Origin of the sequence: Mesorhizobium sp. M0968 (genome assembly GCF_040319065.1) — a bacterium.
Lineage (GTDB): Bacteria > Pseudomonadota > Alphaproteobacteria > Rhizobiales > Rhizobiaceae > Mesorhizobium.
The window spans coordinates 445,416-502,023 of sequence record NZ_JAMYNL010000001.1 but is presented as its reverse complement, the minus strand read 5'-3'; the positions used below and the strand labels follow the sequence as shown (position 1 = coordinate 502,023).

The window sequence follows — 56,608 nt, the reverse complement described above, 5'->3', positions numbered from 1 at the left end:
TTCTGCCCTCGGCCTACGGGAGAACTTGGGCGAGATGGACAAGGTCGTCGGCCACAAAGTCCCAGCTCTCAAGAGGCGAGAGATCGGTCGTCTGCGCCGGGCCATGCTCTTTTGGCCGAGCAACAAAGGCGGTTCCGATACCGCATTTTCGTGCCGCGGCCAGGTCGTCATTGTGCGCGGCGATTAACACGGCCTCCGCAGGTCGCACCCCCAGGATCTCCACTGCGCGGAGATAAGCCTGCGGCGCAGGCTTGTAGGTGCCGAACACATCCGAGCCAAGGACGGTGTCCCAAGGCAGGCCGGCGCGCTTGGCCATATCCAGCAACAGCCGGGTATTGCCTCCCGACAAGGGCGCGATGATGAAGCGCTCCCTTAGCCTCGCAAGGCCTTTCAGCGAATCGGGCCACGGCTCCAGCCGGTGCCAGGCGAGGTTGAGTTCCTCAAGTTCGGCGGTCGGCAGCTCGGACGGGGCCAGCCCGAACTGGACGAGGGTGGCGTCCAGATTCTCCCTGTTGATCACGTCAAGTGACACGAAAGGCCGGTGCCCCGTCCGCACCGCCTCGGTCGAGGCGTCATAGCGCGACGCCCACGCATCGGCGAATTCACCGGGATCGACCTGCTCTGCACCAACTCGCGCGAGGAAGGCGCCGGCCTCTCTTGCGATACCGCTGCGCCAGTCAACGACGGTTCCCAGAACATCGAAGAATAGAACTCGAGTAGTGGTCATTGAGCTTTCCTCCGACCTCATTGAAACGTCGCCGACGCCAACCCATATGCAATGCGCGTCGGATGTTTCCTCCCATTCGTCCGGCGCGTTCCCCTCTGAAGGTTTTCGACCTTCACATCTGGCCGGGCTTTGCAGCCCGGCCTTTTTTTGCGGGTAAGTGAGCCAGCCGAGATCATGGCGCAGGTGTGCCCAGCGTATCGATGCGTTTCGCCAGCGCCGCGGGATCGCCAAGCACGCGCAGCGTCTTCAGCCGAGCTGTGCCGCCGGCAGCGATCGAGACGCCCGATGCCGGCACGCCAAGCGCCTTGGCTACCAGCCTTTCCAGCGCTCGATTGGCGGCTCCGTTTTCCGGCACGGCGCGGACGCGAGCCTTCAGATGGCTTCGTCCATCCGCCGATGTTTCGATGCCTTCCAGCCTGTCCATCGCTGATTTCGGCGTCAGCCGGACAAACAGGTCGATGCCGTCGGCGCGCGTGCGGAACGGCGCACTCATCGACGCCCTGGGCTCAGACGACCAGCGAAAGCACGGTGGTGAGCAGGAACTGCCGGATGAAGAACAGGATCAGCAGCAGGATGATCGGCGAGATGTCGATGCCGCCGAGGTCGGGCATGAAGCGGCGGATCGGCCGCAGCGCCGGCTCGGTCAGCCGATAGAGCATGTTGCTGATGGTGTCGACGAACTGGTTGCGGGAGTTGACGACGTTGAAGGCGTAGAGCCAGGAAAATATCGCCGAGGCGATGATGATCCACCAGTAAAGGTCAAGCGCCATGACAATGGTCTGAATGAGGGCGATCATGCCGGTCTCCGATTGTTGCCGACATGTAGCCACTGTAGCTGAAAGCGGCAAGAGCCGCCTTCTGCCGCATGGGCGAGGGCGCACGAACGGCCGAGCGGCATTTCGGCAGCAAGCGCAGCCTTGACAGGAAACCGCAGCGGCCGATAAAAGCCCCATCCGCTGGACGGGGCTGTAGCTCAGCTGGGAGAGCGCGTCGTTCGCAATGACGAGGTCAGGAGTTCGATCCTCCTCAGCTCCACCAGCGGATTTTTTCCGACCCTTTGCCTGGATGAATTCCAAGGAAGTCCTCCTTGGATTCGCGGCGTCTCTCAGACGAAGCTCGCGAACGCATTGCAGGCCTGCTGGCGGCTTGGCACTATCGTTGCCGGGTGGATTCACATCGGCGACGTAAAGACCCTCTACACCAGTAGCGTATGCGGCCTATTGCCACTGCGCCTCGTCCTTGCCAGACTTGGTCCGTCTTCAAAACCGAGGGGAATTCACCATGACCAGCACGACAAGGCGTGATTTTGTAGGTCTTACAGGAATGGCAGCGACTGCCCTGGCCGGTGCTGTTGCAACACGAGCTACCGCTGCGGAAAGCGACGTAGCGCCATCGTTCGATGAGGTTCTTCAAGAGTACAACCAAAACAACACAGAAAGGACTAGATCAAAGCTGGCGATCTATGTGGTCCTTTCTCATCTGCACGCCAGTCTCGAGGAGGAATTTAGCGACCTTGGGCTAGAGCTGCCTTTAGGGAAAAAGGTCTTGCCATCGAACCTGCCGGCCAATTTCGCCGACGCGCAGGTTGCACCCCTTCCTTGGCTCTTCAAGCCCTCGGAAGTTACCGACCACGAACGAAACGGCTATGCGGCGATTGCAATGCGAATGAACGCAGTGATGGCAAGACACACCGCCGACGTGAGTGTCGGGGTTTCGCATATCATGTCGCACAAGGGATAACCGCGACCTTGCCGGCGAGAACGGCACGTCAGGCGAGCACAACGCCGGCCGGCGATTTGTTGTTGCGGGCGAACCGATTACCTGTTTTGGCGAGGCGACTGCGCTGCGAGAGTCCTCACAATGGATAAATACTTCCGGGACGCGCCGCGCGAGATAGCAAAGCTCTCGGCACCCCGGCCAGTGGGAATTGTCAGCCGTCCGCGCGTAGTGGCGCTGCTTTCGCAGGCCCTCGACAGCGGTGCATGCTGGCTGGCGGCGCCTGGTGGATACGGCAAGACCACCGCGGTGATCGACTTTCTGGAACACGGCGGGCGGGAACAAGGCGGGCTGAAGCAAGGCGAGTCGGCGTACAACTGGTATCGGGTCGACACCGAGGACCAGGACGTTGCGCGCCTTTTCCACTATCTGACGCTGTCGCTCGACGGCAGGCATGCCGGCATGCCGGTCTTTGGTCCGGAATATGCCGACAATTCCGACGATTTCGCGCGGCTGTTCTTCCGCACCTATTTCTCGCGGCTTGATCCGGGCACGATCCTGGTCCTCGACGATCTGCATCGTGCCGATGCGCCAGGCTTTCGCCGGACGCTGGCGATCCTGTTGCGCGAACGCCCCAACACTGTCCGCTGCATCTGCACATCGCGGATGCTGCCTGAGGGCGACGTCGCCGACCTCGTGCTGTCGGGACAGTTGCCGGTGCTCAACCAAACGCTGCTGGAGTTTTCGCCTGGGGAGGCTCGCAACCTCGTCACCGCCCGCTCGCAATCGCCGTCCGAGGTCGGCGACATTTCGGAGGCGCGCGGCTGGGCGGTGGGCCTTCTCCTGCTGGCCAACGCCGGAATGTACTACCCGCTTTCGCAGACCGGCCTTGCCGGGGGCGCCGGCCTTCGGGAGATTGTCGGACGTTATTTCCTGCGCGACATCGCGCCGGAGGACCAGGATCTGCTTATCAGGCTCAACGTTCTGCCGGAGATCAGCACGGAGCTTGCCGATGCGTTCCTGGGCTCGCCGCAGGCTGCTCGCCTGCTGGTGCGGCTGCAGCATCGCCAGCTGCTGATCACGCGCGACGGTCCGGGCGGCGCCGCCTTCCAGCTGCATGACTTGTTGCGCGAATACCTTGCCGGCCTACTGGACCGGCGCGTGACGGAAGCGGACCGTTCCAGGCTGCGCGAGCAGGCAGCAAAGGTCCTGCACGAGGCAGACAAAACCGACGCGGCAATCGTGCTGGCGTTGCAGGCGGGCGCCTGGCCGCTGGCACGCCAGCTCATTCTGGAGTGCGCTAACGGCGTTCTCACGCAAGGGCGCAGGGCCAGCTTCGTCGAATGGTGCAACAGGCTGCCCCCCGACCAGATGGACGGGTGGGTCCATTATTGGCTGGGCGTCGCCTTCGCATCGGACGATGCGAAGGCCGAACCGCACTTCTCCAAGGCATGGCAAGCATTCGAGAACACCGACATGCGCGGCCAATGTCTGACGGTGGCGCGGGCGGTCGTAATCAAGACCGCCAGCTGGCGTACGCATGAGGGGCTGGCGGATTGGACGCGCCGAGCCTCACAGGTTCTTGCCAGGGGATTGCCGGAGTTGGATCCGGAGGAACTGATGATGGTCAGGCTCGGCATCCTGCGGGCCGTCGATTTCGCCGAACCTGGCGAATTCGACGCCCATGACGCGAAGCGCCTCGTGAATGATATCCAGCAGCGCCTGACACATCTGCCGATCGAGGATTCGGTCGAGTTGCGCCTGCTGGCAAGCGAAGCGCTCATCGACTACGCGACCTCGTCGGGGCAGCGCGACATTTTTGCCAATGCCGTGGACAGCGTTGCCGCCGATCTCGAACATCCGGATATCCCGCCGCTGGTGCTCGGCATGTGGCTGGTGTCCTTTGGCTCGGCCAGCGGCCGCTACTTCCCCTATTCGCGGCGCGGTTTTGTCTATACCTCGGCCGAGGATGCGTTGCGACGCGCAACGGCGATAGGCGAGCAGCACGCCTTACGGGGCGTCGAGTTCAGCGCCCTCTATCAGCTTCAATTGCTGATGAAGCTTCACAACAGGTTCTCGGAATTCAATGCGCTCGTCTCCCGGCTGGGCGAGATCGCGGACAGCAGGTTCACAACCCAGGTCGCTGTAGTCGCCGACTGCCACGCGGCGATGCACACGCGCAACGGCGACTTCGTCAAGGCTTATCTCGACTGCGATGCGTTCATGGATGCGATCGAGCGGGCGAATGAGCCGATGATCGAACGCTGGCCGCATTACGTCACCAAATACCAGGTCCTGCTGGCCGATCGGCGTCCAGCGGAGGCCATTGCGCTACTCCAGGAGATCGTCGAAAGGCTGAGCGGCGGCCCTCGCCAGCGCGTCGAACTCAACATTCTGGCCGCTCAGGCCCTGGAGCAGAAGTGGAACGGCGGCGCGTCCTATGGCAGTCGTCTGGCTGAGTTCATGGAGGCGTTGCGCCAGGTCAACCCCTCCGCAATCCTGCTCAACCTGCCGGACCTATTGGCCGATCTGGTCGCCGATGCGCTGGAGCGAAAGATCGACATCGATCTCTGCCGCCGCGTCGTTCGGGCGCGATATCTGGTCCCGCCCGCTGGCCGACCCGTCCAGTGGCCTTGGCCGCTCAGGATCCACTTGATGGGAGGCTTCCGCCTCGAGATCGATGGTGCCGAGGTCGCGCCCGGTGCCAAACCTACCCGCGCTCTCGACATATTGCGCATTATCTGCCTGTCGAGGGATCAGGTCTGTTCGGTGGAAACCCTGCAGGATTGGCTCTGGCCCGACCTCGACGGCGACCAGGCCAAAGCGGCCTTGGAGCAGGCGCTGCATCGTCTGCGCAAATTGCTCGGGCAAGGCGAGCTCGTAACGCTGAGAGAGGGCCGTTTGCGGCTCGCTGCCGACAAGGTCTGGATCGATCTGCAGGATTGGGAAGACCGGCTGAAACCCGTTCTGTCGGGCCAAAGAGACAGCGCAATCGAGGAGCAGGAGAAACTGCTGGAAGGCTTTGTCGGCCCGCTTTTCTCGAATGGCCCGACGCCCGCCTGGTCGAACGCCGCGGCCGACCGGGTGCGGGACGGGTTGGTCGAGCTTGCCGTGCGGGTCGCCAAACACTGGCAGAGCCAAGGCAACGCGGATCGGGCACGCCAAGCGTGCCGGCGTGCGCTCGATTTCTACCCGGAATCGGCCAAACTCCATGGCACGCTCATCCAGGAGAGCCTCTCCAGAAACGACCATGCCGGCGCCATCGAGGATTACCGGCGCTATGAACGCGCGCTCGCTTCGACCGGCGATGACGAGCCCTCGCCTTTGCTGCGTTCGCTCGTGCGCCCGCTTCTCTAGACCGGTCATCCTTTCACCGAAACGCCGAACCGCTCTATCTCTTTATTTTTGCGCAATTCCGGACGGAAAACCGTTCCACACTTTTCCTGGAATTGCTCTGGCGCAGCTCGGAACTCTGTAAGCCGTCCGTAAGTCGCGGTCTGGGAACCTCGGCTCGTCGATCAAAACCGATCGCCGGAGGCCTGAAGCCCCCGATACCAACACTCACAGGAAGGAAAAGGTCATGCCGTATACTGCCAGAGCAACTTCGAGAGTGCGTGCCGGCACCATCCGGGCTGGAGCCACAAGACTTTCCGACCAGCTCAGGATCGGGCCTTGGTCGCTCCTCTCGCCCGAAGCTGTCATACAGCAAAAGTACAACTCCCTTGGAGGCGCCGGCTTCGCCGAGATCGACAGGAAGGACACTGGAAAAGCCTGGTATCTCAAGAACGGCTCATGCATTTGTTACAACGATGCCATGCACGACGCCTTTGAGATCCATGGCGAAATCTACAGGAAGTGGATTGCGCTTGGCGGTCTCGCGTGGGGCATTCCCTGCACCGACGAAACCGGAACTCCCGACGGCGTCGGCCGATACAATCACTTCAACAACAATACCGCTTCGATCTACTGGACACCGAATACCGGTGCTCAAGCGATTTGGGGGGCAATTCGCGGCAAATGGGCAGCAATGGGCTGGGAGCGCTCGGTTCTCGGCTATCCGGTCACCGACGAAACCGGAACTCCCGACGGCGTCGGGCGCTACAACCATTTTGCCAATGCCGGCTCGATCTACTGGACACCGAACACAGGAGCCAACGTGGTGTACGGTGACATCCGCAAGAAGTGGGAGAGCCTGGGCTGGGAACAGTCATATCTGGGATATCCCACGACCGACGAGACCGAATTTGCCGATGGTGGCCGTGCCAATCTGTTTGAAAACGGCGGCATATACTGGTGGCCCGACACCGGCGCGATCGACCTTCGAGATGTCGTCGTCCACTATACCGGCCTCCATTGCTTCGGCGAGACCGACTGGGATCAGGGATCGAGTGCGGACGAACCCTATGCCATCGTCAGCGTGACAACGCCGCAGATCGCCGACACCAAGCGCAGCCAGGTCTATGCGACGTCGATGCCGGAGATACAAGACCCGACCTTATGGAAATCTATCGAGGCAAGCCTTACGGCATCAATATCGGCACGGTGCTGATGGAAAACGATTTTGGCGACCCCAACAAATACAAGGACGAGGTGCAGAAGATCGTCATGGGCGTCCATACGGCGGGCACGCTCGCTTTGGGCCTCATTCCGGTGGCAGGACCTATCATTGCCGCGATAGCCGGCCCGGCCCTGGGATCCTTGATGCCATCGATCGGCGGCGCCATCAGCGATCTCTTCGATTGGGGCGATGACAGGATCGGGAGCGCGACAGTAACCATCTCCGCAAAGCAGATGGTGTTGCTCGCTGCACGCACGAACAATACTACCTTCAGCGGGATTGGATTCAAGGTGGAAACGCCCCTGATTTCCGGCGATGGGGCTTCCTACAAAGCCTATTTTGGCTTTGTGCCTGCCTAGGCCAATCGCCCTGGCAAAAAAGCTTGCCGGGACAATCAACTTACCAGCCCCGCCTTCCGTTGGCGGGGCTGCCAGTTCGCGACAGAGAGTTTTATTGCCCTGGTACCTCTGCACAGAGGATTTGATGGGTTAGCTGGGCTCTGGGTAGGCTTTCGGGTTCGACGAGCAGTTCGATATTGCGCGCGAGGCCGGATTGCCTGCGGATCAATCCGCTGAGCGCCGCCTCCAGGCCTATCTCCACGAAGCGCTTGGTGCGGTAGACCGTGGAGCCGCCGACCACCACCGTGGCGGCGATGGCCTCGTCGCCCAGGCCGGCATTGGCAGCGAGCAGGATCCGGGCCCGCTTGGAGCTGACCGAGCACGAACAGATGTCGCGCGAGACTCGCGGTTGCCAAATGGCGGAAGCAATCTCCACGAGGCGCTGGCCACGAAGCGGAATCATGGAACTGTTTGCCCGTGCCGTCATGGCGAGAGTGTTAGCGCAATCGCTGTCACCGGAAGCGCGCGCTTATGTGCCGTGCTGGAATGTACATGAAGAATCCGCGTTCGCGCGGCCTCGTCGATTTCCTTGCCTTCGAGGAAATCGTCGATTTGTTCATAGGTGACGCCATATGCATCCTCGTCAGGACGAAGCGGGACAAGGTTCTCCAGGTCGGCGGTCGGGGTCTTGTCGACGAGTTCGGGCGGAGCGCCCAGATGCGCGGCCAAGGCTCGCACCCTGCGTTTGTTTAGCCCCGAAAGAGGAAGGATATCGGCGGCGCCGTCGCCGAACTTGGTGAAGAAGCCCATCAGTGCCTCGGCCGCATGGTCGGTGCCGATGACCAGTCCTCGGCTGGCACCGGCGAGCGCGAACTGGGCAATCATGCGCTGACGCGCCTTGATGTTGCCAAGCAAGAAATCCTCGCGGCCGGCGTCGCCGAACTCGACACCAGCCCGCTTGATCGAATCCAGCATTGCGTCGGCAGCCGGCTTGATGTCGACCCGGCACACTTCGTCCGCCCCTATGGTGTCCAAAGCCCGCTGGGCGTCGCTCTCGTCGGCCTGGTTGCCATACGGGAGCCGAACGGCCAGGAATTTGGCGTCATATCCAGCCGTTCGCAGTTCTTCGACGGCTCGTTGAGCCAGAAGGGCCGCGACGAGTGAATCCACCCCGCCGCTGATCCCCAGCACATAGGTGCTGAGGCCCGATGCACGCAGATACGTGCCGAGAAAGTCGATACGCCGGCGTGCTTCCAGCGCGACGTCAACACTGGGAGCGACGCCCAACGCGTTGATAATCATTTCCTGTTCGGTCATTGGCAGTGGGTGCTCCTGATATCACAGCATTCCGTCTAGTAGCTCTGCACAGAGGATTCGGCGGGTTCGATGGGTTGTAGCGTGGGTAGGATATTGGGTTCGACGAGCAGTTCAATGCTGCGCGCGAGGCCGGGTCGCCTGCGGATCAATCCGGCCCGCTCGAGGATGAGCACCATCTTATGGACAGAAGGCGCGGTGACACCGACCTTGCATAAGGTCAAGGTCACCGAGCGCGCAGCACAAGACTTTGCCACTGCATGCGCGACCTCCTCGATATTCATTACCCCCAGCCCGACCGCGTCAGGGTGGTGCTCGTTAGTCTGCCGACCCACACGCCGCGCTCTATCAGGCCCTGCCGGCGTCAGAGGCGCGACGCATCCTGCGACGGCTGGAGTTCCATGACACGTCCAAACACGTGAGCCGGCTCAACATGGTCGAGATCGAGATCGGCATCCTGCGCAGCCAGTGCCTCGACCGCCGCATCGAAAGTCGCGACAGCCTGTTTGCCGAGATCGCCGCTTGGGAAAACCAGCGAGGCGCCAGCGGCGCCCGCATCAACGGGATGTTCTCGACCGAACAGGCCCGCCTCAAATTGGCCAAAGCCTATCCTATCCAAAGCCCACCGCCAACGAGTCATAATCCCTGTGCAGAGCCACTAGTAGTCGTCGCAAGGCGCGGTCCGGATGCGGCAGCGGCCGATCAGCATAGCGGGCAAGCTGTCGTTGCCTACCCCCGCACAGCCCGTAGCGCCGCCATGAACGCGGCTCCTTCGGCCGGAACGATGGAGACCGCATTAAGTGCAGTCACCTTAACGACGCGAACGGCCAACGGGGCCGAGCGGGATCGGCGGAAACCGGATCAGGCGGTGCGCAACCCGACGCCATGACAGCCGACATCAATCAGGATGGAAAGAGAACGGTGACAAGAGCGGGCATGCATCACACCAGCCCGCGCTTGGCCATCATCGCTTCCGGGGAAGGCATCTTGCCGCGGAAGGCGGTGTAGAGTTCTTCGGGGTCCTTCGAGCCGCCGGCGGCGTAGATGTTCTTGCGCAGCCGCTCGGCCAGCGCCGGATTGAAGGGATCGCCTGTTTCCTCGAAGGCGGCGAACGCGTCGGCGTCAAGCACTTCCGACCACATATAGGAGTAATAGCCGGCAGAATAGCCATCGCCGGCGAAGATATGGCCGAAATGCGGGGTGCGGTGACGCATGGCGATAGTGTCAGGCATGTTGAGTTTTTCGAGCGTTTCGGCTTCGAAACGAAGCGGCTCCTGCGGCGCATCTGACCGCGCATGGTAGGCCATGTCGACCAAAGCCGAGGCGGTGAACTCGACGGTGGCGAAGCCGGCGCCGAAGGTGCGCGCCGCCAGCATCTTGTCGACCAGCGCCTTTGGCATCGGCTTGCCGGTCTTGACATGCAGCGCATGCTTTTCCAGCACCGCCGGCACCGTCAGCCAATGTTCGTAGAGCTGCGACGGCAGCTCGACGAAATCGCGGCTGACCGAGGTGCCCGCGACCGACGGCCAGGTGACGTCGGTCAGCATGCCGTGCAGCGCGTGACCGAATTCGTGGAACAGGGTCTTGGCCTCGTCGACCGACAGCAAGGCTGCCTCGCCGGCCGGCGGCTTGGCGAAATTCATGATGTTGTAGATGACCGGCTTGGAGCCATCGCCAAGCTTGTAGCCGGATTTCAGCGCGCTCATCCAGGCGCCGGAGCGCTTCGAAGGCCGCGCGAAATAGTCGGCGAGGAACAGGCCGCGCTCGCTGCCGTCGGCATTCTTCACGACGAAAACGCGAGCGTCCGGATGCCAGGTGGCAATGCCCTTCTTTTCTTCGAAAGAGATGCCGAACAATCGTGTTGCCACGTCGAAACAGGCGTCGATGATGCGGTCTAGCTGCAGATACGGCTTCAGCTCGGCCTCGTCGAAGGCGAATTTCTCTGCACGCAGCTTCTCCTGATAGAAGCGCCAGTCCCAGGCAGCGAATTTCTCGTTGCTGCCGGCCTCGACCGCCAGCCGCTGCAATTCGGCCTGGTCGCTTGCGGCCTTTTCCACCGCCTTTTCCCAGACCGGATCGAGCAGCGCGTGCACCGCCTCCGGCGTCTTGGCCATGGTGTCGTCGAGCTTCAATGCGGCGTAGGAAGCATAGCCGAGCAGCTTCGCCTTCTCGGCGCGCAGGCGCAGCATGTCGCGCACCACTTCCGTGTTGTCGGTAGCGCCGCCATTCTGACCACGCATGATGAAGGCGCGGAACGCCGTCTCGCGCAGGTCGCGGCGTTCTGAGAAGGTCGAGAACGGCTCGTAGATCGAACGCGACAAAGTGACGGCGTAGCGGCCCTTCTGGCCGCGCATCTCGGCGGCTTCCGCCATCGAGCTTTTCAGGAATTCCGGCAGGCCGGCCAGGTCGGCCTCGTCGAGGAACAACGCCCAGTCGCGCTCGTCGGCAAGCACGTTCTGGCCGAAATTGGTGCCGAGCGACGACAATTCCTCGTTGATCGAGGCCAGCCGCTTCTTGCCTTCGGCGTCGAGCCTGGCGCCGGAGCGGACGAAGTTTTTCCAGGTCTTTTCCAGCACCCGCAGCGTTTCGGCATCGAGCTTCAAAGCCTCGCGGCGCTGATAGAGATCGTCGATGCGGGCAAACAGTCGCTCGTTCATCGAAATCGCCGAGTAATGCCGCGACATCTTTGGCGAGATGTCGCGCTCCAGCGCCTGGATCGCCTCATTGGTGTGGGCGCCGGCGCGGCACCAGAAGATCGAGGAGACATGGTCGAGCGCCTCGCCGGCAAGCTCGAGCGAGGCAAGCGTGTTTTCGATCGTCGGCGTCCCGGTGTTGCCGGCAATCGCCTCGATCTCGGCCTCATGCGCCTTCAGGGCCGCGTCGAAGACCGGAGAAAAATCGCCGTCGCCGATGCGCGTGAAATCGGGCAGGCCGAACGGCCCTTGCCATGCGGTCAGCGGATGGGCGGCGAGGTCGACGGTTGACGGCATGGGCAAACTTTCGCTGGGTGGGCGGGAGAAGCGGATCGTCACCGATGTAAGGCGCCGGCCCGTTGCGCGCAACAGCACGCCTGGTTAACGCCGATGCGTGCCCACGACTCGTATGCGAACCAGGATGCCCACTCGCGCGCAGTGCAGCAAAAAGTGCACTGTAACGGTAATTCCCATCTATAATAATCTAAAATCCATGGTCTCGTTGTAAAATTCAGGCATCATTTCGTTTCCGAGATAGATGACGCTTCCGTGACTATTTCTAATTTTATTTAGGTTAGATTTAGACAACTTGAAAACACGACTAAAGTATGCGTCGTATGCTTTCCTCATATCGCCTTTCGCCCAGTCTAAACTATAGTACATTCTGCCAGGCAACATTACATCGCCGCGCCACAGATTTATATCATATTCAAGTACCGGAGATAATCTTGAACTAACTTGCAAACATCTATTTTCAGCGTCACGCTCAAGGACTATGTTGTTTAAAAAATCCTTTAAAGATATCAGAACTCTTCTGTTTTTAAAAGACCGTTCTTCTTCTCGGATGGGCTCCCAAAAAATGGGGGTATCGCCATCTTCGATGGACGGCTTGACGAATACTATATTCTCAACACCCTTGGACAAGGCATGGTTGAAAACGATTTCATCTCTGTGCGACAGGAAAAGATTGAATTGCTTGCCCATCATTGCCCTCCAACACATAAGATTTCGAATTCCGATAATAGTGCACTTTTGCAGGGCGCGACCGTCGTTGTGAGTGGATTGACCGCATGGCTTGTCGCATTGGCGTTCCCACCTGCGTAACCACGTGACGTGGACAGGTCCGAATTGACGCCGGCAATTCCAGCGCCTATCCCCCGAGAAGCTCAAGACCAAATTTCGTCAGTAGCCGTCGCAGTTTTCGGCGATCGCGGCTTGCGAACTGGCGGTGATCTGGTCGTTGGCGACTGCAAAGGTCTCCTGCATCAGCATGTCGTTGCTGGGAAAATCATAGCAGGCGATCACAGTGGTGACGCCGCCCTCCGTCTTCTCGATCCGGTGGCGGATTTCGGCCCCGGCGACGGCGCCCTGCCACTCGGCGATCGAGGCGATGAATTCCTGCTTGCTTTGCACGACGCCGAGGTCGTCGAGCTTGATGCGGACGTTGTCGGCGAGCAGGTCCGACAATTCGGTGCGGTCGGCGATCAGTAGTGCCGAATACCAGCGGTCGATGATCGCGCTATCATCGGCGCGGGCGACAGTTATCGGGCACAGCAGTGCCGCCGCCGCGAACGCGATCCGAGCTCGCACCATGCCTCGTCTCCTACTCCGTCTCCGGCCGCTCGAAATCGCCGGTTTCCTTGTTCATCACCCAAAGCTCGCCGGTCGAAATATCGAACCAGGCACCGTGCAGCGACAGTCGCCCCTTGCCTTCGAGGATCGAAACACAAGGGAAGGTACGCAGATTGGCGATGGAATAGCGGATCGAGATGCGCTCCAGCGCCGTCTGGCGCTCGGTCGCGGTCATGAAGGTGCTGGACGATACGGTCTCGGCCGCGGGCGCGATCAGGCTCATCCACCTGCCGATGAAATCGCCCGGCGACAAGGGTGCGGCCGTGGTGTCGAGTGCCGCGCGGATGCCGCCGCAGCGGCCGTGGCCCATCACCACGATGTTCTTGACCTTGAGGCTCTGCACGGCAAATTCGAGCGCCGCCGATGTCGAGTGGAACTGATCGTCTGGCGCATAGGGTGGCACCAGATTGCCGACATTGCGCAGCACGAACAGCTCGCCCGGCCCGGCATCGAAGATCGCTTCGGGCGCGGCCCGCGAATCGCAGCAGGCGACGATCATCGTTTCCGGTGCCTGGCCCTCTCGCGCCAGCGAGCGATAACGGCCGCTTTCGGTGAGATAGCGGCCGCTCATGAAACTGCGGTAGCCGGTGAGAAGATGCTCGGGAAGATGGGGCATGGGCAGCGGTGGGAGCCTTTCCGGGTTGAAGGCAGCTCGGTTCAATCCCGAAAGGCTCTAGCGCATCGGCCCGAAAATCGGAACCGATTTTCGGAAAGCGGAATGGCGTGGTTTCGACGTACCAGCCCGTGTTTTGACACGGGTGAACGAACGCCGCCATTAATCGGCCTCAGAACCGCAGATTGGCGGTTCGACTATTCCGCGATGTCCAGCAGGGTCGATATCAGCAGCCGGCGCTCTTCGGAGGAGAGAATGTCCGAATCGAACAGGTTCATGCTGCGCAGCCCTTCGATGGCGAGATAGCAGACCAGCAGCGCCTTGAGGTTCGGCGTCTCCTGCTTCAGCCGCTCGAATAGCTGCCGCCTGAACGATTTTATCGGCGTCAGGAAATCGGGATCCTCGGCAATCGCCGAAAATATCCAGGATGCCGACGGTTTCGATTCCTCGGCATGCTCGGCCGACAGCTTGATGTAAGTTGCAAGCGGGCTTTCGCCGTTGACGCCGGCCGTGCGGGCGGACTCCAGGGCCTGCTCGAAGGCGCGCAGGTAATCCTCCACCAGCGCCTGCATCAATTTCGCCTTGGTCGGGAAATTGTAGAGAAGACCGCCCTTCGACACGCCGGCACGGCTGGCGACCGCATCCAGCGACAGGCTGCCAGGACCCGTCTCGCGCGCCACGGCGGCGGCGGCGGCGAGGATCTTCTCGCGCGAATTTGCTCTGCGGGCCTTCATCAAGCGTTCCCCATTCATTAGCTTAGGCGGAATTGACAAGACCGTCCAGACGGTACAGTAAGATCGCCGTCATTTGAAATTGGGACCAGGCACAGGTATGTGTTCCGGTCATCCGACCGTTATGCTGGGCCGTGGCCGAGGGACTGTTCGTGATCAAGCGCTTCATCATCGCCTTCATTCTGCTCGTGCTGGTGTGCGGCGGCATCGTCGGCTTCAACCTGTTTCGCGACAATGCGATCAAACAGTTCTTCGCCACCATGAAGCCGCCGGCCGCGACGGTGTCGACGGTCATCGTCAAACCGATGTCCTGGACGCCCGGCATCGAGGCGATCGGCACTGTCAGTGCCGTACGCGGTGTCGACCTCACGGTCGAAACCGCGGGCATCGTCAAGGACATCCTGTTCCATGCCAATCAGAAGGTCGCCGCCAACGCCGTGCTGCTGCAACTCGACGATGAAGTCGAGCGAGCCGACCTCGTGGCATCGAAGGCGCAAGCCACATCCGACCAGACCACGCTGATGCGCGCTCTTGAGCTGCAGAAGCGCGGGGTGGGCACCGATGCTACGCTCGACACGGCGCAGGCAGCAGCATCGGTCTCCGCCGCGCAGGTAAACAAGCTGCAAGCGGTGCTCGACCAAAAGCAGTTGACGGCCCCTTTCAAGGGTACTGTCGGTATTCCGAAAATCGACCTTGGCCAGTATCTCACACCCGGCACCGCTGTGGTGACCTTGCAGGACATGGATACGATGCGTGTCGATTTCACCGTGCCGGAGCAGCAGCTTCCGCAGCTGAAGATCGGACAGACGGTGCGGTTGGGCGTCGGCGGCGGCGACATGCCGTTCACCGGCAGCATCCGCGGCATCGATCCGAAGATCGACCCGACCAGCCGGCTGGTGACGGTAAGGGCGGAGGTCGGCAATCCCGAAGGCAAGCTGACGCCCGGCCAGTTCGTCCAGGTGCGCGTCGAACTGCCCGAGGAGAACGACGTGCTGGCGCTGCCGCAGACGGCGCTGACTTCCAGCCTGTACGGCGACTTCGTCTTCGTGGTGCGCCCGGCCAAATCCGCCGAAGCCAACGGCGCGGCGCCCGAGGCAAAGCCGGAAGAAAAGCCGGCTGCAGATGGTGCCAAGCCCGCGGCCGAAGCACCCGCGGCAAAACCCGACGAAAAGCCGGCTGCTACCCCAGCCAAACCGGCAGAGGAAGCCAAGCCGGCAGCGGAAGGACAGAAGCCGCAGCTCGTGCTCGCCCAGGTGTTCGTCAAGCCAGGCCGCCGCAACGCCGGCCTGGTCGAGATCCTGGAGGGCATCGCGCCCGGCGACCAAGTCGTTACTGCCGGCCAGAACCGGCTCTCCAACGGCATGTCCGTTGCCGTCGACAACACGATCGATCCGAGCAAGCCGGGCAACCAGCAGGCAGCCCAGCAATGAGCTTTTCCGACCTCTTCATCCGCCGCCCGGTCCTTTCGACCGTGCTTGCCTGCATGATCCTGCTTCTGGGTTTTCAGGGCATCTTCAACCTTTCGATCCGGCAGTATCCAGAGGTTGAAGAAACGGCCATCACCATCACCACTGCCTATCCCGGCGCCAGCGCCGACCTGATCCAGGGGTTCATTTCCGCGCCGATCGCGCGTGCCGTCGCGTCGACCGAAAACATCGATTATGTCACGTCGGCGAGCCGGCCGTCATCCAGCACCGTGACAGTGCAGATGAAACTCGGCTCCGACCCCGACGTGGCGCTGAACGAAGTCTTGTCGAAGGTGCAGAGCGTGCGCGGCGATCTACCGGACGAAACCAAAGACCCGGTGATCGTCAAGGGCACCGGCCAGCAGTTCGCGATGATGTACATCTCGATGCAGAACCCGAACATGACGCCGGAACAGCTCACCGAATATATCGAGCGCGTCGTGCGGCCGCGTATCTCGACGGTCGAAGGCGTCGCCGACGTGCAGATCTTCGGCGCAGCCGAATATTCGATGCGGGTCTGGATCGACCCGATCAAACTGGCGGCGCGCGGCGTGACGGCGGCGGAAGTGCTGGCCGCCATCAACGAATCGAATTTCCTTTCCGCGCCCGGCGACACCGAAAACGAATATGTGGTTTCTTCGATCACGGTTCGCTCTACGCTGCAGACGCCGGAGGCTTTCGCCGCCCTTCCACTTCGGTCGAAGGACGGCAATGTGGTGAGATTGCGCGACGTGGCCCGCGTCGAACTCGCCGCGGCGAACACCGACACCAGGGTCAGCTTCAACGGCAAGCCCGGCATCTTTCTCGCTATCTTTCCGACGCCGGCCGCCAATCCGCTGACCACCGCGGCGGCAATCCACAAGATCGTGCCGACCATCCAGGAGACGCTGCCGCTCGGCATGACGATGGAGATCGTCTACGACTCAACCGAGCAGATCAGCGCGTCGATCGAGGAGGTATTCAAGACCATCGGCGAGGCGGTCGCCATCGTCATCGTCGTCATCCTGCTCTTCCTCGGCTCGTTCCGCTCGGTGCTGATGCCGATCGTGACCATTCCGCTGTCGCTGATCGGCGTCTGTTTCCTGCTGTTTTCAGTGGGTTATTCGATCAATCTTTTGTCGTTGCTGGCCATGGTGCTGGCGATCGGACTGGTTGTCGACGACGCCATTGTGGTGGTGGAAAACATCCACCGCCATATGGAGGAAGACGGCTTGTCGCCGATGCAGGCGGCCTTCAACGGCATGCGGGAGATCTCGTCCGCCGTCGTCGCCATGACGATAACGCTGGCGGCGGTGTTCGCGCCGCTGGCCTTCACCGGCGGCCTGACAGGCGCACTGTTTCGCGAATTCGCGGTGACGCTTGCTGGCTCGGTGGTGCTTTCGGGTGTCGTCGCCCTCACCATCACACCGATGATGTCGGCACGTATCCTGAGGTCCGGCTCGCACAGCCGCTTCCAGCGCATTGTCGACAATACGTTCGGGCGCGTCGAACACATCTATGAGCGGCTGGTCACCGGTTCGTTGAACTATCGCCCGGTGACGCTGATGATCGTCCTCGCGCTGGTCGCCACGACCGGTTTCATGTTCACCAAGACCGCGAGCGAACTGGCGCCGGAAGAGGACCAGGGTTTCCTGCTTTCGCTGGTGACCGCGCCGCGGTACGCGACGTCGGACTATACCGAAACCTACGTCAATCAGATACTCGGCCTGGTCAAGGATCTACCTGAGACGCGGGCACAGTTCTCGGCGGTCGCCTTCGGTGGTGGCCAGACGAACAGCGCTTTCGTCGGCTTTGCGTTCAAGGACTGGGCTGACCGCACGCGCAACTCGAAGGAAATCCAGCAAGACATTACGGGCCGCCTGAGCAAGGTGGCGGGCGTCGAAGCTTTCGTCTTCGCGCCGCCGACGCTGCCCGGCTCCGGCGGCGGCCTGCCGATAACGATGGTCGTGCGCTCGACCGGCGACGCCTCGCAGGTGTACGAGGCGGCCGAAGACATCAAGAACAAGGCGCAGGCCTCCGGCCGCTTCATCGTCGTGCAGAATTCGATGACCTTCGACGCGCCGCAAGTGACGGTGACGATCGACCGCGACCGCGCCGCCGCGCTCAACCTGCCGATAGCCGACATCGGCCGGACGCTGACGCTCCTGGTCGGTGGCGCCGAAGTGGCGCAATTCGACCGCGAATCCAACAGCTACGACATCATCCCGCAGGTGCCGCAGAGCTTTCGCGACAACCCTGAAAAACTGGGCGAGTATTTCGTGCGCAGCGTATCGGGCGAGATGGTGCCGCTCTCGGCGGTGGTGAAGATCTCGACCAACGCGTCGCCGGCCGCCATCGAGCAGTTCAACCAGCTCAACTCGGCGACGATCTCTGCCTTGCCGCGGCCCGGCATCACCACCGGGGATGGGCTACAGGCGATCGAGGACATTGCCAAGCAAAGCCTGCCCGACACCTTCTTCATCGACTATACCGGTCAATCGCGGCAGGAGAAGGAACAGGGCTACACGATCATCATCGCCTTCGCGGCGGCGGTGCTCGTCATCTATCTGGTGCTGGCGGCGCAATTCGAAAGTTTCCGCGATCCGCTGATCATCATGATGGCGGTGCCGCTGTCGATCTTCGGCGCGATCGTGCCGCTTAATGTCGGGCTTGGCACGCTCAACATCTACACCCAGGTCGGCTTGATCACGCTGATCGGCCTGATCACCAAGCACGGCATCCTTCTGGTCGAGTTCGCCAACCAGCAGCGTGAAATGCACGGCATGCGGCGGCGCGATGCGATCATCGCGTCGGCCAGGGTGCGGCTGCGGCCGATCCTGATGACGACGGCGGCGATGGCGCTCGGCGTGGTGCCGCTGATCATCTCCAGCGGCGCTGGTGCCGCGGCACGCTATTCGATGGGCCTGGTGATCTTCACCGGCATCCTGGTCGGAACCATGTTCACGCTGTTCGTGGTGCCGATGTTCTACACCTTTGTCGCCAGCAAGGACCTGCCGCATCACGCCGAAAAGCCGGATCCGAAGCTGATGCCGGTAATGCCGGATTAGGCTGCGCTAATTTCCGGCCTTTTTTGAGAGCGACGAGAGCAGCATCGCTCATTTAACGATGACGATGCTGGTGTTGGCTGGGCCGAAGACCTCGACGAGCTGGTAGAAATCGGCGGCGTTGTCCGGATGCAGACGCACGCAGCCATGCGAGGCTGGCTGGCCGAGGCGCTTGATGGCGCTTGTCGCATGTACGGCGTAGCCGCCGCTGAAGAACACCGAATGCGGCATCGGGGCGTTGTCGTATTTCTTCGAATACCAAATTTCATGCATGCGGGTCGGCTTGAACGAACCGGTCGGCGTGACGTGCGTCCTGTCGCCGGTCGAGACCTTCCAGGCGAATGTCGGCCGGCCGTCGACCAGGATTTCCATGGTCTGCTGTGACAGTGATACACGCGCGACGATCTTGTTGGCGGCGGCGTGGGCTGCGCCGTTGCCGGCACTGACAAGCAAGGCAGTACCGGTGATGACGGCGGCGGCAATGTTGATGAGCTTGGCGGAAATAGCAGTGTACATGATGTCTCCCCTATTCTGCCGGCCGGGGCCGGCTCAATTCGATGACCGGCTTATCGGAGCGTCATGTTTCAAGCCGATTTCGCTAGATGCTCGTTTGTGTTTCGATTCTGTTTCCCCTGGTTAACAGAAAAGGTCCGTGCAAAGCAGCTTGCAGTTGCACGACGTCGTCATGACGGTGGCGTGTTTGCCTAGGCGGATCGGCCAAACCGCGGCACGAATACGCGATTGCCTTTCGTTTGATAGGAATTCACCTGACTCCGAAACCGAGCTGCAACAAAGCGCAGCCTCGGCGGCATGATCCGGATACAGCGAACAGGCAAAGTTGACCTAACGAAAACAGCGGTCAACGAACGATCGGAAGCCAACACTGTTTTCGCTACGGTCTGGATTGGTCTGGACAGTTTCCAGCCTGCGCGTCGACCGGCTCAAGCCCCTCTGGCGGGGGCGGCTTAGGGCCGTTGAGGATGCGCGGCGCCTCCGGCAACTTGCAGCCGAGAGGACCGAAGGCCCGCGCCGCAACGGGGGGCTCCGCTGGCGGCGCGGGCGCTTCGGGGGTTCCCCTGAAGTGCCCGTAAATTCCAATTTTGAGGAACGAACAGGATGAAAACGAAATTCGCCGCTTCCGTGCTTTCCGCGCTGCTTTACGTCCAGGGGCTGCTCGGCATTGCCGGCCTCGCCACCGTGCTGCTGAAGGAACGTGCCCATGCCGGCGAGGTCAGCACGAACGGTGACATGCTGTCCGGCCCGTCGCTTCTCGTGGTGCGCTGAAGAGCATCGGACCCCAAGGTGGAAACCGGTTTTGGGAAAATCCGATGCTCAAGACAAGAGGGTGGCCGTCCTGCCTTCAATCGGCGAATTGCGTCGGCGGATCGAACCGGTAACCCGCACCCCGTATGGTGGTGATGGTTTCGGTATCGAGCTTGCGGCGCAGCCGCACGATGCGCGAATCGATCGACCGGTCGAAGGCTTCGGCATTTTCGGCGGGCGCGGCGGCGATGATGTCGTCCCGCGTCAGCACCTTGCGCGGGCTGGCCAGGAACAGCCTGAGCAGCGCCACCTGCCCGGGGGACAGCTGTTCTTCCGTGCCCGAGCGGTGCATGACGATGGCCGATCGGAGATCGACGGTCGCGTTCTCCAGCACGATCAGTTCCCCGGCGCTCCTGCCGCGCCGAGCCAGAAGGCCGCCGACGCGAGCAGCAAGCTCCCTGACATTGAGCGGGCTTTCGACGACGTCGGCGGCGCCGAGTTCGAGCGCCAGAACCTTGTCGACCAGATCGGCCGGGCGGCAGATCAGGATGAAATCCGGTCCACCTTCGCCGCCATGTCGCCTGAGCAGGTCGCGCCCCTCCGCCTGGCTGACGCTGTCGCCGACAACCACGACATCGATACCCTTTTCCGAAAGCAGCGATTCGGCCTCCCACGGCTGTCGCGCCGCGCGGACGTCATGACCGCGCCGCTCGAGATGATCGGCGAGATCGGTCGCAATTACTTCAGCGACGGAAACAAGCGCGATAACGGATCGTGCAGCCATGTTTTTCTACCCCGCATACGGCAACCCAAGAAGAGTGCTGGACATCATGTTTATACCCAATCTACTTTCCACTGAAAGCGGGAGCGAAAGCATCGTGCGGGCACGAATTGTCATCGTCGAGGACGAGCCCGATCTGAGGGATGCGGTCGCCGAGTATCTCGGCGCCAGCGGCTATGATGTGGCCACGGCCGAAAGTGCGGCGGCGGCGCGCGACCTTTTGGAAACCCAGTCCTTCCATCTGGCCATTCTCGACATCGCCATGCCGGGCGAGGACGGCCTGTCGCTCGGCCGCTGGATGCGGTCGAAAATGCCGATCGGCATCATCTATGCGACGGCCGCCGGTACCGCGCTCGACCGCATCGTCGGACTGGAGCTCGGCGCTGACGATTACATCGTCAAGCCTTACGAATTGCGCGAAGTGCTGGCCAGGGTGCGCAGCGTGCTGCGTCGCGTTCCTGAGCCGACCGAGCCACAAAAGGCCAAGGCTGAGACATCCGGCGGCCGCCGGTCCGTGAGCTTCGGACCCTTTCACGCCGATCTCGACGGCAGGCTCGTCACCGGCGCCAACGGCGCGGTCATCGACATGGCCAAGAGCGAGTTCGACGTGCTGGAGGTGTTCCTGACGCGCGCCAACCGGCTGTTGACGCGGGCGGCGATCTCCGAGGCGATCGGTTTCGTCGAGGACCCGGAATCGTCCCGCGCGGTCGACATCCGCATCATGCGGCTGAGAAAGAAGATCGAAGCGGACCCGGCCAACCCGAAATTCCTGCGCACGGTGCGCGGCGAAGGCTATATCTTCTCGCTGCCGGCCGGTGAAAATAACTGAGGCCTGGCGGCTTGAGCAAGCCAAGGCCAGGAAATGACCATGACGGCTGAAACAGCACGCGCGGACACGCAGGGCGCCAGGCAGGGCGCGGCGATGGTGGCCGTGCATGTGGTTCGCCGGCTGCGCGAAGCCGGCGATTGGCAGCGCGAGATGGAAGGTATCCTCCAGACGCTTTGCGAAGCCATGGATTGTCACCGCGGCATCCTGTTTCGCCTGCGCGAACTGCCCGGCCAGGGTTTCGCCCAGTCGGTCGCCGCTTATTGGATCGCCCCCCGGTTTGGCGGCGAACTGGCATCGCCTACCGTCATCGTGCAGTCGGTCGTCGATTCGGACCCATTGCTGGAACGGCTGGCGGAGGACGAGCGCCAAGGCAAGATATTCGCCGGGCACACACGCGATCTCGAAGGCTTTCTGCGGACCGATTTCGAAAAGCAGAACATCAAGTCGTTCCTGTCGGTGTCGGTCTTTTCGCACGGCAATTTGTGGGGCACGCTGGCGGTCAACGACTGCGTCAACGAACGCGAATGGACCGACCAGGAAGAGGCGGCGCTGCACATGGTGGCACTCGCCATCGGCGATGCCATCGAACGATCGCCCTCCGACGCGCATGCCAGCGACGTCATTCGCCGCACCATGCTGCAGGCCTCGCTCGACGCCATCATCGTCATCGACGAGACCGGCTCGATCATCGAATTCAATCCGGCCGCCGAGAAGATGTTCGGCTATCGGCGCAGCGATATCCTGGGCAAGGACCTGCTCGACACGGTCGTGCCGGAATATTACCGCAAGGGCTATGCGTCCGGCGCCGAATATATGTCGGGCCGCGGCGCGCCGATGGTCGGCCAGCGGCTCGAAACGGTCACCCAGAACGCCGCCGGCGAGGTTTTTCCGATCGAGCTGACGGCAACCGAGATGCGGGTCGCCGATCGCCAGCTGATCTTCGGCTCTATCCGCGACCTGCGCGACAGATTGCGCGCCGAGGAGGAAATCAACCGCCAGCGCGAAAAACTGCACCAGAACGAGAAGATGGCGGCGATGGGCTCGCTGCTTGCCGGCGTTTCGCACGAGCTCAACAACCCGCTGGCCGTGGTCGTCGCCCAGTCGACGCTGCTGCATGAATTCGCCGCCGATCCGCAGACAAAGGTGCGCGCCGAAAAGGTGCGTGCCGCTGCCGAGCGCTGCGGCCGTATCGTCAAGAGCTTCCTGTCGATGGTCCGCCTGCACCCGGCCGCACAGGCCGAAACCGACCTCAACCAGGTGATCCGCGCCGCACTCGAAGTGACCGCCTATGGCGCACGGTCGAGCGGCATCATCATCGACACCGATTTCGCCAGCGGCCCGCTGCTGGCCATGGCAGATGCCGACCACGTGACGCAGGTGGCCGCCAACTTCCTCATCAACAGCCAGCACGCCTTGGCCGGCGTTGCCGGCGACCGCCGGATCAAGGTCCGGACGTTTCGCAGCGACCGCGGCAATCCCGGATTCTCGGTCGAGGACAACGGACCAGGCGTGCCGGAAGCGATACGCTCACGCATATTCGAATCCTATTTCACCACCAAGCCGGTCGGTGTCGGTACCGGCATCGGCCTGTCGATCTCGAAATCGATCATCGAGCGGCACAATGGCAATATCTGGTTCGAGGAGGTTTCGCCGAGAGGTGTGCGTTTTGTCGTGCAGCTGCCGGCGATCGCTGCTGGCGCGGCCGCCGCTAGCGACAGTCCGTCGCGGTCGAGCGGCTTGCGTCACGCGCTGATCATAGACGATGAGCCGGATGTCGCGGCGTCGCTGTCCGACATTCTGGAGTTGATGGGCATCAAGTCGCGGATCGTGCCGGCCTGGGTCTCGGCCGCCGCGACGCTGAGCGGCCATGTCCCGCCGGACATCGTGTTTTCCGATTTGCGCATGCCCGGCACCAGCGGCATAGCCGCCTATCGCGAGCTACTCGCCGAAATGCCGGGTCTGGCGCGGCGCTTCGTGCTTGTCACCGGCGATCTGATCGGCGCGAAAGGCGAGATCGAGGCGCTGCCGGCGCCGCAGCGGCCGCCAATCCTCGAAAAACCGTTCAGCACGCTGGATGTGCGCGGCGTGCTCTCGGCCATTGCCGAGCAGGCCGGTCTGGGCGGCTAACTCCGCGATCTCTCGCGGAAGAAAAAGGCTCCCGGCCGATATTGCGGCGGGAGCCTGACTGGAGTGCTGGAGGGCGCTCGCAAAAAAATCAAAAAACGTTCGGCGTATCAGTCAGCGGGGCGGCGTTGGCGATCATGCGGACCGGCCGTGCCTTGCCCGACTGGGCGGCGATGACGCGCAGGCATTCCAGGCTCTCGGCGCCCCAGGCCTGCCCCTTGCAGGCAAAATCGATCTCCGGCGCCGGCAGGCGCGCCGTCTTGGTGGTGGTCGTCGCGCCATCGATGAGGTTGGCCGGCGGGTTCAGTGAGGCGAAGGCCGGACCGACGGTCGGTGTCAACGCCATGCCGGCAAATGCGGCAGCCGCCAGCAGCATGAACATCGCCATTGGATGATCACTGGCGCGCTGGCGCAGCGCCAGCTTCGGGCGCCGGTCGTTACGCTGGGGACCCTGCTGGCGAAGGTCGGTATCGGTGATCTGGATTTTCGTACGCATCGTCGTTTCCTTCGGTCTTCTTCTTTTCTCTGTTGAAACGAACTTAATCGCACCTTGTAACCGGCCAACGATGATGAATTAACGATTGTGTAACCGGCATGAAACCAAGCTCGCGGCCATTCCTGGGCAAACCGATCCGGCGTAGCCGGCAGCACCGGTGGCATTCTCTGCTCGTTTTCCGCTACCCACGGCACCAGATCCACGTCGCCTTTCCAGGCCCACGGAGCGTCGGGCGCTCAACAAGTGTAAGGGGATTAACGTCTGGAATTCCCGGGATTTTCCCGGCTTCGATCGTTCGGACTGGGCTCTCGAATCCCGTTCGATTTCCCGTCAAGACTTAGCCCCATTTTTCCAAGCCATTGCATTTCAATGGAAAATATGCTTTTATTGAATGACCATTCAATAAATAAAGAGCCTTTATGAACCCGCATCTGCGTGACGTGGCAATCCCCAACGATTGGGATCGGCGGGGGCTGCCGGGCTGGAGCTATCATTCCGACGCCTTGCTCGAACTCGAGAAAGAGCACGTCTTCCGCAACCATTGGCAGATCGCCGGCCATGTCTGCGACGTGCCGAACGCCGGCGACTATCTGACGATGGATGTGGTCGGCGAGCGGGCGCTGATCGTGCGCGGCAAGGATGGCGTTGTGCGCGCCTTCAACAATATGTGCCGCCACCGCGGCAGTCGCGTCGTTGCCGACAGCCAGGGCACTTGCAAGAATGCGCTGGTCTGCCCCTTTCATGGCTGGGTCTACAATCTCGACGGCACGCTGCGCGGTGCTGCCCGCCCCCGTTCATTCCCCGACCTCGACAAGACCGATTTCGGCCTGATGCCGCTCGAGCTCGAAATCTGGATGGGCTTCATCTTCATCCGTTTCCGCAAGGGTGGGCCGCAGCCATCGGTGGCCGAGCTGTTGAAGCCGATCGAAGCCGAGATTGCCCATTACGGCGTCGCCGAGATGGTGCCGTCCTGGGGCATCTGGACCCAAAGGACGCCGGTCAACTGGAAGTCGGTGCGCGATGTCGACAATGAAGGCTACCACGTCGCCATGGCGCATCCGGCGCTGCAGGACCTTTACGGTGCGACCTATTTCGACGAGCCGTTCGTCAACGGCGTGTCGCGCTCGTTCGCCACCTACAATCCGCATGCCGGACGGCGCTGGAGCGTCGCGCAGTACATCAAGCTCGCACCCGAGGCGAAGCACCTGCCGGAACACCTGCGCAAGGCCTGGATCTACTACGGCATCTTCCCGAACAACGTGCTGTCGATCATGCCGGAATCGGTGCAGTTCTATCAGGAATTTCCGCTGTCGACGGGTGAGACGCTGCTGCGCGGCGCCATCTACCGCTATCGCGACGAGACCAGGGAACAGGCGGCAGCCCGCTACCTATCCTACCGCATCGACCGCGACACGCTGGCCGAGGACGTGCAGCTTTCGATATGGTCCAACGAATCCATGCTGTCCGAAGCCTTCGGAGGTTTTTACCTCTCCGATCTCGAATATGGCGTGCGCACCCACCACGACCATTTGCGTAAGCAAGTTCCCGTGCTCGGATTGGAGACCGCGCCCGAGGAGAAGGATATGTGGGCACTCAACGAGGCGCTCAGATCACGCTCCTGACGCCCCGGTCCTCAGGCCCAAATGGCGACCGGAATACCGAAACGATCGGCGAGCGGCGGATCCGGAAACGGCATTGCCTCGCCTCTGACGATGCGTCCGGCAACCAGCATCATCGCCGCGGCGTCGAGGAAATCGTCGGCGGCCGCGCCGCGCGGCGGCGTCTGGTCGAGAAAATCTTGGCTATAACCATGCTGGGCAAGCAGCGCCTTGCGTTCGGCCATGCCGGCCGGATTGATGTTGCCCCTGATCTTCTTCGGCAGGCGCATAGCGCGGTCGCCGTTCAGTTTGCAGAAAGCAACTTCCGGATGCGATTCGAAGACGCGGCTGCGCAGTTCGGGCCGCGCGATCAGCAGCGAATCGATCTCGCGGATCTTGGCGAAGATGCCGAAGGCCTGGATCGAGACACCGCGCGGCGGATCTGATGTCGTCCTGGCCACCTCGCTTGCCTTGCGATGTGCGGCGTACCAGGCATCGACCGTGGTGAAGGCTTCGATCTCCGCGTAGAGCGCGGCGCGGGAGGGGATGGCAAAGACACTGGACTGCCGCGCCCCGAGCAGCGGCCGCACCAGCGCCTCCGGGCCGCGACCGCCTCTTTGCGAGAAATCGGGCAGGCCGATTGGCATATCGACCGCTACCAACGAGTCGGCGGGCAGTCGGTCGAGCAACGCCGCGAAGCTCGGGAAAACGGCTGTCGACGGTGCCGCATCGGGATCGCGGCGGACGGCTATCCAGCCGGCCTTGCAACCGTCGACGCCGACAAGCACAACGTTCTCGGGCACAACATGGTCGGGCGCAACATCCTTGGGCGCATCATCCTGGGGCACGGCGTCTTCGGCCTGCGTCACGCCCGGCGGTCCCGTTCCGGATGCAGCAGATGGCGAAGCTGCACCATCGCCATCGGGTGCGACAGGCTCTGGGCATCGGTCTCGAGCTGCAACTCGTCGCCGCCGCGCTTGGCGGTCCGCGCCAGGATCTCGTAGACCGCCGCCGTGGTCGATTGCAGCGCCTTGGCGGCCGGCTGGCCGGACAGGATCCGCGCCAGGTAGACGGCAGCCGTCAGGTCGCCGAGCCCATTCGGCGGCTTGTCGATAAGCCGGTGTTCGGCAAGCAGTGCCTCTCTGCCGGCGAGCAGCAAATTGCCGGTGCCGCCGGCCATCATCGCCGGCGCCGATGTGACCAGCATGGCCGGTGGGCCGGCCTGCAGGGCTGCAGCCATTGCCGATTTCAAGTCGGGCAGCGGCGCTCCGGCCATCCATTCCAGCTCGTAGCGGTTGGGCGTGGCGATATCGGCGATCGGCATCAGCCGGTCGCGCATGGCGATTGCGGTCGGCTCAGGTACGTAGAGCCCGCCCGAATCGCCCATCACCGGATCGCAGATATAGAGGGCGTCCGGCGTCTTCGCCTTGACCGCGCCGACCAGCGAAGCGACGGCTTCGGCCTGGCCAGCCTCGCCGAGATAGCCGGACAGCACGGCGCCGACCTCGCCCAGCCACGGCGCGCGCTCGAGGTCGGCCATCAGCGCCTTGAACTGGTCCAGCGGCGGCACGATGCGGGTGGCCCGGCCATGGCCCGGATGCCAGGGCAGAATGACGGTCGGTACCGCCCAAACCGGAAAGCCGAGCGTCTCCAGCGCAAAGACAGCGGCACGGTTGCCGACCGAGCCACGGGCGACATGACTGGAGACGACGATGACCGCGCGCGGCGCGTCGGTTTTTTCGGCACTCATTGATTTTTCCTAACTGCCCCTGGTGACGAAAAGCACGAGCCAGATCAACAGGCCAATGGCAATAAGCAAGCCCGCTGCCCGACCGATGCGGGTGCCCCAATATTCGATCGGGTCCGACCGGTCGGCATCGGCCGCAGTGACGTGGTCGCGCGCGCCTTTAGTCGTTCGTGCAAGGAACGAGGTGCCCCCCGGGTCGGTCTCGCGCGCCACCCGTTCGATGATGCGGCGCGATTCCGCGTCTCTGTCGTGGCGTTTCGCCATGGTGATGTCCCGTTTTATGCCGAGCTTAACCCGTTCGCCTCGTCTGTCACAGGGCCCGACGGCGAATGGCAGAAACCAGTAACACTTCTCGGCCGAAGTCATTTTCTTACGCAAGGATTGTGCTAATGCTTCGCCTGCCAATGCTATCGAGGGGACTTATCATGCTTGCCCAGCGCCTTTCTTCGCCGCCAATCTTCCGTAATTTAGCTGCGTTCCTGGTTATGGCCGTCATGCTGCCGCTGCTTGCCGGCTGCGGCTACAACACCATTCCAACAGCTGAGGAAAACGCCAAGGCCGCATGGAGCGAGGTGTTGAATCAATACCAGCGCCGCGCCGATCTCATCCCCAATCTGGTCAACACGGTCAAGGGCTACGCGGCGCACGAGAAGGACACGCTCGATGCCGTGGTCGAAGCGCGCGCCAAGGCGACGCAGGTGACCGTGACGCCGGAAACGCTGAATAATCCGGAAGCCTTCAAGAAATTCCAGGACAGCCAGGCCGGCCTGACCAGCGCGCTGTCGCGCCTGCTGGCGGTGGTGGAGAACTATCCCGATCTCAAGGCCAACCAGAACTTTCTGGCGCTGCAAGCACAACTCGAAGGCACCGAGAACCGGATCACGGTCGCCCGCCGCGACTATATCCAGGCAGTGAGAGAGTACAATCTGACGCTGAGGACCTTCCCGTCGGTGATCTGGGCGACCTTGTGGTTCCGCGGCAACCAGCCGTTTGCGAATTTCACCATCGAGGAGGATAAGATGCAGCCGCCGAAGGTCGATTTCGGCACCAATACCACGCAAGGCGGGTGAAGAACAGCCGGTGAGCGTGGTCCCTATTGGCCTTGCACTCCGTAGCGCCCCCCTCTGCCCTACCGGGCATCTCCCCCTCCAGGGGGGAGATTGGCAGCTTTGGCTTCACCGCCCATCCTGCATCGTTGGAGATTGGCGAAAACAGCCCTGACAGCCGATCTCCCCCCTTGAGGGGGAGATGTCCGGCAGGACAGAGGGGGGCGCGACAGAACGCCAGCCTGGCCTTCCTGCTCGTCTTCCAAAGCCTTCTCCTCCTCCCGCTCACCGCCCTTGCCGCCGCACTGCCGGCGCTGACCGGACGGGTCGTCGACAACGCCGGCATCATCGATGCCGCGACCGAGACGGCGCTGACGCAGAAGCTTGCCGAGTTCGAGACCAAAGGGTCCGACCAGATCGTCGTCGCGACCATCCCCAGCCTCGACGGCGAGGAGATCGAGCCTTACGCCAACCGGCTGTTCCGCGCCTGGAAACTGGGCCAGGCGAAGGAGAACAACGGCGTGCTTTTGCTGGTGGCGCCGAACGACCGCAAGATGCGCATCGAGGTCGGCTATGGGCTGGAAGGCACGCTGACCGACCTGCATACCAAGCTGATCATCGAAAACGACATGGTGCCGGCCTTCCGTGCCGGCGATTTCTCAGGCGGCATCAGCAAGGCCGTCGACGACATGATCATGGTGCTGGAAGGCAATCCCGAAGAGCTGGAGGCGCGCGGCGAACGCAACCAGCAGCCGCCGTTCAACAGCGACGATCTGTTCTTCACGATCTTCATAGCCATCTGGGCAATCATCTTTTTCGGCGGCCTCGCAGCCTCCATCCTGCCGCCGATCTTCGGCCAGAAGATCGGTCCCGGCCGCTATCGCTGGCTGGGCATGACCTTCGAGCCAAACCGGCGGTCGTCCGGCGGCTGGTCGGGAGGTTCCGGCGGGGGATGGTCGTCGGGTTCAAGCGGTGGCGGGTTTTCCGGCGGCGGCGGTTCGTCCGGCGGCGGCGGCTCCTCGGGAAGTTGGTGACGAGATGACAAGACACGCCATCAGCCCGGTGGAATCCGGCCGTTTCATCAAAATGATCGGCACCGCGCTGTTGCCCATGGCGGTGCTGCTGGTCGGCTTCGCGGCCTTCGCCGCCGCACTGCCGGCGCTGACCGGACGGGTCGTCGACAACGCCGGCATCATCGATGCCGCGACCGAGACGGCGCTGACGCAGAAGCTTGCCGAGTTCGAGACCAAAGGGTCCGACCAGATCGTCGTCGCGACCATTCCCAGCCTCGACGGCGAGGAGATCGAGCCTTACGCCAACCGGCTGTTCCGCGCCTGGAAACTGGGCCAGGCGAAGGAGAACAACGGCGTGCTTTTGCTGGTGGCGCCGAACGACCGCAAGATGCGCATCGAGGTCGGCTATGGGCTGGAAGGCACGCTGACCGACCTGCATACCAAGCTGATCATCGAAAACGACATGGTGCCGGCCTTCCGTGCCGGCGATTTCTCAGGCGGCATCAGCAAGGCCGTCGACGACATGATCATGGTGCTGGAAGGCAATCCCGAAGAGCTGGAGGCGCGCGGCAAGCGCAATCCGGCGAATGACAATCCTGTCGATCCCATCTTCATGCTGTTCATTGTCCTGTGGGCGACGATGTGCTTCGGCGGCTTGGCAATGGCGTTCCTGCCGCCGATCTTCGGCACGAAGCTGTCGCCGGGCGTGTACAAGTGGCTGGGCATGACGTTTCGCTACGGCCGTGGGCCAGCTTCGTCATCTTCCGGCGGCGGTAGCTGGACGTCCGGGACCTCGTCAGGCAGTGGCTGGTCGTCTGGAAGTTCCGGCAGCGGTTGGTCGTCCGGAAGTTCGGGCGGCGGGTTTTCAGGCGGCGGCGGCTCGTCCGGCGGCGGCGGTTCTTCAGGAAGCTGGTGAGACATCAATCATGGCAACACGACCGATCAGCCCCGAGGATCATGAGCGCATCGCCGATGCGATCCGCGCTGCCGAATCAAAGACCGACGGCGAGATCTACTGCGTCGTGGCGCATGCCAGCGACGGCTATTTCTTCCCGGCCGCCTTCATGGCGATGCTCGGCATGCTCGTCGTCAGCCTCGCCGTCGGTTATGGGCTGGAAGCCTGGTGGCTGTCGATCCGCTTGCCGCATTTCGTCATCGCCGAGCTTCTAGCGCTTGCCAGTGTGCTCATCCTGTTGTGGGCATTGCCGGCATTGCGCATCCATTTGGTGCCGAGGCGGCTGCGCTACCAGGCCGCCCACGCCAATGCGATGAAGCAGTTCCTCGCCCGCAACGTCCACCGCACCACGGCGCGCACTGGCGTGCTGGTGTTCGTCTCGATTGCCGAGCGCTACGCCGAGGTGGTCGCCGACAGCGGCATCGATTCTCGTGTCGGCCAGCATGTCTGGGACGGTGTCGTCCGCGACCTTACGGCGCATGCCGGCGACGATCGGCTTGCCGACGGGTTCGTCAAGGCGATCCAAGCAGTCGGTGGGGTACTGGCCGAGCATTTTCCGGTCTCGACCGGCGACAGCAACGAACTGGACGACCATCTGATCGAGATTTGATCTCGCCAAAAGCGGTTTCGCAGCGTCTCAAGGACGCACCGTCCGGCTGTGTGAAAGCATCGCTGCGGTTGACCGGACTCTTGCAATCGGGCGCGGCGGGTTTATGGTTAACCAATCATGAATACGCTGAGCATCGACATCAGGAAAGCCGAACCGCGCGATGCAGCCGCCATCGCCGACGTGCATCTCGAGGCTTGGCGCGGCGCCTATTCGGGCATCATCCCGCACCGCACGCTGACATCGATGATCAACCGCCGCGGCGCCGACTGGTGGGCGAATGCCATTCGCCGCGCCGCCACCGTTTTGGTCGTCGAAATCGGCGGCAAAATTGCCGGCTATGCGACGATCGGCAAGAACCGCGCCCGCGAACTCAGGCAGCAGGGCGAGATCTACGAACTTTACCTGCGGCCGGAATATCAAGGCATCGGGCTCGGCAGCCGGCTGTTCTCGGCCGCGCGGGCACGGCTGGCCGACCATGGCCTGAAAGGCATGGTGGTCTGGGCGCTTGAAGACAACCAGAACGCACTTGCCTTCTATGCCGGCGCCGGTGGCCGCGATGTTGCCGAAGGCGTCGAGATCTTCGAGCAGAAGGCGCTGAAGAAGGTCGCTTTCGTCTGGGAATGACGGCCAGCGCATGATCCGGCCGGTTTTCGGTTCGGACGATCTCCCCGTACCATTCGCCGCATTGCACCATTCGCCGTCGCCCGCTATCGATCTCCAATCGAGAGAGGGATAAAGCGATGCGTATCGAAGCGATTGCCAGCGGAAAGAACCCGCCCGAGGACGTCAACGTCATAATCGAGGTGCCGATCGGCGGCGAGCCGATCAAGTACGAGATGGACAAGGAGGCCGGCACGCTGTTCGTCGACCGCTTCCTGCACACTTCGATGCGCTATCCCGGCAATTACGGTTTCGTACCACACACGCTGTCGGGCGACGGTGACCCGATCGACGTATTGGTCTGCAACACGCGCGCGCTGGTGCCAGGCTGCGTCATCAATGTCCGGCCGATCGGCGTGCTGGTGATGGAGGACAATGCCGGCCAGGACGAGAAGGTGATCGCGGTGCCTTCGCCCAAGCTGACCTTGCGCTACGAGGACGTCCACGAATACACGCAATTGCCCGACATCACCCGCCAGCAAGTGCAGCACTTTTTCGAGCACTACAAGGATCTCGAACCCGGCAAATGGGTCAAGATCGAAGGCTGGTACGATGCGGCCTATGCCAAGAAGATGATCGTCGAGGCAATCGAGCGGGCCAGGCGCAAGTAATTATCGGGCGCAAATAATCAGTTGTCGACGCGGCCGAAAGCGGGCGCGTCGCCCAGCACCTCACGCTTGTCCTTGCCGCAGGCGAAGGTGCGTGCCTTCTCGTCGGCAAGCTTGCGCGCCTGATCGTTGGCGGCGGGATTGCCGGTGGCGAGCACAAGGCCGATCGTGCAGCCTTCGTGGGCGTCAGGCTGGGCAACCTTGGCCACAATCAGCACTTCCGTCGACTTGTTCTCGCCCTCGCTATCGCTGATCGAGCGACGATGAATGACGGCGAATGGAATGGCAGTTTTGCCGTTGGTTTCGATCCGCCACTCGACATTGGGTCCAGCCGAATTGAGGCCGGAAAAGCTTTCCCAGACCGTGGTCATATCGCCGGGTGGAAAGCCGTAGAACAGCGATTCCCGCGCATCGTCGTAGGAAACCAGCACCGGGTAGCCGCGGTAGCCCGAACAGGCGAGATCGGCCCAGTCGCCGTCGCCTTCTTCCGCTTGGGCATAGGTGACGCAGTCCTTCTCCCAATCGAGATCGGTATAGACGCTGGATATGTCGCCGGCCCGGGCCGCCTGGCAGAAACCAGCGAGGGCAAGCGGGATCAAGAGAGCGCGCATGGCGGAACAACTCAGTTCGGGGGGCGTAGCGTACCGTCAATTTTAGCGGCAGCCTAGAGGAAGTCAGGCTGCGCACAGTGGTCTTGTAAAACGGACCACTATTTCTTCAAGCTTGCCTCTATCAGAAGATCGGCGTTGCGGGCCACCGACTTCGCCGGCCCGCCAGCACCGAACAGCTGGCCGCTAATATAGGCGCCCTCGATCAGGAGCAGCAGCCCGTCGCCCAGCGTGTCGGCGTCGCCGGCGCCCATCTCTGCCGCCATGGCATGCAGGCGGCGGCGCAGTTCCTGCTTGTTGGCCTCGCTCACGACGCGGGCCGGATGGCCATGTTCGGGATATTCGACCGCGGCATTGGTCATGCCGCAGCCGCGATAGTCGGGCCTTTGCGTACGCTTGCCGACACGCGTCAGGAAGGCGACGATCTGCGCGCGCGGATCGCCGGGATGGGCATTCACCGCCTCGTCGAAACGCTCCCAGAATTCGAGGTCATAGTGCCGGAGGTAGGATGCGGCCAGCTCGTCCTTGGACGGAAAGCTGCGGTAGAGGCTGGGCTTGGTGACGCCGGCACGCCGCACGATCTCGTCGACGCCGATCGCCCTGATGCCTTGCCGGTAGAACAGATCGCGCGCCACCTGGAGAATCCGTTCGGCGGCGCGAGGCGGCGGTGCGTCATTGGCCTTGATCGTTGGTTCAATGCTTTTCATGCCTGGTCTGCCGATTAGCTGGTTGACAATGTTACCGGTCGGTACGTATGTTTCGCGCTCCTGCAACGTACCGGTCAGTAACATGATAGCTCAATCCCGCCCGTTTGGCCAGCGCTACGCTTTCGTCGTGGTCGCCGTCATCTTCCTTTGCCTGCTGATCGCAGCGGGCCTGCGTTCGGCGCCGGCAGTCATGATGCTGCCGCTGGAGAACAGTTTCGGCTGGCGGCGCGACGTGGTGTCGCTGGCGGCGGCCACCGGCATCTTCCTCTATGGCCTGACCGGGCCGTTTGCCGCGGCGCTGATGGAGCGGATCGGGCTGCGCCGCACCTTGCTTGCCGCGCTGCTCTTGATGTCGGGATCGACCGCGCTCAGCCTGTTGATGACCAAACCGTGGCATCTGCTCCTCACCTGGGGCGTGTTTTCCGGCGTCAGCTCGGGCGCCGTCGCCACCGTGCTCGGCGCGACCATCGTCAACCGCTGGTTCAAGACCAATCGCGGCTTGGTGATGGGGCTGATGTCGGCGTCCAGTGCCACCGGGCTGCTGGTCTTCCTGCCGCTGCTCGCCTCGCTCGCCCAGTCGGGCGGCTGGAAGCCGGTCGCCATCGCCATTGCCGTGGCCACCGCCTGCCTGGTGCCGCTGGTCTATATGCTGGTGCCGGAGCGCCCGGCGTCGATCGGCATGGTCCGCTATGGAGCCGATGCCGACGACGTGCCGCCGGTGCCGCCAGCCTCGCAAGGCAATTTCCTTTCGCATACATTGAGCACGCTGCGCCGCGCCGCCGGCACGCGCGTGTTCTGGTATCTGTTCGCCACCTTCTTCGTTTGCGGCTTCACCACCAACGGGTTGGTCGGCACGCATCTGATCGCCTTTTGCGGCGATATGGGCATCGGCGAAGTGCAGGCCGCAGGCCTGCTGTCGATGATGGGCATCTTCGACCTGATCGGCACGACGCTGTCGGGCTGGCTCACCGACCGTTTCGACCCGCGCAAGCTGCTCGGCGTCTATTACGGCATTCGCGGCCTGTCGCTGATCTATCTGCCCTATTCCGGCTTCTCGGCGACCAGCCTGATCATCTTCGCGGTGTTTTACGGACTGGACTGGATCGCCACGGTGCCGCCGACGCTCAGGCTTTCCAACGAGGCGTTCGGCGACCGCAGCGGGCCGATCGTCTTCGGCTGGATCGTCGCCGGCCATCAGGTTGGCGCCGCGACAGCGGCCTTCTTCGGCGGCACCATGCGCGAGCTGCAAGGCAATTACGAGCTTGCCTTCCTGATCGCCGGTATGACGGCAATAGCCGCCGCCTGCATCTCGCTGCTGATCAACACCAGCCGCCCGGCGTTTGATCCGGAACCGCAGGCGGCGTAGGGCGCAATCGGCCGTGCTAATCTCCCCCCTTGAGGGGGAGATGGCCGCGAAGCGGCCAGAGGGGGTCGGTCCAACGGGGCTCGGCCCCTTATCGCAGGCGCAAGAGGTCGGTGCTCCATCCGAGACGACCCCCTCTGTCGCCTTCGGCGACATCTCCCCCTCGAGGGGGGAGATTCGCCAGCCTGTTCACTGTTATCAAACCTTCATCGTTTCGAAATGTGCCTGAAACATTGAAGCTGGAGCTTGGCGGCTACGTTCAACGCCATCCAGGAGACAGCCATGAACAAGATTTCGATGACGCGGCGCGCTTTCGTCACGTCGGCCAGCGCCGTTGGCCTGGTCGGCGCCTCGGGCCTCGCCCTCCCCTATTACTCGCGCGCCAATCAGCGCCCGGCTTTCACCCATGGCATCCAGTCCGGCGACGTCGACGCCACCAGCGGCATGGTCTGGACACGCACCGACGGGCCGTCGCGCGTCATGTTCGAGGTGTCGCGGACCGAAAGCTTCACCAATGCCGTCCGCCTCGCGCCGCTCGATACCTCGCCGGCCAGCGATTATACGGTGAAGCGGCTGCTTACCGATCTCGCCTCCGACCAGGACATCTTCTACCGCATGGTCGCGGCCGATCTTGCCGACATCAACGCCGTTTCCGAGCCGGTCGTCGGCCGCTTCCGCACGGCACCTGCCTCGAAGCGCGACATTCGCTTTGCCTGGTCGGGCGACACCGCCGGCCAAGGTTGGGGCATCGACGAGACCGGCATGAAGACCTACGCCACCATTGCCAAGCACACGCCCGACTTCTTCCTGCATTCGGGCGATACGATCTATGCCGATGGTGCGATGAAGGACGAGGTCGACCTGCCCAACGGCGGCAAGTGGAAAAACAAAGTGCTGATCGACGAGAAGCGCAAGGTTGCCGAGACGCTGGACGAATACCGGGCGCAGTGGAAATACAACATGATGGACAGGCATGTGCTGGCGCTCAGCGCCATCTGTCCGACCTTCTATCAGTGGGATGACCACGAGGTGCTGAACAACTGGTCGGACTCGAAGGACCTGAGCGCCGACGATCGCTACACTGAAAAATCCATCCATGTGCTGGCGGCACGTGCGGCGCGCGCCTTCCACGAAATGACGACGATCCGTTACGAGCCGTCGGAGCCCGGCCGCGTCTACCGCAAGATCGCCTATGGTCCGCTGCTCGACGTGTTCTTCCTCGACATGCGTTCCTACCGCGGCCCCAACGGTCCGGATATGCAGGAGACGATGACGCCGCAATCGCGCATCCTCGGTGAACAGCAGATCAAGTGGCTGAAGCGTGAACTGGCGAATTCCAACGCAACCTGGAAAATCATCGCCGCCGACATGCCGCTCGGCCTCGTCGTCTGGAACGACGGCACCAAGAAGGTAGGGGCCGAGGCGGTCAGCAATGGCGACAATGGCCCGGCCAAAGGGCGTGAGCTGGAAATTGCCGACCTTCTTCGCTATATAAAGAATGCGGGTATCAGCAACACTGTCTGGCTCACCGCAGACGTGCATTACACAGCCGCGCATTACTACAATCCGGACAAGGCGCAGTTCCAGGACTTCGATCCGTTTTGGGAATTCGTTTCGGGTCCGATCCATTCCGGGACGTTCGGGCCTAATGGTTTCGATATGACATTCGGCCCGGAGCTGAAGTTCATAAAGGCACCAACTGCCGAACAGGGTCAAAACCTGGCGCCTTCGGCCGGCCTGCAGTTCTTCGGGCTCGTCGAGATCGATGGCGCCACCGAACAGTTGACGGTGCGGCTGATGGATCGCGACGACAGCGAACTCTACAAGGTCACGCTTGATCCGGTGCGGTCGGCGTGAGCGACGGCGCCACTACCCTCGGGCCAGCCCGAGGGTAGGAACGTATATCAATCGGGATAGCAGACGACGGGAATGTTGGGCCAGACGGCGCTGTCGCATCCGGCATTTTGCTGCCGCTGCTTGAAGGCGGCGCTGACCGGCCCGGTCACCACCGGATCGACGCCATCGGGAGCATCGGCAAAAAGCTGCTCCGCCGACGGCTTGTCGGACGGCAAAGCAGACCGCGTCTCCTTGAACGACGCCGCCGATTGCGCCGCGCCGGCCGCGAGGAGGACGGCGAGCGCGGTACATGCCAAAATCGGCCGGAGTTTGATGCCTATCTCGATCATGAAATTCGAACTGTCCGGACCATGAAAGGTTCCGCCTTGGTTAATAATTCCACTTCACACCAAGACATTTAAGATTTGGTGACTTTATTTGGTGGCTCGCCTCCTCTTTCGCAATTGCGAAAAACCCTGTATGAGCCGCCCAACCGAAAGAGGCAGCGCCTTTTGGCCTGCTGCCTGCAACGCTCCCGAGACCGAAACATGAAAATCCGCAATATCGCGATCATCGCGCACGTCGACCATGGAAAAACCACCCTCGTCGACCAGCTTCTGAAACAGTCCGGCTCGTTCCGCGACAACCAGCGCGTCGCCGAGCGCGCCATGGATTCGAACGACCTCGAAAAGGAACGCGGCATCACCATCCTGGCCAAGGCGACCTCGGTCGACTGGAAGGACACCCGCATCAACATCGTCGACACGCCCGGCCACGCCGACTTCGGCGGCGAGGTCGAGCGCATTCTGTCGATGGTGGATTCGGCCATCGTGCTGGTCGACGCCGCCGAGGGGCCGATGCCCCAGACCAAATTCGTGGTCGGCAAGGCACTCAAGGTTGGACTGAAGCCGATCGTCGTCATCAACAAGATCGACCGGCCAGATGCCCGCCACGTCGAAGTGGTGAACGAGGTGTTCGATCTTTTTGCAGCACTTGACGCTACCGACGAGCAGCTCGACTTCCCTATCCTTTACGGTTCAGGCCGCGACGGCTGGGTCTCGGAAAATCCCGAAGGTCCGAAGGACCAGGCTCTGGCGCCGCTGTTCGACCTCGTCATCAAGCACGTGCCGGCGCCGACCGTTCATCCCGGCCCATTCCGCATGATCGGCACCATCCTGGAAGCCAATCCTTTCCTCGGCCGCATCATCACCGGCCGTATCGAATCCGGCACGCTGAAATCCAACCAGGCGGTCAAGGTGCTGCACCATGACGGCACCCAGGTCGAAACCGGCCGAATCTCGAAAATCCTTGCTTTCCGCGGGCTCGAGCGCCAGCCCATTGACGAGGCGCAGGCGGGCGACATCGTCGCCATCGCCGGCCTGTCGAAAGGCACTGTCGCCGACACCTTCTGCGACCTGTCGGTGACCGAGCCGCTGCACGCGCAGCCGATCGATCCGCCGACTGTGACGATGTCTTTCCTCGTCAACGATTCGCCGCTGGCCGGTACCGAAGGCGACAAGGTGACCAGCCGCGTCATCCGCGACCGCCTGCTGCGCGAGGCCGAAGGCAATGTCGCGCTGAAGATCGAGGAATCACCTGACAAGGATTCGTTCTTCGTTTCCGGCCGCGGCGAATTGCAGCTGGCCGTGCTGATCGAGACGATGCGCCGCGAAGGTTTTGAGATCGCCGTGTCGCGGCCGCGCGTCGTCATGCAGAAGGGCGATAGCGGCGAATTGCTGGAGCCGGTCGAGGAAGTCGTCATCGACGTCGACGAGGAGCATGCCGGCGTCGTCGTGCAGAAGATGTCGGAGCGCAAGGCCGAGATGGTCGAGCTTCGCCCTTCGGGCGGCAATCGCCAGCGCATCGTCTTCCACGCACCGACGCGCGGGCTGATCGGCTACCAGTCGGAACTGTTGACCGAAACGCGAGGCACCGCTGTGATGAACCGGCTGTTCCATGCCTATGAACCTTACAAGGGTGAGCTGCCGGGCCGTACCAACGGCGTGCTGATCTCCAATGAACAGGGTGAATCGGTGGCGTACGCCATGTGGAACCTGGAAGACCGCGGCCCGATGGTCATCGACCCCGGCGTCAAGGTCTATCAGGGCATGATCATCGGCATCCATTCCAGGGACAACGACCTCGAAGTCAACGTGCTCAAGGGCAAGAAGCTGACCAACATCCGCGCCGCCGGCAAGGACGAGGCGGTGAAGCTGACACCGCCGATCCGCATGACGCTGGAACGCGCGCTGGCCTGGATCCAGGACGACGAGCTGGTCGAAGTGACGCCGAAGACCATCCGCCTGCGCAAGCTCTATCTCGATCCGAACGAGCGCAAGCGTTTTGAGAAGTCGGCGAAAGTGGTCGGCGCGGCGTAAAAGGCAATACCGCGCAATGAGCGGTAAACTCGTCACGGCTGTCATATACGACAATCGACCCGAGGCCGAAGTTTGCGTGTCGATGCTCGACGCGTATGGAATTTATGCTCTCGCGAATTATCTTCTCGACACGGGCAGGCTTGGCTTGATCCATGTGCAAGTCGCCGACAGCGATCTCGATGCGGCCAAGGGTTTGATTGGCTCGGCCTCCAAAGAGGGCGACTGATCCTTGGCCGTAACTGTCTCTGATTACGGATTCCCTTGCCGTCGCCTCATCCACCTGCAGCCGAAATGATTTCGTCCCGGTCTGGTTCGCCAGACAGGTGGATCCGGATCGCCGTTCCCGCCCGCGCCGGCCGGCGCAAGGCTTTGGCCCCGTCCGGACCAATGACCAGCAATCGTTTCTCTTCCCAAACCTGAAGCCGCGATCGCGAGACACCGAGTTCGCTGGCCAGCAACCGATCGAGCCGCAGCGTTGTCGGCATTTCGAGCCAGAGCTGAAGTTCGAGAGCGCTGGTATTTCCCGGCCTGTCCCCGAGCACCTGCTTATGAACGATGGCTTCAGGAAACTCCTCGACGCGCCCGATCCTGCTTCGCAATGCGGCAACATCGAAAGCATGGCGCCGCGCCAGGACCGGATCATTGCTTTCGAGCGCCTGCAATATTGCCGGTTCGATATCGCGGCGGCTGCAGCGCTCCAGAATGCCGAAATTCCAGGAATTGTCGCAGTCGATGCAGCGGTAGATCAACCAGGCGTCAATGCGCTTGCCGTTGGCATTGACCCGGAATTTGCCGCTGCAGCGATAGGCTTTCAGGCCGCCGCAGCGATTGCAGTTGAGGTGAGGTCGAGGTGCGGTCTTGGGTGTGATCGCCCAGCGGATACGCAGTATCGAAGGCATGCCGAAAAGCCCTTCCCGTCGGGAAGTTCGTCAGATCGGCGATATCGAGAACCCTTGCGGGCACGGCGTGGCGAGAGACTGCGGCAGTTGGAAATCAGGTGTCGCGGGTGGTTATGCGCGACAGCGGTTCAGCAGTGCCAAACCGGCCTCGAACCGCCACCCGAGGAACACATGATGTGAAAACAGGCATCGCGGCTGCGACGCCCTGCTCTGTGTTGGGGGAGTTGACGAGACCGGCGGTTACGCAGGCAAAGTGAAGCTCGGAAAGGATTTCGGAACGACATCTCTAGCCGTGAGGTGCCTGGCCGACAAGCCTTCTTTCGGTAGACGCTACCGTCGCCGGAACAGTTGGGTTATGTTGAACGACCCAAACATTTCAAACGAGACCGCGTCATGCATTTCACGTCGCTGCTGATTTTTGCCGGCGCCCTGCTTGTTGCAGCCGGCTCGCCCGGCCCATCGATCGCCGCTCTTGTGGCGCGGGTCATCTCGAAAGGGTTTCGCGACGTGTTTCCGTTCCTGCTTGCCATGTGGATCGGCGAAGCGATCTGGCTGTCCCTGGCGGTGTTTGGCCTCGCCGTGGTGGCGCAGACGTTCCATTTTGCCTTTGTCGTCGTGAAGTGGGTCGGCGTCGCCTATCTCGCCTGGCTGGCCTGGAAGATGTGGACCGCGCCGGTCGAGGCAAAAGAAGGTTCGCTGCCGCGCGAAGATTCGCCCGTCAGACTGTTCTTTGCCGGCATGGCGGTGACACTCGGCAACCCCAAGATCATGATGTTCTATCTGGCGCTGCTGCCGACCATCATCGACCTCGGTTCGGTCAGCATGGTCGGCTGGGTCGAGCTGACGGCGACCATGGCAGTGGTCCTGGTCGCCATCGATTTGACATGGGTGCTCGCCGCATCGCAGGCGCGCAGGCTCTTGAGGAGCAAGCGGGCGATGAAAATCGCCAACCGCATCAGCGCCGGTACCATGGCCGGCGCTGCGGCGGCGATCGCCGCGCGGTCTTGAGCCGGGCGCGTCAACCCATTTCGATTATTGGCGCGATCTCGACGCTGAAACCCGGGTCCGTCAAGATAGGACAATCCTTGGCTTTGCCGACGGCATCGTCGATGTCCTTTGCTTCGATGATGGTGTAACCGGCGGTCGGGTTGCTGCCGCCATTGTTCTCGACCTTGCCGCCAGGCAGCAGGGTCTTCGACATGCCGACTGGATTGCCGCCGTCGACCACCGCTGAGCCAAGCTTGCCGTACCAGCCGTTCCAGGCATCCATCGCTGCCTTCCGTTCAGCCTCCTCGGTCGGCATCTTGCCCGAGCCGTGATAGACGTAGAGAAATTTCGCCATGTTCTCCTCCTCTGATCGGCGGCATCGAACCGGCATGCGGTCATGCCGCATGCCGATCATCGGACCAAACCGGCAAACAAGCAACGAGAATGCGAAGTAGCTAATATAATATGCCGTTGGCTCGCAACGGCGGTGCCCTATCGCGCCATCGCATGGTATTCATCGTTCGGCCGCATATCGATTGCCGATGCCAGCCGGTTCGACATGTTGAAGAACGCCGCGGTCGAGGCGACGTCCCAGATGTCGCGGTCGGAAAAGCCGACTTGCCGCAACGCCGCCCGGTCCGCTTCGACGATCTTTGCCGGCTGCCCGGTCAGCTTCACCGCGAATTCGAGCATGGCGCGTTGCCTGTCCGACAGCTTGGCGGCGCGAAAATTCATCACCATCATCTCGCCGAAGGCCGGGTCGCCGGAAAGCTGGCGCACCGCCGCGCCATGCGCGGTCAGGCAATAGTAGCAATGGTTGACCGATGAGACGGCCACCGCGATCATCTCGCGCTCGAGTTTCGACAGGCCGGATTCACCCAGCATCAAATCATTGTACATGTCGGTGAAAGCGCGCAGCTTCTTCTCGTCGAAGGCATAGGCGAGCAGCACGTTGGGAACGAGGCCGAGCTTCTCCCGGCACTTGGTGAAATAGGCCTTGGTCGCGTCGCTCAGCTCCGCCGGTGCCAGGTCAAGCGCGGTGATTTTGTCCGTCATGGCGGATCTCTCCTCTTTTTCGCCAGGCTGCCGGTGAATTCCGACATTTCGTCGCAAGCCGCCAAACCTTTGTCGCCAAATACCCGTCATCTGTTAGCATAGCCGCAAAAACATGTGACGGGAGGGACTCATGGCCAGCGTAAAGTCAGCGAGCCGGTTGAAAAAAGCCGGCCTGACGAGGGGTGAAGCCGCGGGTGGTGAAAAGCCCGGCAGGCTTGCCGACTACCTGCTGGCCCGAGCTCCGGCCGAAGATGTCGCCGCCTACGACGTCATCGATCTCGAACGCGCTGCCGAACTCGCTGGCCGCGCAGTGGCCAGGCACAAGAAGGACGACTGCGTCGTTGCCATAGACGTCGATTCCGGTGTCGTCCGCCAGGGCCGGCCGATGACGGTGATCACTGTCGTCAACGACAACATGCCGTTCCTGTTCGATTCCGTCCTCGGCGAGATTACAGAAAGCGCCGGCGAGCCGCTGCTGGTTACCCATCCAGTCATAGTCGTCAGGCACGGCAAGAACGGCGTCGAGGAAATCCTCGGCGATGGCGGTTATGCCAAGGGCGACCACAGCCATGACCGACTGAGCGTCATCCATGTCCATATCGGCCGCCTTTCGGCCGAGCAGGCCGAAGGCCTGGCCGCACGCCTGACGAAGCTGCTCGGCCAGGTGCGAGCCGCCGTCACCGACTGGAAGCCGATGCTTGCCCGCCTCGACCAGGCGATCTCGGAATTCCGCTACTCCCCAGTGCCGCTCGACAAGGCCCATGTCACCGAGGCGATCGCCTTCCTCGAATGGCTGCGCGACGATAATTTCACCTTTCTCGGCATGCGCGAATTCAACTACACCGGCGGCGAGACGAGCGGCATGCTCGAGCGCGCCGAAAAGCCCGGCCTCGGCATCCTTTCCGATCCCGACGTGCTGGTGCTCAGGCGCGGCACCGAAGCGGTAAGCACGACGCCGGAAATCCGTGCCTTCCTGCATGGGCCGGAACCGCTGATCGTCACCAAGGCCAACGCCAAGTCGTCGGTGCACCGCCGCATCTACCTCGACTACATCGGCGTCAAGACCTACACCGGCAAAGGCGTGCTTTCGGGCGAGCTCCGTATCGTCGGCCTGTTCACCTCGACTGCCTATACGCGCTCGGTGATGAAAATCCCCTATCTGCGCTCGAAGGCGGAAACCGTCATCGCCAAATCCGGCTTCAATCCAAGCGACCATTCCGGCAAGGCATTGATCAACGTGCTGGAGAGCTATCCGCGCGACGAGCTGTTCCAGGTTCCGGTGCCGATCCTGCGCAAGCATGCCGAAGCCATACTGGGCTTGATCGAGCGGCCGCGCGTCAGGGCATTGGTGCGTGTCGACCAGTTCGACCGCTTCGTCTCCGTGCTCGTCTTCGTGCCGCGCGACCGCTACGACAGCGTCGTGCGCGAGAAGATCGGCACCTATCTGAAGACCGTCTTCGAAGGCCGGCTGTCCGCCTATTACCCGGCCTTCCCGGAAGGCGGGCTGGCGCGCGTCCATTTCATCATCGGCCGCTCCGGCGGCAAGACGCCGAAGGTCGAGCAGGCAACGATCGAGGCGGCGATCCGCGACATCGTACGGACCTGGGACGATGCCCTGCGCGAGACCGCGACCGAGACCGGCGCCGATGCGAGACTCACGGCCATCGCCTCGCGTTTTTCGGAAAGCTATCGCGACAGTTTTCGGCCGGGCGTGGCGCTGGCCGATGCCGGGCGCATCGCCAAGCTCGATGCGTCAAATCCGATCGCCATCGACTATTACCGTCACGCCGACCAGAAGCCGCATCAGGCGGCGCTGAAGATCTATCACCATGGAAGCCCGGTAGCGCTGTCGCGGCGCGTGCCCGTGCTGGAAAACATCGGTTTCCGCGTCATCAGCGAGCGCACTTTCGAGGTCGGCGACAATCAATCCGGCATGATCAATAGTGATCAGCCCGGCATGGTCTTCATCCACGACATGGAACTCGAGAACAGCTACGGCAGGCCGATCGACCTCGGCAATGGCGGCGCGCTGTTCGAGGATGCGTTCCTTTCCGTCTGGCGCGGTGATGTCGACAATGACGGCTATAACGGCCTTGCCCAGACCGCCGGCCTGTGGTCGGGCGAGATCACCGTCCTGCGCGCCTATGGCCGCTATCTGCAGCAGGCCGGCATCCCGCAGAGCCAGGATTTCATCGCCGCCGCGCTCAACCGTTATCCCGAGATCGCCCGCGACCTGCATGCGCTGTTTGTCGCCCGCCTCGGCGCGACGGCCGAGACGGAAGGCGTCGTTCAGGCCAAACATCTGAAAGCCAAGATCACGGATGCGCTGGAAGACGTTCCCAACATTGACGACGACACCATCATCCGCCGTTATCTGAACCTGATCGAAGCCTCGCTGCGCACCAATCATTTCGTTGCCGATACGAAACAGAAAGGCCAATCGCTGGCGATCAAGCTCGATTCGCAATCGGTCGACGGGCTGCCGGCGCCGCGGCCATGGCGGGAGATCTTCGTCTACGGCTCCGAGGTCGAGGGTGTGCATCTGCGCTTCGGCCCGGTCGCGCGCGGCGGCCTGCGCTGGTCGGACCGTGCGCAGGACTATCGCACCGAGGTGCTCGGCCTGGTCAAGGCACAGCAGGTCAAGAATGCGGTGATCGTGCCGGTTGGCGCCAAGGGCGGCTTCTACCCGAAAAAGCTGCCGATGAGCGCCGGGCGCGACGCAATTTTCGAGGCCGGCACGGCCGCCTACAAGAATTACGTTTCCAGCCTGTTGTCGATCACCGACAATATCGGGCTGGACGGCGTCATCCCGCCAGCCGGCGTCGTGCGGCGCGACCAGGGTGATCCGTATTTCGTCGTCGCCGCGGACAAGGGCACGGCGACCTTCTCGGACATCGCCAACGCCATCAGCGAAAGGCACGGCTTCTGGCTCGACGACGCTTTCGCCAGCGGCGGTTCGGCCGGCTACGACCACAAGAAGATGGGCATCACCGCCAAGGGCGCCTGGGAAGCGGTCAAGCGGCATTTCCGCGAGATGAACCGCGACATCCAAACCACGCCGTTCACCGTCGTCGGCGTTGGCGACATGTCGGGCGACGTGTTCGGCAACGGCATGCTGCTGTCGGAGCAGACCCGGCTGATCGCCGCCTTCGATCATCGCGACATCTTCATCGATCCCGATCCCGACATGGCCGCTTCGATGGCCGAGCGCCGGCGTATGTTCGCTCTCGCTCGCTCAAGCTGGCAGGATTACGACAAGACGAAGCTGTCCGAAGGCGGCATCATCGTCTCGCGCAGCCAGAAGTCGATCACCTTGCCGGCCGCCGCGGCTGCAGCTATCGGCCTCGGCAAGATAACGGCCACGCCGGTCGAGATCATGAGTGCCATCCTCAAGGCGCCGGCAGATCTTTTGTGGTTCGGCGGCATCGGCACCTATGTCAGGGCATCGGGCGAGACCAACCAGGACGTCGGCGACCGTGCCAATGACGCGATCCGCATCGCCGCGCTCGACCTGCGTGCCAAGGTCATCGGTGAAGGCGCCAATCTCGGCGTCACACAGCGGGCGCGCATCGAATTCGGATTGAATGGCGGCCGCTGCAACTCAGATGCGATCGACAATTCGGGCGGCGTGAACTGCTCAGACGTCGAGGTCAACATCAAGATCGCGCTGGCTTCCGCCATGCGGAAGGGTTCGCTGACGCGGCCGTCGCGCAACAAATTGCTGGCCGAGATGACCGACGAGGTCAGCGCCCTGGTGCTGTCCAACAATTACCAGCAGACGCTGGCGCTGTCCCTTGCTCGCAAGCGCGGCCTTGCCGACATTGCCCATCAGAGCCGCTTCATGGAGGCGCTCGAGGCGCGCGGGCTGCTCGACCGTGCCGTCGAGACGCTGCCGTCGCCGGCGGCTCTTGCCGAGCGCGATGCGCGCGGCGAGCCGCTCACCCGGGCCGAGCTCGGCGTGCTGCTTGCCTATGCCAAGATCGTGCTGTTTTCCGATATCGTCGCCAGCGACGTGCCGGACGATCCGCATTTCGACCGCGACCTGATGGGTTACTTTCCCGACCGCATGGCAAAGAAATATGCGGCGGAAATCCACGGCCATCGCCTGCGCCGCGAGATCATCGCCCGTGCCGTCGCCAATGACCTGGTCAATCGCGGCGGCCCGTCCTTCGTCAACAGGCTGCAGGAAGCGACCGGGCGCAGTGCCGCCGATGTCGTGCGCACCTTCGCCGTGGTGCGGGATGGCTTTGCGCTGCCGGCGCTCTATCGCCAGATCGACGCGCTCGACAACCGGATCGACGGACAGATCCAGCTCGACCTCTATCAGGCGGTCAGCCGGCTGATCTATGTGACCAGCGGCTGGCACCTGAAGAACGATGCCGGCACCGCACCGCTCGGGCAGCGGATCACCGAGTTGCAGGATGCGCGCAAGGCGCTGGAGCCGAAGCTCGTTGCGCTGTTGCCGGCCTTCTCGCGCGAGCGGATCGAGGAGCGGCGGCACAGTCTGTCGAAGGGCGGCGCGCCCGAGAGCCTGGCCGAGCAACTGGCGTTGACCGATGTGGCGGAACTCATCCCCGACATTGCGCTGACGGCGCGGACGGCAACTGCCGGCATCGTCGCTGCCGCCAAGGCGTTTTTTGCAGTCAGCGATGTCTTCCGCATACCGCGCGTCGAAGATGCGGCGCGGTCGATCACGCCCTCGGATTATTACGATCAACTGGCGCTTTCGCGCGCCACCGACACAATCGGCGCGGCCAGGCGCGGCATCGCGGTGGCGGCACTCACCAGTCATGCCGAGGCGGCGGATCCGGTGACAGCATGGTTGGAGGCGGGCGGCGAACGGGTCGGACGCATCCGCGAGCGGCTGCAGGCTCTGACCGAGGGCGGCGACATCACCGTGTCGCGGCTGTCGGTGGCGTCCGGCCTGATGAGCGATCTGACAGGGCTGTGAGACGTCTTCCACATCGCGCGGGATTGCCGGGAAGAACTGCGCTATTGAGCGAACGGCGCCCTGCGTTGGGGGGCGCCGGAGCATGATCCCAAAAAGTGACGATCGGCTTTTGGACAAGATCGTGCTCAACAACAAGACGGAGCATCATTCCGATTCGATCGGCATGGAGCAAGCTCCAGCGGAGGGGACATGGCTGAGATGGCAGTGCAGCGGGCATCGGGACGCGGCATCTGGGGATGGATGCTGTTCGACTGGGCGGCACAGCCGTTTTTCACGGTCGTTACCACCTTCATCTTCGGTCCTTATTTCGTCTCGCGCATGGCCAGCAATCCAGAGACCGGGCAAGCGGCCTGGGGCTACGGCATTGCCGCCGCCGGCGTCGTCATTGCCGTTTTGTCGCCGGTCCTCGGCTCGATCGCCGATCAGACTGGACCACGCAAACCGTGGATAGCCTTCTTCGCCGCGGTTAAAATCACCTGCCTCACCCTGCTGTGGTTCGCCGCGCCCGGCTCTAATCTTTTTCTGGTCGTGGCGTTGTTCTCGCTGGCGTCGGTCGCGGCGGAATTCTCGACTGTGTTCAACGATTCGATGATGCCCCGCCTGGTGCCGAAGAGCGACATCGGCAGGATCTCGAACATGGCCTGGGGACTCGGCTATCTCGGCGGCATGATCGCACTGATCTTCGTCGTTACCGTCATGGCCGGCTCGCCTGAAACCGGCAAGACCGTCGTTGGGCTCGACCCGATCTTCGGCCTCGACCCCAGGCTCGGCGAGGACGCGCGCGCCACCGGACCGTTGTCGGCGGCCTGGTATTTCCTGTTCATCCTGCCGATGTTCTTCTTCACGCCTGATGCGATCAAAGGCATTCCAATCGGGCCGGCGGTGCGCGAAGGCCTGTCGGAACTGAAGTCGACGCTGGCCGAAGTGCGCAAGCGCAGCGGCATTTTTCGCTTTCTCGTCGCCCGCATGATCTATCAGGACGGCGTCAATGCACTGCTGGCGCTGGGCGGAACGTTTGCGGCAGCAATGTTCCATTGGTCGATTACCGAGATCGGCCTATTCGGCATCATCCTCAACGTCGTTGCCATCGTCGGCTGCCTGGTTGCCGCACGCCTCGACACAGCACTGGGTTCCAAGACCATAGTGATGATTTCGCTGGTCATGCTAAGCATCGCTACGCTCGGCATCGTCTCGACCGGCCCGGGCTATACGCTGTTCGGCGCCTGGGTGATGCCCGGACTGGACGGCGGCGGATTGTTCGGCACGGCGGCGGAAAAAGCCTACATTTTCTACGGCCTGCTGATCGGGCTTGCTTTCGGGCCGGTGCAGGCATCGTCGCGCTCCTACATGGCGCGCAGCGTCTCCGCTGCCGAATCGGGCCGCTATTTCGGCATCTATGCGCTGGCCGGCCGGGCAACCAGTTTTGCCGCACCCTTCATGGTGGCCACGATCACCCTGGCCAGCGGCTCGGCGCGGCTCGGCATGGCGGCGATCGTGCTGTTCCTTGGCGCCGGCATGGCGATCCTGATCGGCACGCCCTATCCGGCGGATCGGCCGGCGGAGTGAGCTGCTCTTGCCTTCTCCCACAGCGGGGGTAACGCGTTCAATGCCGGAAATGCCTCACTCCGGTGAAGACCATGGCAATGCCGTGAGCGTCGGCGGCGGCGATGACATCGTCGTCGCGCATCGAGCCGCCGGGCTGGATGACGGCTGTGGCGCCGGCTTCGATTGCCGACAAAAGCCCATCCGCGAACGGGAAAAAGGCATCCGAGGCGACGACCGAGCCCCTGGTCAAAGGCTCCGTCAGGCCGGCAGCCTCGGCCGCGTCGAGCGCCTTGCGCGCCGCGATGCGCGAGGAATCGACCCGGCTCATCTGGCCAGCGCCGATGCCGACTGTAGCGCCATCCCTGGCATAGACGATGGCGTTCGACTTGACGTGCTTTGCCACGCGAAAAGCGAATTTCAGATCGGCCAATTCGGCCGGCGTCGGAGCGCGTCTGGTCACCACTTTCAGCTCGAGGTCATCCACCACCGCGTTGTCGCGGCCCTGGACCAGCAAACCGCCAGCAACCGATTTCAAGCCAAGGCCCGCCGCGCGCGGGTCGGGCAGGCCGCCGGTGACCAGCAGGCGTAGGTTCTTCTTGGCGGCAATGATGCGGACTGCTTCTTCGGACGCCTCCGGTGCGATGATCACTTCGGTAAAGGTCTTGACGATCTCTTCGGCGGTTCCGGCATCGAGGATGCGGTTCATGGCGACGATGCCGCCGAAGGCCGAGACCGGATCGCAGGCCAGCGCCTTGGCATAGGCCGCCTGCAGCGAAGCGTCCTCAGCGACGCCGCACGGGTTGGCGTGCTTGATGATGGCAATTGCTGCGGAGCGCGACGGGTCGAACTCGCCGACCAGCTCGAAGGCAGCGTCGGTGTCGTTGATGTTGTTGTAGGAAAGCTGCTTGCCCTGAAGCTGGCGCGCCGTGGCAACGCCCGGCCGCCTGTCGCCGTTGACATAGAAGCCGGCGCCCTGATGCGGGTTTTCGCCATAGCGCATCACCGACTGCAGCTTGCCGCCGAAGGCGCGCCATGTCGGATGCTCGATCTCAAGCGCCTCGGCGAACCATCCCGAGATCGCCGCATCGTAGGTGGCGGTGCGGGCAAAGGCCTTGGCTGCCAGCTTCTTGCGGAAATCCAGCGACAACGAGCCGAAATTCATCTCCAGCGCGTTGAGCACCGAGGCATAGTCATCGGGATCGGTGACGATGCCGACATAGGCGTGGTTCTTGGCCGAGGCACGGATCATCGCCGGGCCGCCGATGTCGATGTTCTCGACGATCGCCGCGTAGTCGGCGCCGGAGCGACGCACCTCTTCGAACGGATAGAGATTGGAGACGACGAGATCGATCGGCTCGATGCCGTGGTCGCGCATCGCTGCGGCGTGCTCGGGATCGTCGCGCACGCCAAGCAGTGCGCCATGCACCGACGGGTGCAGCGTCTTGACGCGGCCGTCCATGATCTCGGGAAAGCCGGTGAGCTCGGACACGTCGCGCACCGCCATGCCTGCCTCGGCAAGCGCCCTTGCGGTGCCGCCGGTCGAGACTAGCTCGACGCCGGCCGAAGCCAGCGCCCTGGCGAAATCGATCAGGCCGGTCTTATCAAAGACGGAAAGGAGCGCGCGACGGATGGGTACAAGGTCGGGCGCGGGAATGTTCTTGGCGGCGACGGCCATGGGCTGGCGGCCTTTCCAGTTCTGGTTGGAGAGCGTCCGCGGGCCGTAGCATATGAGGCCCGGAAATCAAGCCGCAAGACTTGATCAGTGTCTGCCGTTGCCACCGGCTTCAGCTTTTTCCGGACGGCCGGCGATGATGGTGCGCGTCAATTGCCAGTGGACCTCCGAAGTTTCCGAGGCCTTGAACGCAAGCACGATCTGGCGGCTGCGGCGCGGGCCGCCAAGCCCTGCGAAATAGATCGATTCCTCGACCTCGGGCACCACTTCGGTAGAGGTAAACACCCAGGTGTCGGCATGGTCGGCGGCCAGCACCAGACGGTCATGCTCATCCTGGAGCAGGCTAATATCGGGATGGACATGGAAACGCACCGTGACGAAGTCACGGCCATTGTTGCGGATAGAAGCGCCGCCCGGGCGCAGAAAACGGTCCCTGCCGGCAAACACATTGCCTTCGGTCGATAATTTCAGCTCGCGCTCATGCAGGAAGCCGAAGCGCGCTGCATAGCCGTCATGGCGGGCGATGAAGCCCTGGCTGCCCTTCTGGTCGGTGCGCTTGCAAGGCACATGCTGCGGCCCGCCGATCAAAGGCGTGCCGAGCAGGTCATTGACGCGCAAGGAGTGATTGAAGCGCGCCGACGACGTGTCGTTGATGGTGGCGGTCGAGTGGGCGGCGGTGGCGCGGGCAAGCGGCCGGAACTCGGCGGCGCCATAAGTGTCTATTCCGGCGTTGACGATATAGTGCTGGCGGCCCGACGACAATTCGAAGGCGAGGCATCCGGCGTGAGCGGCATTGGATACGTCGACAGGGGGCGGCGGGCCGGTATCGGCGATCACAGTGACACCGCCCATCGACAGGCGCTCATAACCCGAATGCGGCGCGTGCAGCAACGGTGCGCCGGCGGTGTCGTCGTGATGCAGGATGCTGGCGATACGATCGTGAATGGTGGCGCCCATGCCGTTGAAGCGGGCAAGGCTGCCGTCCTGATGGCGAAAGAAGCGCAATGCCGGCAGCATCCGGTCGATGGCGCCGATCAGGGCGGCCGGCGGTGTCTCGGCCTGATTGGCGTATGTCTGGCGCAACGGCAGAAGGTCGGCGAGGATTTCAAGCACGGCCATCGGATTGCGCGAGATATGGCCGCCGTCAGGCAGGATCTGGCGGTCGAGCTCCTCGGCGAGATTGCGGGTAGCACCGCGTAGCGCCGAGGCCGGCGCCGGCAGCGACAAAGCGGCAAAGGCCAGCGCAATGCGGGCGCGCAGCCGGTCCTTGCCGTCCGGCATCTCGCGCACCATGGCGCGCAGATAGCGGATCTGGACGGCGAGCGATTTCAAGAACGCGCGGTAGAACGGAAATTCGGCGCCCTGCAACACGATCGAGGAATGCTGCAGCCAGGCAATGACACGCTTGGCCGTCGTGCCGGGCTCCCAGGCGACGCCGGAAATATGGCTGCCATGGATTGCAATCCAGTCGGAAACCAACGCCCGCGCGTTGGCGGCGGCTAGCTCGGTGCCGGCGGCACGCATATGCCGCAGCCAGCGAAAGCCATGCAGCGTTTTTTGCCAGCCGGGATTGGGCACGTCGATCTGGAAGGGCGATTTGCCGCCGGTCTCGACCAGATGCCCCGAAAGCGGATAGCGGCCGTAATAGATCTCGAGCGCGATCTGAGGATCGGCGAGCCGCAGGTCCGGTGGGGCGATCAGGACGCGCTCCGGCGTGCGGCCTGAGTAGCGCCAGCGATAGAGTGGCCCGGCGCGCAAGCGCCGGCGCGTCTTGCGCCAGAACTCCCTCGCGACAAGCGTCCACAGACGCGTCGTGTTACCGGCAGCGATTGCCAAAACCCCTCCTGATCGTCCTCACCCAAGCACAAGTTTATATGATTCAAGAACTTGTGCGAAGGCGAATTCCGCGGCGGTGGGGCCGTTCAGCCTGTTTTCCATGCCTCCTCGCCCCATGAAGCCGGACGGCACTTCAAGATCGGCCCTTAGCCGGCTCTGCGCATGCGGGCGGCGAAGAAGCCGTCCAGCCCGGAGCGGCCCGGCGAGCCTAGCTCCAGATCGGCAGGCGTGGTGCGCAACGTGCCTTGCGGCGTCAGAAACGGGTCGATGCCGGCGATCTCGCCCGGCCGAAGCGGGTCGTCGACAATCTCCGCATTGCCGGCGAGAAAGTCGCGATAGAGCTCTTCGCCTTCCAGCGGATCGAGCGAACAGTTGGAAAAGACGATGCGTCCACCAGGCTTGACCAGGGTGACGGCGCGGGCAAGCAGCCGGCGTTGCAGGTCGGCCAGTTTTTCGACGTCGGCCGCCGTCTTCGTCCAGGGAACGTCGGGATGCCGCCGCACCGTCCCGGTCGAAGAGCATGGTGGGTCGAGGAGGACGGCGTCGAAGAGGTCCTTCGGCTCGTATTTGAGCAGATCGGCCTGGACGATCTCGGCGGCCAGACCGAGCCGTTCGAGGTTCTGCGTCAGCCGTGCCAGCCGCGTTTTGGACATGTCGAGCGCGGTGACGTGGGCGCCGGCGAGGATCAGCTGGGCGGTCTTGCCGCCCGGCGCGGCACAGAGGTCGGCGATTCGCAAACCATTGATGTCGCCGAACAGCCGGGCCGGCAGGCTGGCCGCTGCATCCTGAACCCACCAGGCGCCTTCCCCAAAGCCGGGCAGTTCGGTCACGGAAGCGCTGAGCTTTTCCACCCGCAACGTGCCGGTCGGCAAGACAAAGCCGCCGAGCCGTTCGGCCCACAGCGCCGGGTCCGACTTGACCGAGAAATCGACCGGTGCCTCATGGCGATGGGCGAGCAGTATCTGCCTGGCCTTGTCGAGGCCGTAGACCGTTTTCAAACGGTCGGAAAACCATTTTGGCGCCTCGTCGGTAGCGGCACGTGCTGCGGCGAGCTCGTCCTGCTTGGCCCGCGCCAGCGTGCGCAGCACGCCGTTGACGAGGCCGGAAAAGCGCGCCGTGCGCGGATCGGACTTGGCGTGTGTCACGGCGAGGTCGACGGCGGCGCTGTCGGGAACATCGAGGAACAGGATCTGCGCTGCCGCCACATGCAAAATGTGCGAAAGCGCCGTGGCGTTGGGCGGCAGCGGCTTTTCCAGGCGACGGGCCAAAAGGCCTGATATGGTCATGCGGTAGCGCAGGGCGGTGACCAGAATGGCGCGCACCAAGGCGCGGTCGCGCAGGTCGAGCGCCTTGTACTGCGGATGGCCGTTCTCTTGGTCGGTCAGCCCGTCGAGCGGCGTCCTCGCGTCTATAACCGCGGCACGCTGGGGGGGGGGTGCCTGGCGCGGGGCGAGGCCGGCAACGGCCTCGCCGCTCGAATTGTGTTCACGATCGCCTGAAATTCCGTGCCGGCGCTTCGCTGAACTCACGACCACGGACCTTTGGGGCCGGTCGGATTGCGTCCCCAGGGATTGGGTCTCGGCTTGGCCGGCTCAGCCGGCCTCTCGGGCCGCGCGGCCCTGTCCCACGGACCAGACGGCTGCTGCCCGGCCCCTTCCGGCGCCGGCCTTGGCGTCGCGGCCGCTTCGGGTGCGCCGGCCATTTCGCTCGCCATCCTCTGCAACGCGGCGATGCGGTTTTCTGTGCTCGGGTGAGTGGAAAACAAACTGTCCATGCGCTCGCCGGAAAGAGGATTGATGATGAAGAGATGGGCGGTTGCCGGATTGCGCTCGGCATCCGGGTTGCGGATGCGTTCGGCGCCCCGCGCGATCTTGTCAAGTGCCGAGGCGAGCCACAGCGGGTGTCCACAGATTTCGGCACCGCGCCGGTCGGCCTCATATTCGCGGGTGCGGCTCACCGCCATCTGCACGATCATGGCGGCCAGGGGCGCGACTATCATCGCCACCAGCACGCCGACGATGCCAAAGGAATTGTTATTGTCGCGGTTGCCGCCGAAAAAGAAGGCGAAATTGCCGAGCATCGAAATTGCGCCGGCAAAGGTGGCGACGATCGTCATGGTCAGCGTATCGCGGTGCTGCACATGGGCGAGCTCGTGTGCCATCACCGCCGCGACGTCTTCATGCGATAGCCGCTCGAGCAGGCCGGTGCTGGCGGCGACAGCGGCATTTTGCGGATTGCGGCCGGTGGCGAAGGCATTGGGCTGCGGATTGTCGATGAGATAGGTTCTCGGCATCGGCAGGCCGGCACGTTGCGCGAGACCCTTCACGATGGCGTAATATTCAGGCGCGTTGCGTTCGTCGACTTCGATCGCACGGTGCATCGACAGCACCATCTTGTCGGCGTTCCAATAGCTGAACAAATTGGTGCCGGCGGCGATCAGCAACGCGATCATCATGCCGCCGGATCCGCCGATGAGATAGCCGACACCCATGAACAGGGCCGTCATTGCGGCCAAAAGCATGGCGGTGCGAAGGGTGTTCATCGTCTGCTCCGTTCTGGCCCAACAAAGGGGTCGATCCTTGTGGGCCCATCGCTATATGATGGGAAACAGCGGTTCCCGTTTCAATCGGGGCCTGTTTCAATCTAGCCGAAGATCGCATGATCGACAAAACCAGCCAAACGCATGCTAACGGCTCGCCGCAAAAGCCGCTGACCCCGGCAGCCAGGCGCGCCTTGGTCGAGGCCGAGGCCCGGCGGGAGAAATATCGCGAGCAGGAAGCCACGCTGCCGAGGGAGATGGGCGGGCGCGGCGGCAAGGAGCCTGGCCGCTATGGCGACTGGGAGGTCAAGGGCCTGACCAGCGACTTTTAGCCCAGGCAGGGTGCTAGTCAAACAGGCAGCGCGGCCCGCTCCACTCCGATGGCAATCCAGCCGCTGGAATCGACGGCGATGCCGATCGCGTCATAGCCGGCGATGGTGGCATGCGGCGTCTCCAACGGATGCCGGTGCGTGGCGCTGATCACCACGACCGCAGCGCCCGCGGCTTCGGCCGCCGCTATGCCGGCCGGCGCGTCCTCGAAGACGAGGCAGTCGCCCACATCGACGCCGAGCCGTTCGGCCGCCAGCCGGAAGCAGTCGGGCGCCGGCTTGCCGCGCGATACATCCTCCGCCGCAACAATCACGGCGGGAGCCGGAATACCCGCGGCCTGCAGGCGCAGCAGGGCGAGCTCGCGCGGTGCCGAAGTGGCGATCGCCCAGCTTCCAGGCGGCAGCGACGCCAAGAAGGCCGCGGCGCCGGTAATCGGGCGAATGCCCTCGACATCGGCCGCCTCGGCCTGCAAAAGCGATTCGGCTTCGCGGGCAGGATCGACGCCTGGGAGCGCCAGCCGGCCGATGGTCTCGATCGCCCGCACGCCGTGGATGGTCGGCAGGAATGCGGCGACGTCAAGACCTTGCCGATGCGCCCACGCTGCCCAGACCCTTTCCGCCGCGGCGATCGAATTGAGAATCGTGCCGTCCATATCGAACAGGAAGGCCGCGAATTTTCTGCCTGCGAACATCGGTTTCCCGGGGTCATTTTGGAGGAATTATTTCGAAAGACGCGTGTCGATCGACCGTAACGTTGCCGCGTCCGTATGGGAAGCCGCGAGGCGTCGTTTTCGACGTTTGCAAGGAACCGCCGCACACTCTCCTGCGTTGACCACCACTATCTTCCATGACGATCGTAGGGGGACGGCGATGCTGATGAGGCTCGGCTATGAAATTGCCATTGAATGCGCTGCAGCCACGCCGATTGTTTCGCTGCTCGAGATCCATCGGGATCGCCAGGCCGACATCAAGCGGCAGACGCGCGTGCTGACGTCGCCGTCGGTTCCGACCAGGGTCTACCACGATCTTTTCGGCAATAGCTGCCGCCGCTTCACGGCTCCGGCCGGAAGCTTTCGCATCCTTTATGACGCGGTGGTCGAGGACAGCGGCGAGATGGACGAAGTCAACACGCTGGCCGGGGAAGTCCCGGTTGCCGAATTGCCGGACGAGGTGCTCGGCTATCTGCTCGGCAGCCGTTACTGCGAGACCGACCATCTCGGCGACCTGGCCTGGCAACTTTTCGGCCAGCTTCCGCCGGGCTGGGCGCGGGTGCAGGCCATCGTCGACTATGTCCACAACCGCCTGTCCTTCGGCTACGGCTATGCGCGCTCGACCCGCAC

The 56,608-nt window shown here is 62.8% G+C and carries 52 protein-coding genes, 1 tRNA gene and 2 pseudogenes (1 of these 55 running past the window's edge); 27 read left to right on the top strand and 28 right to left on the bottom strand.

What is annotated here, in order from left to right; genetic code table 11:
- Positions 1-13: 13 nt before the first annotated feature.
- The 3 genes from NKH67_RS02585 to NKH67_RS02575 all read right to left on the bottom strand — a co-directional run bounded on the left by NKH67_RS02585 (position 14) and on the right by NKH67_RS02575 (position 1,524).
- Positions 14-748 carry a haloacid dehalogenase type II gene (locus tag NKH67_RS02585; protein WP_352500804.1) on the bottom strand — a complete coding sequence of 245 codons (735 nt, stop codon included), beginning with the start codon at positions 746-748 and terminating at the stop codon, positions 14-16.
- 151 nt (positions 749-899) lie between these two features.
- A complete protein-coding gene (locus tag NKH67_RS02580) occupies positions 900-1,220 on the bottom strand; it encodes a DUF167 family protein (RefSeq protein WP_352470731.1) in 321 nt (106 codons plus the stop codon).
- A 13-nt stretch (positions 1,221-1,233) separates the two neighbouring features.
- The gene (locus NKH67_RS02575) at positions 1,234-1,524 is read right to left on the bottom strand and encodes a YggT family protein (RefSeq protein ID WP_023678162.1); all 291 of its coding nucleotides are present in this window, start codon (positions 1,522-1,524) and stop codon (positions 1,234-1,236) included.
- Positions 1,525-1,689: 165 nt separating this feature from the next.
- On the opposite strand from NKH67_RS02575, the gene NKH67_RS02570 reads away from it, so the two are divergent.
- The 5 genes from NKH67_RS02570 (at position 1,690) to NKH67_RS02550 (ending at position 7,360) form a co-directional block, all read left to right on the top strand.
- A tRNA-Ala gene (locus NKH67_RS02570) sits at positions 1,690-1,765 on the top strand.
- A 243-nt stretch (positions 1,766-2,008) separates the two neighbouring features.
- On the top strand, positions 2,009-2,467 hold the full coding sequence (locus NKH67_RS02565; protein ID WP_352470730.1) for a hypothetical protein: 459 nt from the start codon (positions 2,009-2,011) through the stop codon (positions 2,465-2,467).
- 120 nt (positions 2,468-2,587) lie between these two features.
- On the top strand, positions 2,588-5,800 hold the full coding sequence (locus NKH67_RS02560; RefSeq protein WP_352500803.1) for an AfsR/SARP family transcriptional regulator: 3,213 nt from the start codon (positions 2,588-2,590) through the stop codon (positions 5,798-5,800).
- Positions 5,801-6,023: 223 nt separating this feature from the next.
- Positions 6,024-6,992, top strand: coding sequence for an LGFP repeat-containing protein (locus tag NKH67_RS02555; protein ID WP_353030243.1), 969 nt, complete (start codon positions 6,024-6,026; stop codon positions 6,990-6,992).
- Positions 6,941-7,360, top strand: coding sequence for a hypothetical protein (locus NKH67_RS02550; RefSeq protein ID WP_353030241.1), 420 nt, complete (start codon positions 6,941-6,943; stop codon positions 7,358-7,360). Before NKH67_RS02555 ends, NKH67_RS02550 begins: the two co-directional genes overlap by 52 nt.
- A 211-nt stretch (positions 7,361-7,571) precedes the next feature.
- On the opposite strand, the pseudogene NKH67_RS02545 reads toward NKH67_RS02550, so the two are convergent.
- The 3 genes and pseudogenes from NKH67_RS02545 to NKH67_RS02535 form a co-directional block, all read right to left on the bottom strand.
- A pseudogene (locus NKH67_RS02545) lies at positions 7,572-7,706 on the bottom strand (IS630 family transposase); the annotation flags it as partial.
- 116 nt (positions 7,707-7,822) lie between these two features.
- Positions 7,823-8,656 (bottom strand): NAD(+) synthase, encoded by an 834-nt coding sequence (gene nadE / locus NKH67_RS02540; protein ID WP_352500802.1) that lies wholly within the window; start codon positions 8,654-8,656, stop codon positions 7,823-7,825.
- A 35-nt stretch (positions 8,657-8,691) separates the two neighbouring features.
- Positions 8,692-8,883, bottom strand: a complete 192-nt coding sequence (locus NKH67_RS02535) for a hypothetical protein (protein ID WP_352470727.1) — start codon at positions 8,881-8,883, stop codon at positions 8,692-8,694.
- On the opposite strand from NKH67_RS02535, the pseudogene NKH67_RS02530 reads away from it, so the two are divergent.
- Positions 8,870-9,266 (top strand): annotated as a pseudogene (locus tag NKH67_RS02530) (transposase); the annotation flags it as partial. The gene NKH67_RS02535 and the pseudogene NKH67_RS02530 overlap by 14 nt on opposite strands.
- Before the next feature lie 328 nt (positions 9,267-9,594).
- On the opposite strand, the gene NKH67_RS02525 reads toward NKH67_RS02530, so the two are convergent.
- The 5 genes from NKH67_RS02525 to NKH67_RS02505 all read right to left on the bottom strand — a co-directional run bounded on the left by NKH67_RS02525 (position 9,595) and on the right by NKH67_RS02505 (position 14,325).
- Positions 9,595-11,649, bottom strand: a complete 2,055-nt coding sequence (locus NKH67_RS02525) for a M3 family metallopeptidase (RefSeq protein ID WP_352470726.1) — start codon at positions 11,647-11,649, stop codon at positions 9,595-9,597.
- A 171-nt stretch (positions 11,650-11,820) separates the two neighbouring features.
- Positions 11,821-12,333, bottom strand: a complete 513-nt coding sequence (locus tag NKH67_RS02520) for a hypothetical protein (protein WP_352500801.1) — start codon at positions 12,331-12,333, stop codon at positions 11,821-11,823.
- 195 nt (positions 12,334-12,528) lie between these two features.
- On the bottom strand, positions 12,529-12,939 hold the full coding sequence (locus NKH67_RS02515) for a nuclear transport factor 2 family protein (RefSeq protein ID WP_352470724.1): 411 nt from the start codon (positions 12,937-12,939) through the stop codon (positions 12,529-12,531).
- A gap of 10 nt (positions 12,940-12,949) precedes the next feature.
- Positions 12,950-13,594, bottom strand: coding sequence for a carbonic anhydrase (locus NKH67_RS02510; RefSeq protein ID WP_023678156.1), 645 nt, complete (start codon positions 13,592-13,594; stop codon positions 12,950-12,952).
- Between the two features lie 194 nt (positions 13,595-13,788).
- Complete coding sequence (locus tag NKH67_RS02505) at positions 13,789-14,325, bottom strand: TetR/AcrR family transcriptional regulator (protein ID WP_352470723.1); 537 nt, start codon at positions 14,323-14,325, stop codon at positions 13,789-13,791.
- 149 nt (positions 14,326-14,474) lie between these two features.
- Here NKH67_RS02505 and NKH67_RS02500 point away from each other — a divergent pair, with 149 nt between their 5' ends.
- Complete coding sequence (locus NKH67_RS02500) at positions 14,475-15,752, top strand: efflux RND transporter periplasmic adaptor subunit (RefSeq protein WP_502893703.1); 1,278 nt, start codon at positions 14,475-14,477, stop codon at positions 15,750-15,752.
- Positions 15,749-18,835 carry an efflux RND transporter permease subunit gene (locus NKH67_RS02495; protein ID WP_352470722.1) on the top strand — a complete coding sequence of 1,029 codons (3,087 nt, stop codon included), beginning with the start codon at positions 15,749-15,751 and terminating at the stop codon, positions 18,833-18,835. Before NKH67_RS02500 ends, NKH67_RS02495 begins: the two co-directional genes overlap by 4 nt.
- A 48-nt stretch (positions 18,836-18,883) precedes the next feature.
- Here NKH67_RS02495 and NKH67_RS02490 read toward each other — a convergent pair whose 3' ends face one another.
- Positions 18,884-19,348: a L,D-transpeptidase gene (locus NKH67_RS02490; RefSeq protein WP_352470721.1), complete on the bottom strand. Its 465-nt coding sequence runs from the start codon at positions 19,346-19,348 to the stop codon at positions 18,884-18,886.
- A gap of 600 nt (positions 19,349-19,948) precedes the next feature.
- On the opposite strand from NKH67_RS02490, the gene NKH67_RS02485 reads away from it, so the two are divergent.
- Positions 19,949-20,116, top strand: a complete 168-nt coding sequence (locus tag NKH67_RS02485) for a hypothetical protein (protein ID WP_352470720.1) — start codon at positions 19,949-19,951, stop codon at positions 20,114-20,116.
- A 76-nt stretch (positions 20,117-20,192) separates the two neighbouring features.
- Here NKH67_RS02485 and NKH67_RS02480 read toward each other — a convergent pair whose 3' ends face one another.
- Positions 20,193-20,879 (bottom strand): response regulator transcription factor, encoded by a 687-nt coding sequence (locus NKH67_RS02480; protein WP_292663715.1) that lies wholly within the window; start codon positions 20,877-20,879, stop codon positions 20,193-20,195.
- Between the two features lie 46 nt (positions 20,880-20,925).
- On the opposite strand from NKH67_RS02480, the gene NKH67_RS02475 reads away from it, so the two are divergent.
- Positions 20,926-21,705, top strand: a complete 780-nt coding sequence (locus NKH67_RS02475) for a response regulator (protein WP_352470719.1) — start codon at positions 20,926-20,928, stop codon at positions 21,703-21,705.
- A gap of 39 nt (positions 21,706-21,744) precedes the next feature.
- Positions 21,745-23,832, top strand: coding sequence for a PAS domain S-box protein (locus NKH67_RS02470; RefSeq protein WP_352470718.1), 2,088 nt, complete (start codon positions 21,745-21,747; stop codon positions 23,830-23,832).
- Between the two features lie 88 nt (positions 23,833-23,920).
- On the opposite strand, the gene NKH67_RS02465 is transcribed toward NKH67_RS02470, so the two are convergent.
- Positions 23,921-24,325 (bottom strand): hypothetical protein, encoded by a 405-nt coding sequence (locus NKH67_RS02465; protein WP_352470717.1) that lies wholly within the window; start codon positions 24,323-24,325, stop codon positions 23,921-23,923.
- Positions 24,326-24,744: 419 nt separating this feature from the next.
- Here NKH67_RS02465 and NKH67_RS02460 point away from each other — a divergent pair, with 419 nt between their 5' ends.
- Positions 24,745-25,947 carry an aromatic ring-hydroxylating oxygenase subunit alpha gene (locus NKH67_RS02460; protein WP_352470716.1) on the top strand — a complete coding sequence of 401 codons (1,203 nt, stop codon included), beginning with the start codon at positions 24,745-24,747 and terminating at the stop codon, positions 25,945-25,947.
- 11 nt (positions 25,948-25,958) lie between these two features.
- Here the strand turns inward: NKH67_RS02460 and NKH67_RS02455 are convergent, their stop codons facing one another.
- From NKH67_RS02455 to NKH67_RS02445, 3 genes are all read right to left on the bottom strand, one after another.
- A complete protein-coding gene (locus tag NKH67_RS02455) occupies positions 25,959-26,726 on the bottom strand; it encodes a DUF429 domain-containing protein (RefSeq protein WP_352470905.1) in 768 nt (255 codons plus the stop codon).
- Positions 26,727-26,788: 62 nt separating this feature from the next.
- The gene (gene pdxY, locus NKH67_RS02450) at positions 26,789-27,673 is read right to left on the bottom strand and encodes a pyridoxal kinase PdxY (protein WP_352470715.1); all 885 of its coding nucleotides are present in this window, start codon (positions 27,671-27,673) and stop codon (positions 26,789-26,791) included.
- A gap of 9 nt (positions 27,674-27,682) precedes the next feature.
- Positions 27,683-27,934, bottom strand: a complete 252-nt coding sequence (locus NKH67_RS02445) for a hypothetical protein (RefSeq protein ID WP_352470714.1) — start codon at positions 27,932-27,934, stop codon at positions 27,683-27,685.
- A 161-nt stretch (positions 27,935-28,095) separates the two neighbouring features.
- Here NKH67_RS02445 and NKH67_RS02440 point away from each other — a divergent pair, with 161 nt between their 5' ends.
- From NKH67_RS02440 to ppa, 6 genes are all read left to right on the top strand, one after another.
- Positions 28,096-28,740 carry a LemA family protein gene (locus NKH67_RS02440; RefSeq protein WP_352470713.1) on the top strand — a complete coding sequence of 215 codons (645 nt, stop codon included), beginning with the start codon at positions 28,096-28,098 and terminating at the stop codon, positions 28,738-28,740.
- Between the two features lie 167 nt (positions 28,741-28,907).
- On the top strand, positions 28,908-29,750 hold the full coding sequence (locus NKH67_RS02435; RefSeq protein ID WP_352500800.1) for a TPM domain-containing protein: 843 nt from the start codon (positions 28,908-28,910) through the stop codon (positions 29,748-29,750).
- A gap of 52 nt (positions 29,751-29,802) precedes the next feature.
- Complete coding sequence (locus NKH67_RS02430; RefSeq protein ID WP_502893710.1) at positions 29,803-30,645, top strand: TPM domain-containing protein; 843 nt, start codon at positions 29,803-29,805, stop codon at positions 30,643-30,645.
- 10 nt (positions 30,646-30,655) lie between these two features.
- Positions 30,656-31,294: a TPM domain-containing protein gene (locus NKH67_RS02425; protein WP_352474681.1), complete on the top strand. Its 639-nt coding sequence runs from the start codon at positions 30,656-30,658 to the stop codon at positions 31,292-31,294.
- A gap of 117 nt (positions 31,295-31,411) precedes the next feature.
- Positions 31,412-31,918, top strand: coding sequence for a GNAT family N-acetyltransferase (locus tag NKH67_RS02420; RefSeq protein ID WP_023678138.1), 507 nt, complete (start codon positions 31,412-31,414; stop codon positions 31,916-31,918).
- 116 nt (positions 31,919-32,034) lie between these two features.
- Positions 32,035-32,565 carry an inorganic diphosphatase gene (gene ppa, locus NKH67_RS02415; RefSeq protein ID WP_352451245.1) on the top strand — a complete coding sequence of 177 codons (531 nt, stop codon included), beginning with the start codon at positions 32,035-32,037 and terminating at the stop codon, positions 32,563-32,565.
- Positions 32,566-32,582: 17 nt separating this feature from the next.
- Here the strand turns inward: ppa and NKH67_RS02410 are convergent, their stop codons facing one another.
- Positions 32,583-33,173 (bottom strand): hypothetical protein, encoded by a 591-nt coding sequence (locus NKH67_RS02410; protein WP_352500798.1) that lies wholly within the window; start codon positions 33,171-33,173, stop codon positions 32,583-32,585.
- 98 nt (positions 33,174-33,271) lie between these two features.
- A complete protein-coding gene (locus tag NKH67_RS02405; protein WP_352500797.1) occupies positions 33,272-33,877 on the bottom strand; it encodes a TetR/AcrR family transcriptional regulator in 606 nt (201 codons plus the stop codon).
- Positions 33,878-33,959: 82 nt separating this feature from the next.
- Between NKH67_RS02405 and NKH67_RS02400 the strand changes: the two genes are divergently transcribed.
- Both NKH67_RS02400 and NKH67_RS02395 read left to right on the top strand, forming a co-directional pair.
- Positions 33,960-35,243, top strand: coding sequence for an MFS transporter (locus NKH67_RS02400; protein WP_352474677.1), 1,284 nt, complete (start codon positions 33,960-33,962; stop codon positions 35,241-35,243).
- A 279-nt stretch (positions 35,244-35,522) separates the two neighbouring features.
- The gene (locus NKH67_RS02395; protein ID WP_352474676.1) at positions 35,523-37,097 is read left to right on the top strand and encodes an alkaline phosphatase D family protein; all 1,575 of its coding nucleotides are present in this window, start codon (positions 35,523-35,525) and stop codon (positions 37,095-37,097) included.
- A 47-nt stretch (positions 37,098-37,144) separates the two neighbouring features.
- Here NKH67_RS02395 and NKH67_RS02390 read toward each other — a convergent pair whose 3' ends face one another.
- Complete coding sequence (locus tag NKH67_RS02390; protein WP_352451242.1) at positions 37,145-37,426, bottom strand: hypothetical protein; 282 nt, start codon at positions 37,424-37,426, stop codon at positions 37,145-37,147.
- Positions 37,427-37,624: 198 nt separating this feature from the next.
- On the opposite strand from NKH67_RS02390, the gene typA reads away from it, so the two are divergent.
- Entirely contained in the window at positions 37,625-39,454 is a 1,830-nt protein-coding gene (gene typA, locus NKH67_RS02385; RefSeq protein WP_353030235.1) for a translational GTPase TypA, read from the top strand.
- Positions 39,455-39,470: 16 nt separating this feature from the next.
- Positions 39,471-39,680: a hypothetical protein gene (locus NKH67_RS02380; RefSeq protein ID WP_352474675.1), complete on the top strand. Its 210-nt coding sequence runs from the start codon at positions 39,471-39,473 to the stop codon at positions 39,678-39,680.
- Between the two features lie 46 nt (positions 39,681-39,726).
- Here NKH67_RS02380 and NKH67_RS02375 read toward each other — a convergent pair whose 3' ends face one another.
- Positions 39,727-40,353 (bottom strand): DUF1062 domain-containing protein, encoded by a 627-nt coding sequence (locus tag NKH67_RS02375; RefSeq protein ID WP_352474673.1) that lies wholly within the window; start codon positions 40,351-40,353, stop codon positions 39,727-39,729.
- A gap of 393 nt (positions 40,354-40,746) precedes the next feature.
- Between NKH67_RS02375 and NKH67_RS02370 the strand changes: the two genes are divergently transcribed.
- Positions 40,747-41,361, top strand: coding sequence for a LysE family translocator (locus NKH67_RS02370; RefSeq protein ID WP_352474672.1), 615 nt, complete (start codon positions 40,747-40,749; stop codon positions 41,359-41,361).
- Between the two features lie 10 nt (positions 41,362-41,371).
- Here the strand turns inward: NKH67_RS02370 and NKH67_RS02365 are convergent, their stop codons facing one another.
- Complete coding sequence (locus NKH67_RS02365) at positions 41,372-41,695, bottom strand: YciI family protein (protein WP_023678126.1); 324 nt, start codon at positions 41,693-41,695, stop codon at positions 41,372-41,374.
- Positions 41,696-41,832: 137 nt separating this feature from the next.
- Positions 41,833-42,396: a peroxidase-related enzyme gene (locus NKH67_RS02360; protein WP_352474671.1), complete on the bottom strand. Its 564-nt coding sequence runs from the start codon at positions 42,394-42,396 to the stop codon at positions 41,833-41,835.
- Positions 42,397-42,526: 130 nt separating this feature from the next.
- On the opposite strand from NKH67_RS02360, the gene NKH67_RS02355 reads away from it, so the two are divergent.
- On the top strand, positions 42,527-47,347 hold the full coding sequence (locus tag NKH67_RS02355) for an NAD-glutamate dehydrogenase (protein WP_353030232.1): 4,821 nt from the start codon (positions 42,527-42,529) through the stop codon (positions 47,345-47,347).
- A 189-nt stretch (positions 47,348-47,536) separates the two neighbouring features.
- Positions 47,537-48,913, top strand: coding sequence for an MFS transporter (locus tag NKH67_RS02350; protein WP_352474669.1), 1,377 nt, complete (start codon positions 47,537-47,539; stop codon positions 48,911-48,913).
- A 37-nt stretch (positions 48,914-48,950) separates the two neighbouring features.
- Here the strand turns inward: NKH67_RS02350 and purH are convergent, their stop codons facing one another.
- The 4 genes from purH to htpX all read right to left on the bottom strand — a co-directional run bounded on the left by purH (position 48,951) and on the right by htpX (position 54,942).
- On the bottom strand, positions 48,951-50,567 hold the full coding sequence (purH, locus tag NKH67_RS02345; protein WP_023678122.1) for a bifunctional phosphoribosylaminoimidazolecarboxamide formyltransferase/IMP cyclohydrolase: 1,617 nt from the start codon (positions 50,565-50,567) through the stop codon (positions 48,951-48,953).
- A gap of 84 nt (positions 50,568-50,651) precedes the next feature.
- Complete coding sequence (locus NKH67_RS02340) at positions 50,652-52,400, bottom strand: heparinase II/III family protein (RefSeq protein ID WP_352474667.1); 1,749 nt, start codon at positions 52,398-52,400, stop codon at positions 50,652-50,654.
- A gap of 146 nt (positions 52,401-52,546) precedes the next feature.
- The gene (locus NKH67_RS02335; RefSeq protein ID WP_353030230.1) at positions 52,547-53,935 is read right to left on the bottom strand and encodes an RsmB/NOP family class I SAM-dependent RNA methyltransferase; all 1,389 of its coding nucleotides are present in this window, start codon (positions 53,933-53,935) and stop codon (positions 52,547-52,549) included.
- Positions 53,926-54,942 carry a zinc metalloprotease HtpX gene (htpX, locus tag NKH67_RS02330; RefSeq protein WP_352500795.1) on the bottom strand — a complete coding sequence of 339 codons (1,017 nt, stop codon included), beginning with the start codon at positions 54,940-54,942 and terminating at the stop codon, positions 53,926-53,928. The genes NKH67_RS02335 and htpX overlap by 10 nt, the downstream gene beginning before the upstream one ends.
- A gap of 116 nt (positions 54,943-55,058) precedes the next feature.
- Between htpX and NKH67_RS02325 the strand changes: the two genes are divergently transcribed.
- Positions 55,059-55,271, top strand: a complete 213-nt coding sequence (locus tag NKH67_RS02325) for a DUF1674 domain-containing protein (RefSeq protein ID WP_023678118.1) — start codon at positions 55,059-55,061, stop codon at positions 55,269-55,271.
- Positions 55,272-55,288: 17 nt separating this feature from the next.
- Here NKH67_RS02325 and NKH67_RS02320 read toward each other — a convergent pair whose 3' ends face one another.
- A complete protein-coding gene (locus NKH67_RS02320; protein WP_352471299.1) occupies positions 55,289-55,960 on the bottom strand; it encodes an HAD-IA family hydrolase in 672 nt (223 codons plus the stop codon).
- A 178-nt stretch (positions 55,961-56,138) separates the two neighbouring features.
- On the opposite strand from NKH67_RS02320, the gene NKH67_RS02315 reads away from it, so the two are divergent.
- A protein-coding gene (locus NKH67_RS02315; RefSeq protein ID WP_352471297.1) for a transglutaminase-like domain-containing protein crosses the window boundary here: on the top strand, positions 56,139-56,608 show its 5' portion. Its footprint extends 400 nt past the window's final position; only the first 470 of its 870 coding nucleotides appear in the window; it begins with the start codon at positions 56,139-56,141; its stop codon lies off the right edge, out of view.

Bases quoted from the DNA above. Each gene is read 5' to 3' on its own strand.
- NKH67_RS02485 (WP_352470720.1), top strand. From the start codon at position 19,949: ATGAAAACGAAATTCGCCGCTTCCGTGCTTTCCGCGCTGCTTTACGTC.
- NKH67_RS02320 (WP_352471299.1), bottom strand. From the start codon at position 55,960: ATGTTCGCAGGCAGAAAATTCGCGGCCTTCCTGTTCGATATGGACGGC.
- NKH67_RS02390 (WP_352451242.1), bottom strand. From the start codon at position 37,426: ATGATCGAGATAGGCATCAAACTCCGGCCGATTTTGGCATGTACCGCG.
- NKH67_RS02375 (WP_352474673.1), bottom strand. From the start codon at position 40,353: ATGCCTTCGATACTGCGTATCCGCTGGGCGATCACACCCAAGACCGCA.
- NKH67_RS02490 (WP_352470721.1), bottom strand. From the start codon at position 19,348: ATGTACACTGCTATTTCCGCCAAGCTCATCAACATTGCCGCCGCCGTC.
- NKH67_RS02370 (WP_352474672.1), top strand. From the start codon at position 40,747: ATGCATTTCACGTCGCTGCTGATTTTTGCCGGCGCCCTGCTTGTTGCA.
- NKH67_RS02380 (WP_352474675.1), top strand. From the start codon at position 39,471: ATGAGCGGTAAACTCGTCACGGCTGTCATATACGACAATCGACCCGAG.
- NKH67_RS02580 (WP_352470731.1), bottom strand. From the start codon at position 1,220: ATGAGTGCGCCGTTCCGCACGCGCGCCGACGGCATCGACCTGTTTGTC.
- NKH67_RS02505 (WP_352470723.1), bottom strand. From the start codon at position 14,325: ATGAAGGCCCGCAGAGCAAATTCGCGCGAGAAGATCCTCGCCGCCGCC.
- NKH67_RS02550 (WP_353030241.1), top strand. From the start codon at position 6,941: ATGGAAATCTATCGAGGCAAGCCTTACGGCATCAATATCGGCACGGTG.
- NKH67_RS02350 (WP_352474669.1), top strand. From the start codon at position 47,537: ATGGCTGAGATGGCAGTGCAGCGGGCATCGGGACGCGGCATCTGGGGA.
- NKH67_RS02405 (WP_352500797.1), bottom strand. From the start codon at position 33,877: ATGAAAAGCATTGAACCAACGATCAAGGCCAATGACGCACCGCCGCCT.
- NKH67_RS02360 (WP_352474671.1), bottom strand. From the start codon at position 42,396: ATGACGGACAAAATCACCGCGCTTGACCTGGCACCGGCGGAGCTGAGC.
- NKH67_RS02480 (WP_292663715.1), bottom strand. From the start codon at position 20,879: ATGGCTGCACGATCCGTTATCGCGCTTGTTTCCGTCGCTGAAGTAATT.
- NKH67_RS02495 (WP_352470722.1), top strand. From the start codon at position 15,749: ATGAGCTTTTCCGACCTCTTCATCCGCCGCCCGGTCCTTTCGACCGTG.
- NKH67_RS02365 (WP_023678126.1), bottom strand. From the start codon at position 41,695: ATGGCGAAATTTCTCTACGTCTATCACGGCTCGGGCAAGATGCCGACC.
- NKH67_RS02355 (WP_353030232.1), top strand. From the start codon at position 42,527: ATGGCCAGCGTAAAGTCAGCGAGCCGGTTGAAAAAAGCCGGCCTGACG.
- NKH67_RS02575 (WP_023678162.1), bottom strand. From the start codon at position 1,524: ATGATCGCCCTCATTCAGACCATTGTCATGGCGCTTGACCTTTACTGG.
- NKH67_RS02475 (WP_352470719.1), top strand. From the start codon at position 20,926: ATGTTTATACCCAATCTACTTTCCACTGAAAGCGGGAGCGAAAGCATC.
- NKH67_RS02470 (WP_352470718.1), top strand. From the start codon at position 21,745: ATGACGGCTGAAACAGCACGCGCGGACACGCAGGGCGCCAGGCAGGGC.
- htpX (WP_352500795.1), bottom strand. From the start codon at position 54,942: ATGAACACCCTTCGCACCGCCATGCTTTTGGCCGCAATGACGGCCCTG.
- NKH67_RS02555 (WP_353030243.1), top strand. From the start codon at position 6,024: ATGCCGTATACTGCCAGAGCAACTTCGAGAGTGCGTGCCGGCACCATC.
- NKH67_RS02445 (WP_352470714.1), bottom strand. From the start codon at position 27,934: ATGGCGAAACGCCACGACAGAGACGCGGAATCGCGCCGCATCATCGAA.
- nadE (WP_352500802.1), bottom strand. From the start codon at position 8,656: ATGACCGAACAGGAAATGATTATCAACGCGTTGGGCGTCGCTCCCAGT.
- pdxY (WP_352470715.1), bottom strand. From the start codon at position 27,673: ATGAGTGCCGAAAAAACCGACGCGCCGCGCGCGGTCATCGTCGTCTCC.
- NKH67_RS02400 (WP_352474677.1), top strand. From the start codon at position 33,960: ATGATAGCTCAATCCCGCCCGTTTGGCCAGCGCTACGCTTTCGTCGTG.
- purH (WP_023678122.1), bottom strand. From the start codon at position 50,567: ATGGCCGTCGCCGCCAAGAACATTCCCGCGCCCGACCTTGTACCCATC.
- typA (WP_353030235.1), top strand. From the start codon at position 37,625: ATGAAAATCCGCAATATCGCGATCATCGCGCACGTCGACCATGGAAAA.
- NKH67_RS02515 (WP_352470724.1), bottom strand. From the start codon at position 12,939: ATGGTGCGAGCTCGGATCGCGTTCGCGGCGGCGGCACTGCTGTGCCCG.
- NKH67_RS02565 (WP_352470730.1), top strand. From the start codon at position 2,009: ATGACCAGCACGACAAGGCGTGATTTTGTAGGTCTTACAGGAATGGCA.
- NKH67_RS02560 (WP_352500803.1), top strand. From the start codon at position 2,588: ATGGATAAATACTTCCGGGACGCGCCGCGCGAGATAGCAAAGCTCTCG.
- NKH67_RS02440 (WP_352470713.1), top strand. From the start codon at position 28,096: ATGCTTGCCCAGCGCCTTTCTTCGCCGCCAATCTTCCGTAATTTAGCT.
- NKH67_RS02420 (WP_023678138.1), top strand. From the start codon at position 31,412: ATGAATACGCTGAGCATCGACATCAGGAAAGCCGAACCGCGCGATGCA.
- NKH67_RS02460 (WP_352470716.1), top strand. From the start codon at position 24,745: ATGAACCCGCATCTGCGTGACGTGGCAATCCCCAACGATTGGGATCGG.
- NKH67_RS02520 (WP_352500801.1), bottom strand. From the start codon at position 12,333: ATGATGGGCAAGCAATTCAATCTTTTCCTGTCGCACAGAGATGAAATC.
- ppa (WP_352451245.1), top strand. From the start codon at position 32,035: ATGCGTATCGAAGCGATTGCCAGCGGAAAGAACCCGCCCGAGGACGTC.
- NKH67_RS02510 (WP_023678156.1), bottom strand. From the start codon at position 13,594: ATGCCCCATCTTCCCGAGCATCTTCTCACCGGCTACCGCAGTTTCATG.
- NKH67_RS02425 (WP_352474681.1), top strand. From the start codon at position 30,656: ATGGCAACACGACCGATCAGCCCCGAGGATCATGAGCGCATCGCCGAT.
- NKH67_RS02585 (WP_352500804.1), bottom strand. From the start codon at position 748: ATGAGGTCGGAGGAAAGCTCAATGACCACTACTCGAGTTCTATTCTTC.
- NKH67_RS02410 (WP_352500798.1), bottom strand. From the start codon at position 33,173: ATGCGCGCTCTCTTGATCCCGCTTGCCCTCGCTGGTTTCTGCCAGGCG.
- NKH67_RS02395 (WP_352474676.1), top strand. From the start codon at position 35,523: ATGAACAAGATTTCGATGACGCGGCGCGCTTTCGTCACGTCGGCCAGC.
- NKH67_RS02325 (WP_023678118.1), top strand. From the start codon at position 55,059: ATGATCGACAAAACCAGCCAAACGCATGCTAACGGCTCGCCGCAAAAG.
- NKH67_RS02430 (WP_502893710.1), top strand. From the start codon at position 29,803: ATGATCGGCACCGCGCTGTTGCCCATGGCGGTGCTGCTGGTCGGCTTC.
- NKH67_RS02465 (WP_352470717.1), bottom strand. From the start codon at position 24,325: ATGCGTACGAAAATCCAGATCACCGATACCGACCTTCGCCAGCAGGGT.